56 protein-coding genes and 1 tRNA gene (1 of these 57 cut by a window edge) are annotated in these 54,931 nt (G+C 69.8%); 27 read left to right on the top strand and 30 right to left on the bottom strand.

Annotation, left to right across the window (positions count from 1 at the left end):
- Positions 1-26 precede the first annotated feature (26 nt).
- The 5 genes from LPC10_RS15330 to LPC10_RS15310 all read right to left on the bottom strand — a co-directional run bounded on the left by LPC10_RS15330 (position 27) and on the right by LPC10_RS15310 (position 5,160).
- Positions 27-1,565, bottom strand: coding sequence for a CYTH and CHAD domain-containing protein (locus LPC10_RS15330; protein WP_231343029.1), 1,539 nt, complete (start codon positions 1,563-1,565; stop codon positions 27-29).
- Between the two features lie 99 nt (positions 1,566-1,664).
- On the bottom strand, positions 1,665-2,999 hold the full coding sequence (locus LPC10_RS15325) for a leucine-rich repeat-containing protein kinase family protein (RefSeq protein WP_231343027.1): 1,335 nt from the start codon (positions 2,997-2,999) through the stop codon (positions 1,665-1,667).
- 67 nt (positions 3,000-3,066) lie between these two features.
- Positions 3,067-3,720 carry a hypothetical protein gene (locus LPC10_RS15320; protein ID WP_231343025.1) on the bottom strand — a complete coding sequence of 218 codons (654 nt, stop codon included), beginning with the start codon at positions 3,718-3,720 and terminating at the stop codon, positions 3,067-3,069.
- A 124-nt stretch (positions 3,721-3,844) separates the two neighbouring features.
- A complete protein-coding gene (locus LPC10_RS15315) occupies positions 3,845-4,345 on the bottom strand; it encodes a hypothetical protein (RefSeq protein ID WP_231343023.1) in 501 nt (166 codons plus the stop codon).
- A gap of 65 nt (positions 4,346-4,410) precedes the next feature.
- Positions 4,411-5,160, bottom strand: a complete 750-nt coding sequence (locus tag LPC10_RS15310; RefSeq protein ID WP_231343022.1) for a hypothetical protein — start codon at positions 5,158-5,160, stop codon at positions 4,411-4,413.
- Positions 5,161-5,210: 50 nt separating this feature from the next.
- Between LPC10_RS15310 and LPC10_RS15305 the strand changes: the two genes are divergently transcribed.
- A complete protein-coding gene (locus LPC10_RS15305) occupies positions 5,211-5,537 on the top strand; it encodes a hypothetical protein (protein ID WP_231343019.1) in 327 nt (108 codons plus the stop codon).
- A gap of 18 nt (positions 5,538-5,555) precedes the next feature.
- Here LPC10_RS15305 and LPC10_RS15300 read toward each other — a convergent pair whose 3' ends face one another.
- The 3 genes from LPC10_RS15300 to LPC10_RS15290 form a co-directional block, all read right to left on the bottom strand.
- Entirely contained in the window at positions 5,556-6,083 is a 528-nt protein-coding gene (locus LPC10_RS15300) for a hypothetical protein (RefSeq protein WP_108940930.1), read from the bottom strand.
- 6 nt (positions 6,084-6,089) lie between these two features.
- Entirely contained in the window at positions 6,090-8,189 is a 2,100-nt protein-coding gene (locus LPC10_RS15295; RefSeq protein WP_231347062.1) for a M48 family metalloprotease, read from the bottom strand.
- A 1,301-nt stretch (positions 8,190-9,490) separates the two neighbouring features.
- Positions 9,491-9,566 (bottom strand) — tRNA-Lys (locus LPC10_RS15290).
- Between the two features lie 131 nt (positions 9,567-9,697).
- Between LPC10_RS15290 and LPC10_RS15285 the strand changes: the two genes are divergently transcribed.
- Together LPC10_RS15285 and LPC10_RS15280 are read left to right on the top strand one after the other, a co-directional pair.
- Positions 9,698-10,804, top strand: coding sequence for a hypothetical protein (locus LPC10_RS15285; RefSeq protein WP_231343015.1), 1,107 nt, complete (start codon positions 9,698-9,700; stop codon positions 10,802-10,804).
- 207 nt (positions 10,805-11,011) lie between these two features.
- Positions 11,012-11,266 (top strand): hypothetical protein, encoded by a 255-nt coding sequence (locus LPC10_RS15280; protein ID WP_231343009.1) that lies wholly within the window; start codon positions 11,012-11,014, stop codon positions 11,264-11,266.
- Positions 11,267-11,294: 28 nt separating this feature from the next.
- Here LPC10_RS15280 and tgt read toward each other — a convergent pair whose 3' ends face one another.
- Genes tgt through queA form a run of 3 tightly spaced genes read right to left on the bottom strand, consistent with a single transcriptional unit; the run spans position 11,295 to position 14,358 of the window.
- Positions 11,295-12,434 (bottom strand): tRNA guanosine(34) transglycosylase Tgt, encoded by a 1,140-nt coding sequence (gene tgt, locus LPC10_RS15275; protein WP_231343007.1) that lies wholly within the window; start codon positions 12,432-12,434, stop codon positions 11,295-11,297.
- Positions 12,431-13,273 carry an aminoglycoside adenylyltransferase domain-containing protein gene (locus LPC10_RS15270; RefSeq protein ID WP_231343006.1) on the bottom strand — a complete coding sequence of 281 codons (843 nt, stop codon included), beginning with the start codon at positions 13,271-13,273 and terminating at the stop codon, positions 12,431-12,433. Before LPC10_RS15270 ends, tgt begins: the two co-directional genes overlap by 4 nt.
- On the bottom strand, positions 13,270-14,358 hold the full coding sequence (queA, locus tag LPC10_RS15265; RefSeq protein ID WP_231343005.1) for a tRNA preQ1(34) S-adenosylmethionine ribosyltransferase-isomerase QueA: 1,089 nt from the start codon (positions 14,356-14,358) through the stop codon (positions 13,270-13,272). Before queA ends, LPC10_RS15270 begins: the two co-directional genes overlap by 4 nt.
- Positions 14,359-14,462: 104 nt before the next feature.
- Here queA and LPC10_RS15260 point away from each other — a divergent pair, with 104 nt between their 5' ends.
- From LPC10_RS15260 to LPC10_RS15225, 9 genes are all read left to right on the top strand, one after another.
- A complete protein-coding gene (locus tag LPC10_RS15260) occupies positions 14,463-15,923 on the top strand; it encodes an FAD-dependent monooxygenase (protein WP_231343004.1) in 1,461 nt (486 codons plus the stop codon).
- Between the two features lie 65 nt (positions 15,924-15,988).
- A complete protein-coding gene (locus tag LPC10_RS15255) occupies positions 15,989-16,237 on the top strand; it encodes a hypothetical protein (protein ID WP_231343002.1) in 249 nt (82 codons plus the stop codon).
- A gap of 33 nt (positions 16,238-16,270) precedes the next feature.
- Positions 16,271-16,522, top strand: a complete 252-nt coding sequence (locus tag LPC10_RS15250) for a hypothetical protein (protein WP_231343001.1) — start codon at positions 16,271-16,273, stop codon at positions 16,520-16,522.
- Between the two features lie 72 nt (positions 16,523-16,594).
- Positions 16,595-17,482 (top strand): cation diffusion facilitator family transporter, encoded by an 888-nt coding sequence (locus LPC10_RS15245; RefSeq protein ID WP_231342999.1) that lies wholly within the window; start codon positions 16,595-16,597, stop codon positions 17,480-17,482.
- Between the two features lie 26 nt (positions 17,483-17,508).
- Positions 17,509-18,291, top strand: coding sequence for a bifunctional 2-polyprenyl-6-hydroxyphenol methylase/3-demethylubiquinol 3-O-methyltransferase UbiG (locus LPC10_RS15240; protein ID WP_231342998.1), 783 nt, complete (start codon positions 17,509-17,511; stop codon positions 18,289-18,291).
- A 74-nt stretch (positions 18,292-18,365) separates the two neighbouring features.
- Positions 18,366-19,838, top strand: a complete 1,473-nt coding sequence (gatB, locus tag LPC10_RS15235; protein ID WP_108940899.1) for an Asp-tRNA(Asn)/Glu-tRNA(Gln) amidotransferase subunit GatB — start codon at positions 18,366-18,368, stop codon at positions 19,836-19,838.
- 352 nt (positions 19,839-20,190) lie between these two features.
- Positions 20,191-22,923 (top strand): diguanylate cyclase domain-containing protein, encoded by a 2,733-nt coding sequence (locus LPC10_RS15230; RefSeq protein WP_370644498.1) that lies wholly within the window; start codon positions 20,191-20,193, stop codon positions 22,921-22,923.
- Entirely contained in the window at positions 22,920-23,195 is a 276-nt protein-coding gene (locus tag LPC10_RS25710; RefSeq protein ID WP_370644497.1) for an EAL domain-containing protein, read from the top strand. The genes LPC10_RS15230 and LPC10_RS25710 overlap by 4 nt, the downstream gene beginning before the upstream one ends.
- Positions 23,196-23,336: 141 nt before the next feature.
- Positions 23,337-24,398, top strand: coding sequence for a GGDEF domain-containing protein (locus LPC10_RS15225; RefSeq protein WP_231342997.1), 1,062 nt, complete (start codon positions 23,337-23,339; stop codon positions 24,396-24,398).
- A 13-nt stretch (positions 24,399-24,411) separates the two neighbouring features.
- On the opposite strand, the gene LPC10_RS15220 is transcribed toward LPC10_RS15225, so the two are convergent.
- Positions 24,412-25,764 (bottom strand): sigma-54 dependent transcriptional regulator, encoded by a 1,353-nt coding sequence (locus tag LPC10_RS15220; protein ID WP_231342996.1) that lies wholly within the window; start codon positions 25,762-25,764, stop codon positions 24,412-24,414.
- Positions 25,761-27,626, bottom strand: coding sequence for an ATP-binding protein (locus LPC10_RS15215; protein WP_231342994.1), 1,866 nt, complete (start codon positions 27,624-27,626; stop codon positions 25,761-25,763). The genes LPC10_RS15220 and LPC10_RS15215 overlap by 4 nt, the downstream gene beginning before the upstream one ends.
- A gap of 311 nt (positions 27,627-27,937) precedes the next feature.
- Between LPC10_RS15215 and LPC10_RS15210 the strand changes: the two genes are divergently transcribed.
- Both LPC10_RS15210 and LPC10_RS15205 read left to right on the top strand, forming a co-directional pair.
- Positions 27,938-29,281, top strand: a complete 1,344-nt coding sequence (locus LPC10_RS15210; RefSeq protein WP_231342992.1) for a dicarboxylate/amino acid:cation symporter — start codon at positions 27,938-27,940, stop codon at positions 29,279-29,281.
- Between the two features lie 159 nt (positions 29,282-29,440).
- On the top strand, positions 29,441-29,836 hold the full coding sequence (locus LPC10_RS15205) for a GFA family protein (RefSeq protein ID WP_231342990.1): 396 nt from the start codon (positions 29,441-29,443) through the stop codon (positions 29,834-29,836).
- A gap of 6 nt (positions 29,837-29,842) precedes the next feature.
- Here LPC10_RS15205 and LPC10_RS15200 read toward each other — a convergent pair whose 3' ends face one another.
- The 3 genes from LPC10_RS15200 to LPC10_RS15190 are packed head-to-tail and all read right to left on the bottom strand — an operon-like array spanning position 29,843 to position 32,448.
- Positions 29,843-30,427, bottom strand: coding sequence for an NAD(P)H-dependent oxidoreductase (locus tag LPC10_RS15200; RefSeq protein WP_231342989.1), 585 nt, complete (start codon positions 30,425-30,427; stop codon positions 29,843-29,845).
- Positions 30,428-30,431: 4 nt separating this feature from the next.
- A complete protein-coding gene (locus LPC10_RS15195; RefSeq protein ID WP_231342988.1) occupies positions 30,432-31,700 on the bottom strand; it encodes a lytic murein transglycosylase in 1,269 nt (422 codons plus the stop codon).
- 46 nt (positions 31,701-31,746) lie between these two features.
- Complete coding sequence (locus LPC10_RS15190; RefSeq protein WP_231342986.1) at positions 31,747-32,448, bottom strand: invasion associated locus B family protein; 702 nt, start codon at positions 32,446-32,448, stop codon at positions 31,747-31,749.
- 188 nt (positions 32,449-32,636) lie between these two features.
- Between LPC10_RS15190 and LPC10_RS15185 the strand changes: the two genes are divergently transcribed.
- The gene (locus LPC10_RS15185) at positions 32,637-33,131 is read left to right on the top strand and encodes a glutathione peroxidase (protein WP_231342985.1); all 495 of its coding nucleotides are present in this window, start codon (positions 32,637-32,639) and stop codon (positions 33,129-33,131) included.
- Positions 33,132-33,134: 3 nt separating this feature from the next.
- Here the strand turns inward: LPC10_RS15185 and LPC10_RS15180 are convergent, their stop codons facing one another.
- From LPC10_RS15180 to fliL, 4 genes are all read right to left on the bottom strand, one after another.
- Positions 33,135-33,932, bottom strand: a complete 798-nt coding sequence (locus LPC10_RS15180) for a MotE family protein (RefSeq protein WP_231342983.1) — start codon at positions 33,930-33,932, stop codon at positions 33,135-33,137.
- On the bottom strand, positions 33,929-34,438 hold the full coding sequence (locus LPC10_RS15175) for a DUF6468 domain-containing protein (RefSeq protein ID WP_231342980.1): 510 nt from the start codon (positions 34,436-34,438) through the stop codon (positions 33,929-33,931). Before LPC10_RS15175 ends, LPC10_RS15180 begins: the two co-directional genes overlap by 4 nt.
- Before the next feature lie 14 nt (positions 34,439-34,452).
- Complete coding sequence (gene fliM / locus LPC10_RS15170) at positions 34,453-35,670, bottom strand: flagellar motor switch protein FliM (protein WP_108940886.1); 1,218 nt, start codon at positions 35,668-35,670, stop codon at positions 34,453-34,455.
- Between the two features lie 64 nt (positions 35,671-35,734).
- Complete coding sequence (gene fliL / locus LPC10_RS15165; protein ID WP_231342978.1) at positions 35,735-36,253, bottom strand: flagellar basal body-associated protein FliL; 519 nt, start codon at positions 36,251-36,253, stop codon at positions 35,735-35,737.
- A 274-nt stretch (positions 36,254-36,527) separates the two neighbouring features.
- On the opposite strand from fliL, the gene flgF reads away from it, so the two are divergent.
- From flgF to flgH, 4 genes are all read left to right on the top strand, one after another.
- A complete protein-coding gene (flgF, locus tag LPC10_RS15160; RefSeq protein ID WP_231342976.1) occupies positions 36,528-37,268 on the top strand; it encodes a flagellar basal-body rod protein FlgF in 741 nt (246 codons plus the stop codon).
- Between the two features lie 89 nt (positions 37,269-37,357).
- The gene (gene flgG, locus LPC10_RS15155; RefSeq protein WP_231342974.1) at positions 37,358-38,149 is read left to right on the top strand and encodes a flagellar basal-body rod protein FlgG; all 792 of its coding nucleotides are present in this window, start codon (positions 37,358-37,360) and stop codon (positions 38,147-38,149) included.
- A gap of 14 nt (positions 38,150-38,163) precedes the next feature.
- Positions 38,164-39,210, top strand: coding sequence for a flagellar basal body P-ring formation chaperone FlgA (gene flgA, locus LPC10_RS15150; RefSeq protein WP_231342971.1), 1,047 nt, complete (start codon positions 38,164-38,166; stop codon positions 39,208-39,210).
- 64 nt (positions 39,211-39,274) lie between these two features.
- Positions 39,275-40,048, top strand: coding sequence for a flagellar basal body L-ring protein FlgH (flgH, locus tag LPC10_RS15145; RefSeq protein WP_231342964.1), 774 nt, complete (start codon positions 39,275-39,277; stop codon positions 40,046-40,048).
- Between the two features lie 42 nt (positions 40,049-40,090).
- Here flgH and LPC10_RS15140 read toward each other — a convergent pair whose 3' ends face one another.
- The 4 genes from LPC10_RS15140 to LPC10_RS15125 form a co-directional block, all read right to left on the bottom strand.
- Positions 40,091-40,273 carry a hypothetical protein gene (locus LPC10_RS15140; RefSeq protein WP_108940881.1) on the bottom strand — a complete coding sequence of 61 codons (183 nt, stop codon included), beginning with the start codon at positions 40,271-40,273 and terminating at the stop codon, positions 40,091-40,093.
- A 608-nt stretch (positions 40,274-40,881) separates the two neighbouring features.
- Entirely contained in the window at positions 40,882-41,361 is a 480-nt protein-coding gene (locus LPC10_RS15135) for a hypothetical protein (RefSeq protein WP_231342962.1), read from the bottom strand.
- The gene (locus LPC10_RS15130) at positions 41,351-41,710 is read right to left on the bottom strand and encodes a rod-binding protein (RefSeq protein ID WP_231342961.1); all 360 of its coding nucleotides are present in this window, start codon (positions 41,708-41,710) and stop codon (positions 41,351-41,353) included. The genes LPC10_RS15135 and LPC10_RS15130 overlap by 11 nt, the downstream gene beginning before the upstream one ends.
- Before the next feature lie 26 nt (positions 41,711-41,736).
- Positions 41,737-42,861 (bottom strand): flagellar basal body P-ring protein FlgI, encoded by a 1,125-nt coding sequence (locus tag LPC10_RS15125; RefSeq protein WP_370644729.1) that lies wholly within the window; start codon positions 42,859-42,861, stop codon positions 41,737-41,739.
- 260 nt (positions 42,862-43,121) lie between these two features.
- Between LPC10_RS15125 and LPC10_RS15120 the strand changes: the two genes are divergently transcribed.
- A complete protein-coding gene (locus LPC10_RS15120) occupies positions 43,122-43,559 on the top strand; it encodes a flagellar assembly protein FliX (RefSeq protein WP_231342960.1) in 438 nt (145 codons plus the stop codon).
- Positions 43,560-43,618: 59 nt separating this feature from the next.
- Here LPC10_RS15120 and LPC10_RS15115 read toward each other — a convergent pair whose 3' ends face one another.
- Positions 43,619-43,912: a GCG_CRPN prefix-to-repeats domain-containing protein gene (locus LPC10_RS15115; protein WP_231342957.1), complete on the bottom strand. Its 294-nt coding sequence runs from the start codon at positions 43,910-43,912 to the stop codon at positions 43,619-43,621.
- 378 nt (positions 43,913-44,290) lie between these two features.
- On the opposite strand from LPC10_RS15115, the gene LPC10_RS15110 reads away from it, so the two are divergent.
- From LPC10_RS15110 to dksA, 3 genes are all read left to right on the top strand, one after another.
- Positions 44,291-45,664, top strand: coding sequence for an MBOAT family protein (locus LPC10_RS15110; protein WP_231342955.1), 1,374 nt, complete (start codon positions 44,291-44,293; stop codon positions 45,662-45,664).
- Position 45,665: 1 nt separating this feature from the next.
- On the top strand, positions 45,666-46,685 hold the full coding sequence (locus LPC10_RS15105; protein ID WP_231342952.1) for a hypothetical protein: 1,020 nt from the start codon (positions 45,666-45,668) through the stop codon (positions 46,683-46,685).
- 264 nt (positions 46,686-46,949) lie between these two features.
- The gene (gene dksA, locus LPC10_RS15100; RefSeq protein WP_231342950.1) at positions 46,950-47,369 is read left to right on the top strand and encodes an RNA polymerase-binding protein DksA; all 420 of its coding nucleotides are present in this window, start codon (positions 46,950-46,952) and stop codon (positions 47,367-47,369) included.
- Between the two features lie 33 nt (positions 47,370-47,402).
- On the opposite strand, the gene LPC10_RS15095 is transcribed toward dksA, so the two are convergent.
- Positions 47,403-47,729 carry a porin gene (locus tag LPC10_RS15095; RefSeq protein WP_370644495.1) on the bottom strand — a complete coding sequence of 109 codons (327 nt, stop codon included), beginning with the start codon at positions 47,727-47,729 and terminating at the stop codon, positions 47,403-47,405.
- Between the two features lie 72 nt (positions 47,730-47,801).
- Complete coding sequence (locus LPC10_RS15090) at positions 47,802-48,020, bottom strand: SlyX family protein (RefSeq protein ID WP_231342947.1); 219 nt, start codon at positions 48,018-48,020, stop codon at positions 47,802-47,804.
- A 456-nt stretch (positions 48,021-48,476) separates the two neighbouring features.
- Between LPC10_RS15090 and LPC10_RS15085 the strand changes: the two genes are divergently transcribed.
- The 3 genes from LPC10_RS15085 to LPC10_RS15075 all read left to right on the top strand — a co-directional run bounded on the left by LPC10_RS15085 (position 48,477) and on the right by LPC10_RS15075 (position 51,266).
- On the top strand, positions 48,477-49,052 hold the full coding sequence (locus LPC10_RS15085) for a PilZ domain-containing protein (protein WP_231342945.1): 576 nt from the start codon (positions 48,477-48,479) through the stop codon (positions 49,050-49,052).
- Positions 49,053-49,160: 108 nt separating this feature from the next.
- Entirely contained in the window at positions 49,161-50,699 is a 1,539-nt protein-coding gene (gene ilvA / locus LPC10_RS15080) for a threonine ammonia-lyase, biosynthetic (protein WP_231342942.1), read from the top strand.
- Between the two features lie 246 nt (positions 50,700-50,945).
- A complete protein-coding gene (locus LPC10_RS15075) occupies positions 50,946-51,266 on the top strand; it encodes a hypothetical protein (protein WP_231342941.1) in 321 nt (106 codons plus the stop codon).
- Positions 51,267-51,290: 24 nt separating this feature from the next.
- On the opposite strand, the gene LPC10_RS15070 is transcribed toward LPC10_RS15075, so the two are convergent.
- Positions 51,291-51,563 carry a hypothetical protein gene (locus LPC10_RS15070; RefSeq protein WP_108940868.1) on the bottom strand — a complete coding sequence of 91 codons (273 nt, stop codon included), beginning with the start codon at positions 51,561-51,563 and terminating at the stop codon, positions 51,291-51,293.
- Between the two features lie 1,219 nt (positions 51,564-52,782).
- Here LPC10_RS15070 and LPC10_RS15065 point away from each other — a divergent pair.
- Positions 52,783-53,127, top strand: a complete 345-nt coding sequence (locus tag LPC10_RS15065; RefSeq protein ID WP_231342939.1) for a hypothetical protein — start codon at positions 52,783-52,785, stop codon at positions 53,125-53,127.
- A gap of 20 nt (positions 53,128-53,147) precedes the next feature.
- Here the strand turns inward: LPC10_RS15065 and LPC10_RS15060 are convergent, their stop codons facing one another.
- Positions 53,148-54,464, bottom strand: a complete 1,317-nt coding sequence (locus LPC10_RS15060; RefSeq protein WP_231342937.1) for a UDP-glucose/GDP-mannose dehydrogenase family protein — start codon at positions 54,462-54,464, stop codon at positions 53,148-53,150.
- 304 nt (positions 54,465-54,768) lie between these two features.
- A protein-coding gene (locus tag LPC10_RS15055; RefSeq protein ID WP_231342935.1) for an NAD-dependent epimerase/dehydratase family protein crosses the window boundary here: on the bottom strand, positions 54,769-54,931 show its final stretch. Its footprint extends 851 nt past the window's final position; 163 of the gene's 1,014 nt are visible here — the last part of the coding sequence; its start codon lies off the right edge, out of view; it ends in the stop codon at positions 54,769-54,771.

Raw genomic sequence — 54,931 nt, 5'->3', positions numbered from 1 at the left:
CGGCTCCGTTCGTGGCCGGCTTCGCCTCAGCGCCAGAACGGCTTGGTGTCGACGAGCTCTTCATGCGCCTCGGCCGCGGCCTCCAGCAGCATGCGGGAGCGCGCCTCGATATCGGCCGCGGTCATCCCGGCGGCGAACAGGGTCGAGGCGCCGGCGGGCTCGTCGGTGAGATCACGCATCAGCTCGTGGCCGGTGGCGATGTCGTTGAGCGCGCCGAGATGATCCTGCAGATCCGAGAGCGCCTTGCCGAAGGCGGAGTGGCGCTTGGCGGCCTTCTTGCCCGGAAAGAGCGCGGCGAAGAACTCGGCCCCGTAGCGCAGCTTCTTGGCGGCGATGCGCACCCGGTGACGCTCCTCGGGCTCGAGGTCGTCGAGGTGGCGCCCGCGCCGCTTCACCTGGCGCCGCCGCCGGTCGAGTTCGCGGGCGGCGAAGACGCGGGCCGGCTCCTCGCGTAGGGCGGTGCGGCCGGGTCTCTTCTCCCGCAGCCAGGGCCCGGCATTGATCCAGCCGACGAGGTCGAGCAGCAGCATCCGCCACGCGTCCGACTCGAGCAAAGCGGCGATGTCGCGATAGGCCTTGGCGCGCTCGTCCTCGAGCTGCCGCTCCAGGCCGAGCAGTCCGGTCTCGTCGGGATGCCGCTCGCGCTCGGCCGGCAGGATCGTGGCGAGGAAGACGTCGAGGTTGCGCGCCCGGCCGAGCGGTTCGGTGACCTCCTTCAACTCGGTCCGGATGCGCACGCCGAGGGGATCGTCCACGAGGTCGCCGAACAGGGAGAAGGCCGAGCGCAGGCGCCGGATTGCGACGCGCATCTGGTGCAGGGCGTCGGCGTCGCGGCCCCTGAGCAGGATGTCCTCGTTGATCCGCATCTGGCGCAGGCAAGCATGCGCTACGGAACGGAAGGCGTCGGCCGCGGTCATGTCCTCGCGCAGCGGCACGGGCTCGGCCTTGCGCACCTTGTCGAGCTTGCCCGTGGCCAGGGCGTAGCCGCGCTCGGCCTTGCTGCGCACGCCGATGCGGACCGGCACGAGATTGGCGATGGCCTGGGCGAGGGCGAACAGATCGCTCGCCGTCCCGTCCTTGAGTTCGAGTTCGACTTCGCAGATCGGCACGATGCGGTCGCCCGCGGCCGGCGCCTCGATCCGGCCGGTGTCGAGGGCGACCTCGATGCGCGACCCGCCCTGCTCGACGAGATAGGTCCGCCGGGTCACGCGCGTGATGAAGAGCGGCTCCAGCGCGGCGTCGGCCGCGACGTGGCGCGCGAACGGCGTGTCGGCCAGCGCCGCCCGGTCGGGTTCGGAGCGCTCCACCGGATGCTCCCATTCCGGCCGGTCGAACAGCCCGTCACCTTCGGCCTTCAGGGTCTGGACGAAGCGGCCACCGCTCTCGCGCACCCGCAGGCCGAGCTTGGCCGCGAGCAAAAGCCGGTCGGACGTGTCGAAGTACACGGAAGCGAGCTCCGCTTCCCCCTGCTCCGCCGCATCCCGCAGGAGCGGATGATCCTGCAGGGTGGCGAGGTCGGAGGGCTCACATTCCAGCTTCAGCTCGATCTCGCGCGGGTCGCTCATGCGGTTTCGTCCTGCTCCTCGTGAAGGTTGTGGCGGCGATACGCGTGCATCTTGCCGCATCGTTCGGGACAGACACAATGCGTCTGAGTGCGTCATGGATCACGCAGGAGCGTGACGATCCGGCGACAGAAGCGCGGAAAGTGTCTCCACGACCTCCGTCATCGTGGGCCGCGCACGCATATCAGCCTGGCAGCAGGCCCGCTCCAGCGCCCGCAGCGCGGCGATGTCCAAGGGTTCCTCCGCGCAGCGGTCGAGCAGTTCGCCGAGCAGCAGGCCCCAGGCGCGGCTCTCGACGCGCTGCCAGGGAAGGCCGGCCTCGCCGTGCGGCAGCCGGGAGGCGGCGCCGAAATCGCTCAGAACCGCCTCGCCCGCGCATCCATCCCAGAGGGTGTTGTGCGCGTAGAGATCGCCGTGCAGCACGCCCCGGCCGTGCAGATGGGCCGCCGCTCGGGCGATTCCGGCCGCGATCCGGAGCGCCGTCACCGACGGCAGGGCGAGACCGGGCGCGTAGACGTCCCGGCTGCAGCTCTCCAGGCTCGGCGGCCCGGCCAGGACCTGCCAGCTCTCCGGGATCAGCGGCATCAGCAGCCCCTGCTCGCCCTCCGGATGCCCCTCGATTCGGCCGAGGGCGCCGGTGAGATGGGGATGCCGGCCGGCGGCGAGGCAGGCGTCCATCTCGCGCTCGGGCAGCCCGTCGCTGGTCATCCGGCCCTTGAACAGCTTGACCGCGACGGCTTGCACCCCGCCGGCGGTCCGCCACGACGCCCGGTGAATTCGTCCCGAGGCACCCTCGCCGAGGCGCGGGCCGAGATCGAGCGCGCCCCACGGTACGCCCGGCACAGGCGACGGCGTGGCCGCGCCGTCGAGGGGATTGCCGGCCCAGGCGATCCAGGCGAGGCGCGGCAGGCCTGTGAGCCAGGCGGGCAAGGCCTCGAAGCGATTGGCGGAGAGGCGCAGCAATTCGAGGTTCGGTGCGCCTTCGAGCGAGGCTGGCAGGGTCCGCAGGCGATTTCCCGCCAGCATCAGCTTCTGCAGGTGCGGGCGTTTGCCGATCGCGTCGGGCAGGTGCTCGATCCGGTTGTCGGTCAAGGTGAGCCAGCGCAGGGCCGGCGGCAGCGCCTCGGCCGGCACTTCGCGCAAGCCGGTGGCGCGAAAGCCGATCTGGCTCAGGGCCGGGCAATCCCCGAGAGCGGGCGGGAGCCGCTCGAAGCGGTTGCCCGAGCCGAACAGGACGCGCAGCCGCTTGAGCCGGCCGATGTCGTCGGGGAGTTTCGTGAGGCCGCCGCCGCTGAGATCGAGCACCTCCAGGGTTTCGGCAAGGCCGAAGATCTCGGGCGGGAATTCGCTCGCTTCTCCGGCAAGCCGCAGCACCCTGGCCCCGGCGAGGTCGCCGCGGCGAAGGGCGTGCAGCGTGGGAGTCGGTGGGGCGTCCATGGGGTCTCGCGTCGTTTCCGCCGGGGATGGCGGCCGGGCGCCCGGCCGTCCACCGCTTCAGCGGGGATCATCCAACTGACGGCCGGTCGCCGCGAAGCGCGTGCAGCTCGGCGGCGAGGTTGGCGCGGGCCGACGTCTCGAGGCGATCGCGGAAGGGGTCGGTCTGGTAGAGGCGCGGTCGGGCGAGAAAGCGGTCGAGCACGGCTGCCCGGCCGATGCACCACGCCGCGTCGGGAACTGCGGCATACTCGCATCGGATCGCCGCGGCATAGGCTTCGTAGTCCGGGCGGGCGGCACCCAGCACCGCAAGGTCGAGATCCAGCATCAGTCGCGTCGCCGGATCGGCACTCGGCGCGTGCGCGGCAGTGGCCCGGATCATCGCCTCCGCTGCCCGGATCGGGCCCAATTCCGCTTGCGGCCCGGCCTGGATGCGCAGCAGGTCGGCGCTGCGCGCTTCGTTGTCGGTGCGGGCCGTGTCGTAGACCACATCGTGGAAGACGACCGCGAGGTCGATGGCATCGTGATCCAGTTCAGCGAAGTCCGGCAGGGTCCGCGCCGCGTCGTGCCGTTCAAGCAGGTCCGCGATGTGACGCCAGCCGTGATAGTGGCGCGCAGTCTCGCCATACCCGGCATCGAGCGCCCGCCACGCCGCCTCCGCGCTGGCCGCTCCGGCCGTCCGTGCCCAAAGATCGTCGAAGCGCTGTCGCAGGCGGTCGTCCATAGCGGGCCTCAGTTCACGCGGTGACAGGTCGAGATGGCCTCGGCGTTGCCGCGCAAGCCGTAGGCGCCCGAACGAAGAGCCGGCCCGGCCGCCGCGCCGCACAAGGCGGGCGCAGCCTTCAGCGTCACAGGTTCTTCTCCAGCACCTTCACCACCGCCTCTACCCGATCCTTGAAATCGGCGACGTTCGAGAACGGTCGCCAGTTCACGTCGAGGACGCCGCCGTCGAACTTCAGGCCGTTCGGGTAATTCGAGGCCGGCGCCGTCTTCTCGTCGAAGCGGATTCGAATCGACTTGAGCTTCGCCTGCAGCGCATCGCGGCCCATCTTGTCCTTGCCGACCTCCTTCAGACCGGCGGCGATCGGCTCGAAGATCGTCTTCTCGAAATAGCCTTCGTCCGAATAGTATTTCGCGTCGCCCGGCAGGGTGATCTGGTCCCACGCCACCTCGACCGGCACGGGAAAGCCGGCGGCCTCCTGGATCGCCTTCTCCTGCGCCGGGTAGCGGCTCTCGCGATAGGCGGCGATGGCCCGGCGCTCGGCGAGCCCGATCGTCGGTTCGGCCCAGGCTGCGGAGGCGCAGAGCAGGGTCGCGGCGGCGGCGAGAGCGTTGCGGCGTGAGATCATGCGGCGGTTTCTCCTCGATGGGCGGCCCGCATCGCGGGCGCGGGGGGTGAAGGGCGGGGGCGCCGTCACGGCGTCGGCAGGCATCGCACCGGACCGTCGGCCTCGACGGCGAGGCTGCCGCTCCAGACGAGCCGCACCGGGAAGGAGACGATACTCGGGGTATACTTGGGGGCCTTCCCGGCCCGGTAGGCCTGCGCGCAGGCCTTGGCCGGCACCGGCAGGGTAGTGACGGGGGCCGGGATCTTTTCCTCGCGCACGATCCGCGCCCAGCAGGCCGCACCCTCTTGCGGGATCGAGCAGGCGCCCTGCACACCGCGGCGGAAGCCGAGCCGCAGCGTCGGACCCTCGGCCGCGAAGCGGTCGATGCCGTCGTAGGTCGTCGTGTCGGTGAACAGCCTGCGGCCGGTCCCGGCATCGATCACCGCGAAGGGCATCGTGCCGTTGGTGCTCGCATCCTCGAACACGAGGAACTCGTCCGCCCGCCCGATGAAGCGCTGGGCGCCGGTTTCCAGCCTGCGCGCGTTGACGCCGGGGGCGGCGCGACAGTCCACGGGCGGACCGCCACGGATCGGAATGAGCGCCGCATCCCCGGGCTCGGGGGTGTCGGTGTCGCTCTCGCGGACGACGAGATCGGGATAGCGGGTACAGGTGATCTGTCGGCCCTCCGCATCCGTGGCCGTCTCGACCTTCACCGGCGGATCGAAGCGCGCCGCGTTCCAGCCTTCGGCGACGGCCGGGGCCGCGGCGAACGACGCGACGAGAACAGCGGCGAGAGTGGTGCGGGCGGGAAGCGGCTGGGCGCGTCTGAGTCTCACGTCGAATCCCTGCTAAGCGGAGGCGCAACCCTCGCTGGATGAATGGGACGATGCTCCGATCGTGGACCGCCGCCGTGCTCTTCGCAGGGCTGACCCTCGCGAACCTGCCAGCCTCGGTACGAGCCGAACCGGCGATCTCGCCCGAGGCCCGGAAGAGCCTGCCCGCCGACATCGTCGCCTATCTGGACCGGCGGAGGGAGTGCAACCACTGGTCCGGAGAGGACGCCTACGATGCGGCCCGCGGTCGGCAGATCGCCGCCGCCGTCAAGAGATTGCGCTGCGACGACATCGAGGCGGACGAGACGCGGCTGCGGCAGCGATACGGCCGCGATCCGGCGGTGCGGCGGGCGCTCGATGCGGCCGCGCATGCGGACTAATCCGGCCGGGATCGTCCGTCACCCGGCCGCACCGGAGGCAGCGCGCCGGTTACGCACCAGCGAGAGGAGCGCCCCGAAGATGGCTGCCGCAAGTGCGCCCATGATCACCACGAGGGTGATCGTACGGTTCCACAGCCGCTCGAGGCCGAGATCGGTGGTGATGAGATCCGGGCGCGCCGGATCGGCCATCGGCCCGGCGCTGAAATCGCCGACGTGCAGGCCGGCGAACACGTAGTTCACCCGGCGCGTGACGGTGCCGGTGGGCCGGCGCAGGGTCAGGGTCAGGTCGCAGATGTGGATCGCGATCTTGGAGCTGCATTTGCCGTCGCTGATCCGGGCTTCCGCCACCGGCACGGCCGTCTCGCGGACCTGCCAGTCCGAGATCAGGGCCGGCGCCGTGTAGATGGCGCAGGCCGCGAGCATGGCCCCGAGCGCCACGACGCCGAACAGGACCCAGAAGGTCGCCATCCAGCCGTGGCGTTGGGGCGGCAGGCGCAGGGGCTCGGCCCTCTCGACGGGGTGAGCGCGCTCGGGAGATGCGGTCATGCGGCCTCAGGCTGGCTGTGGTTCGGAAGGTGATGTCCGTGCGCTCTCGGCGAGGAGGCGCCGAGCCTGCGCCGCCATCTGGTAGCGGCCGATCAGGTCGGCGAAGTCCTGCGGCTTCATCCCGCGCGGCAGGCCGATCGCGAGTGTGATGATGCGGCGCTTCGGGTCGAGCTTGGTCCCGTGTCGGCCGGGCAGACGCTGCGGCCAGTCCGCCTCGGGCGGCAGCAGCAGGCGCGTGAGGATGCCGGTCTGGTTGAACGTCATGTCGAGGTCGGCGATGGAATCCCACGAAATCGTCCGGTCGAGCCCCGGCGCCTTCAGCCCCTCGGGGCTGAGGGTCAGCGTCACGGGTTCGCCCCGGCGCAGGATGAGCGCGCCGGCTCCGCCCAGGAGCGCACCGAGGCCGAGGGCCGTCGCGAGGACGACGCCGTTGTCCTTCGGCGAAATTCCCGGCACGCCGAACACGGCGATCGCGAGCGCGATGACGGCGAAGAGGCTGCCGCCCACCGTCAGCGCGATCCCGCGCGGACGGTAATTCGCGCGCAGCACCCGCTCCTCGGTGCCGACCTCCGCCGCCGTCGCCTCGAGATGGGCGCGGTAGGCCGCGTCCTGCGCCCGCAGCGCGCCGAGGAAGTCGTCGGTCGCGGTTCGGCTGAGCCCGGCCGGGTCGGCGAAATAGGCGGCGAGCTGCCCGAGAGCGTGGGGCGGCGGCACGGCACCGGCCGCGGACAGGAGATCCGCGTCGATGCTGCGCCCGAGGGCGGCAACGCGCTCGCGGGTGGGCGGGTGGGTGTCGGTCGGGTGGGCCTGCTCCTCCTGCCAATGCGCCGCCGGGTCGTCGACCCCGGCCTGGATCGCGCGGTCGAGGGCGGCGGCCACGAGGTCGGGCGGCGCCGCATCCGGCGCGTTCGCCGCGGCATGAAGGGTCTCGGCGATACGCGGCCCCACCGCGCCGGTGCGCAGCAGGGCCCGCGCTGAGGCATCGACCGAGGTCGCGCCCGCCCCCGCCGCGTCGGCCGCGAATTCGCGCGTCCGGCTCCAGTGGCGCACGGCGAGGTGGAAGCGCTCCATCACGAAGACGCCGAGGCGCAGCGACGGCCCGAGCAGCCCGAGCGAGCCCTGGTGGCCTTCGGCGACCGCATCGAGGGAGCGCTCGACGCCGGCATAGATCGGCAGGAAGCGCTGGCTGTAGGTGGTGTCGCCCCCGGCATAGTGAGCGAGTTCGTGGCCGATGATCGCCGCCACCTCGTCGCCGCGCATCAGGGCGAGATAGGGCAGCGGCAGGTAGAGGATGCGGCCGGTGACCCGCGCCCCGCCGGGTTCCAGAATGGCCGGCCCGGCGCTGACGAAGAACCCCTCGGTAAGCCCGACCACCACCGCCTCGGGCTTCAGCGCTCCGAGCCGCGCGGCGAGTCCCTCGACGAGGCGCCACAGGCCGGGTGCCTCCGCGGGCGTGACCGTCCGGCCGATGATCGGCAGCGGATCGGGCTCGAAGGCGCCGAGCGCCCGGCGCAAGCCGAGCACCGTGCTGCCGGCCACGACAACCACGGCGCCGACCGCGACGACGGCGATCGCCAGGAGCTTCAGCGCACCGCCGTCGAAGCCGCCCTGGAGAAGGGCCGCCGCCTCGAAGGTCACGGCGGCGGTGAAGCTCGCCGTCGCAGCCAGGATCTGGAGCGAGAGCGTCGCGGGCAGGAGCCGACGCATCAGCGAGAAGCCACGCACCAGGGCATCGCGCGACGCACGGCCGAGGCGCCCGAGGACCGCACCGGCGAGCAGCACGAGAAGCGAGAGCGCGGCGGCCGCCGCCCCGCCCGCGACGACGACCGGCGGCAGGACGCGGCGCCAATCCATCAACGTGGCGAGGAATCCGGCCTCGTCGCGGGCCTCGCGCGCTTTGTCCACGGCAAGCGGTCCGGCGTAGTTCCGGCCCTCGTAGCGGAATTGCAGGCGGGGATCGAAGCGCCCGTCTCGCGGCGCCCGCGCCTCCATCTCCGTCACGAGAGCGGCCAGCCGCTGCCGTTGGGCCTCGAACGCGGCGTGATCGTCGGCGCCGCGCTGAACCTCCCACAGGCCAAGCAGCAGGAGCGCGAGCGGCAGCAGCACGGTGGCCGCGACGAGGCGCACCAGGGCACCCGGGCGCGAACGCGCGGGCGAAGTCGTTGCGTCCGGGATGCTCAGCCTCCTGAAGCGCGAGCAGGCCGTCACAGAGCCCGCATGCGGATGAGACCGACATTTGAGACATGCCGGCCGACGACCGTGACGACGATTCCGCAGAGGTCGTCAGTTCCGGGTCGTTGAAGTCGGGCGCAGCATAGCGGATACCCGGACTGGTAGGATTTCTACCCTGCTGAGCCCGCAGGTCAACCGAATGTTGTCCTGCCAGCGAAGGGGTTGCCGTCGGGTGTGGCTTCGCGCCGGCCGTCGGGCGGATCAGCCTCAAAAGAAGCAGCGCGTCCGCCCGTCGCCGGTTGAGCACCAGTCGACCGCCGGGCTGGACTCGTGGCGTCAGAGTATTGTCGTCGCGCAGCTCTGTCGCGGTATCGCCCTTTCCGGGCACGCATCACGATTATAAGCTGAACAAAGAGTGGTAAGCGGCTCTCAAATCGGCCTTTGCTCTTGAGGAACGGGCGCAGACGCGCGTGTCGAGACAGAGCGACATCTTCATCCGCGCGCTTCCGGCGGTTCCGCAGGGGGCTGTGACCCGGCCTCTGCAGCACACCGTGCTCGGCCGCGACGCTGAAGGTCGGTAGAGAAACGGACCCCGCGGGCCGCGCGAGGAGATCATCATGGGCAAGGCAGGCGGCCACGCCCTCAGCAGCGGTGAGGTCGACGACATCATGAGGCGTCGGGACGGCCTGAACGCTGTCAGCCGACAGCGTTCATCGGGCCTGCCACTCCACGGCCGGCGTCCCGGCGCCTTCCACCTCATCGGCGTGGGCATACGACCACCCGAGATAGGCCGTGAGCAGGGCGGCAGAGGCGCAGAAGAAGACTGAGAAGCGTGGCATGACGAGACCGTAGCACGGTCGCCAGGATCAGCGAGGCTGGCTGATCGATGCGTGTGGGCTATGGCACGCGTCGATTAGGCAGGCGGGAACCGGCGAGCTTCGAGACTTGATCGCAAGCCTTCCACCTCGGGGCTCTTGCTCCCAAATGTCGTCGCATGGAGAGCGGCCTTCAGGGCGCCTTGCGACGAAGTGGATGCCGGTTCGTCGAAAAAACCGCAGCGAAACAAAGGCCTAGAGCCGTATCCGGCCTGATGCAATCAGATCGAACACGGCTCGAGGTGCTTCCGATCGAAGTTCGACATCAGCTGCCCGTGTTGCAGGCTGCTGCAAGCCCAATGCCGCGCGTTTCGCGCATAGAAAAACCCGCCAAGTCGTTGACCGGACGGGCTAAATCGGTGGTGAGCGCGCTGGGACTCGAACCCAGGACCTACAGATTAAAAGTCCGTTGCTCTACCAACTGAGCTACGCGCTCGCACCCGGCTCGCATGGGCGCCGCAGGGCGGGCCGGTTGCGCTCGGGGCGTGGGGCTCGCAATAGGGGGTCGGGGCGGGAGGGTCAACACGGCTCGGTGCGCCGCCAACCGTTGAGTCGATACGTGAGCCGATGACGAGTGCGACCCTGGCGGGCTCGCCGCCGGAATGGCGGCGCTTCGTCCTGCTGTTCCTGAGCGTGATGACCCTGGCAGGCCTGGCCTGCATCGGCCTGATCGCCGCCCTCGATCCCTATGGATTGCGGGCCGGCCCCGGCCGGGCGCAGGGGCCGCTGATGGATGGCAACCAGCGCTTCATGTATCCGCAGGTCGCGCGCAGCGGCGCCTACGATGCGGCGGTGTTCGGCACCTCGACCCTGCGCCTGCTCGACCCGGCCGATCTCGGCCGCGCCTTCGGCGGACGCTTCGCCAACCTGTCGATGAACGCGGCGACGCCCTACGAGCAGAGCGAGCTGGCCGGGCTTTACCTGCGCCACGAGCGGCCGACGACGCTCGTGTTCGGCATCGATCCGACATGGTGCGAGCCGGATGCGGACGAGCGCCGCCTGACGTTTCGCGCCTTTCCCGCTTGGCTCTATCAGCCGATCACGGTGTGGGACGCGGTGCGGCAGGTGAACTGGCAGAGCCTCGGCACCGCCGTCGAGGGCGCGCTGTACCGGCTCGGGCTCGCCCGCACACGGCTGGCGGCGAACGGCTACGCGGTCTTCACCCCGCCGGAGGGTCTCTACGACGCGGCGCGGGCGCAGGCGCATCTCCGCGCGGCCCAGGCGATCCACGCCGCCGCCGAGGCCGAGCCGGGCTATCGGCCGACGCCCGCCGCGGCGGCGATGCCGGCGCTCGGCTGGCTCGACGCGCTCCTGGCGCAGGCGCCGGCCGAGACCCGCAAACTCGTGGTGTTCCCGCCGGTCCACGTCTCGCAGCAGGGCGTGCCCGGCTCGCCCGAAGCGGCGCGGGAGACAGCCTGCAAGACGCAGGTGACGCGGATCGGTGCGGGCCGCGGCGCGACCGTGGTCGATTTCCGCATCCCCTCCCCGATCACGATACAGGACACGAACTACTGGGATCCGCTGCATTACCGCTTGCCGATCGCGGCGCGGATCGTGGCGGGTCTGAAGGCGGCGCAGGCGAGCGGGCGCGACGATCCCGAAGGCGCTTACCGGGTTCTGGCGCATGCGCCGGACGCGCACAACGAGACGCGGCGTTTGCCCGAAAGGCGGTGAACCGCGGCCGGGAATGGATGGTTCTTCGTGGCGAACGAGGGGCTTGGCCTGCCAAGAGGCCTGCCAAGAGGTCTGCCACATGCCGGCCGCACTCTCGCCCGATCGGCAGGCTCTACACCCGGCCGCTCGGCCATGCCGGGTCAGGCTCGTGCCCTGCCTTGTCCAAGGCGGCCGGGAGCCGTGATGTCGAAGTCGGTAGAGAGTTCCATGATCGTACGCACAACCATCGCCCTGATGATCACCACCAGCGCCGCGCTTGCCGGCCCGGCGGCGGCGCCGGCCGACCGCGAGGCCCTGCGGCAGTACTGCACTGGGGATTACCTGAGCTATTGCGGCGAGTTCGCGCCCGACAGCGCCGAGGTGCGCGCCTGCTTCAAGCAGAACAAGGCCAAGCTCTCGCCGAACTGCCAGGCGGCGATCACCAGCTACAACAAGGCCCAGAAGCGCGCCGACCTCCGCTGAGGCCGGCGACGGGCTCGTCTCACGGCCGTCAGCCCTTCGCGGCGGCCTCGGCCCGCGCCCAGCCGTCCTTGGTCTCGGCCACGAAGTCGGCGAGCCGCCCGGCCGCAATTGCCGCTCGCATGCCGGCCATCAGCGCCTGATAATAGGCGAGGTTGTTCCAGGTCAGCAGCATCATCCCCAGAATCTCGTCCGAACGGACGAGGTGGTGGAGATAGGCGCGGGAATAATCCCGTGCCGCCGGGCAGTCCGAGGCCTCGTCCAGCGGCCGGGTGTCCTCGGCGTGGCGGGCGTTGCGCAGGTTGATCCGCCCGTGTCTCGTATAGGCGAGGCCGTGGCGGCCGGCGCGGGTCGGCATCACGCAATCGAACATGTCGATGCCGCGCATCACCGACTGCATCAGGTCGTCGGGGGTGCCGACGCCCATGAGGTAGCGCGGCTTGGCAAACGGCAGGTGCGGCTCCACGGTCTCGATCATGGCGAGCATCACCGCCTGCGGCTCGCCGACGGCGAGGCCGCCGATGGCGTAGCCCTTGAGATCGAGGTCGGTCAGCGCCCGCGCGCTCTCGACCCGCAGCTCCGGCACGTCGCCACCCTGGACGATGCCGAACATCGCCTTGCCCGGCTGCTCGCCGAAGGCGACGCGGCAGCGCTCGGCCCAGCGCAGCGACAGGTGCATCGCCTTCTCGATCTCCGTCCGCTCGGCCGGTAGGCGCACGCACTCGTCGAGCTGCATCTGGATGTCGGAGCCGAGCAGGCCCTGGATCTCGATCGAGCGCTCCGGGCTCATCCGGTGGGCGGTGCCGTCGATGTGCGAGCGGAAGGTCACGCCCTCCTCATCGATCTTCCTGAGAGCGGAGAGCGACATCACCTGAAATCCGCCGGAATCCGTGAGGATCGGGCCGTTCCAGCGCATGAAGCGGTGGAGGCCCCCCAACCGCGCCATCCGCTCGGCGCCGGGGCGCAGCATCAGGTGGTAGGTGTTGCCGAGCACCACGTCGGCGCCGAGATCGCGCACCTGATCCGCGTACATCGCCTTGACGGTCGCGGCCGTGCCCACCGGCATGAAGGCCGGCGTGCGGATGGTTCCACGCGGTGTCGTGACATAGCCGGTGCGGGCCTGTCCGTCGGTGGCGGCGACGGTGAAGGAGAAGTCGAGCGGGTCTGTCATCTGTCCGGGACTGTGGGGCCTTGTGCGCCGGCCTGATAGCCCAGGGCGCCGTCGATCAGGAAACGCATCGTGTCGAGGCCGGCGCGCATCTGCGCCGGGGAGACAAAATCCAGCCTGTCGTCGCGGGCGTCGAGCGCGTCCCACACCGCCTCTCGATGCGCCTCCGGCAGCCGGTCGAGCACGAAGCGGCCGCCCTCGCGCTTCGAGACGACCCGCCCGGTGGCAAGGGTGCAGACGAGGCGGCTCACGCCGAGAACGCCGTATTCGAGGGCGTCCACGTCGCAATCCGCGTCCGGAGCGGCTTGCGCGAGGGCGGCCTCGGATCGTGCGATCCAGGGGCGCCACGACCCGTCGAGCACGGCGCGGCAATGCGCGTGCAGCGGCGCGTCCTCGTCGGCGATGCCGAGGGCAGCGGGGGTGGCGCCGAGGATCGGCCGGTTGGCACGGGCGAGACAGCGCCAGACCAGCGGATTGACCTCGCCGCAGGGCGCGCCGGTTCGCAGTGTGCCGTCCCTGCTGAACGGCACTGCGGCACCCGGTTCCGGCGCCCGCCGCAGGGCCTCGATCGGCAGATAGAACCCATCGAGGGGCGGTCCGTCGGTTTGCGCCAGGGCAGCGTGGACCCGTGCCAGCGCGTCCGTCTGCGCGGCACCCGGCGCGCCTTCGAGGAGCGCGACGAAATCGATGTTGCTGCGGCCGGAGCGAAAGTCCCCGAGCGCCACCGAGCCGACGAGGTAGAGCCCGCGCAGCCGCGGCCCGCCCTCGCGCGCCATCAGGCCGAGGAAGCGGTCGACGGTGCGGGCGACGTCGACCCGCAGCGGCGGGCGCCGGCTGCTCATGGCGCGCGCTCCGGGAACAGCAGGCTGGCATCGCCGTAGGAGTAGAAGCGGTAGCCGGACTGAATCGCGTGGGCGTAGGCCGCGCGCATGGTGTCGAGGCCGGAGAAGGCCGAAACCAGCATGAACAGGGTCGAGCGCGGCAGGTGAAAGTTCGTCACCAGAGCATCGACCGCGCGGAAGCGGTAGCCCGGCGTGATGAAGATGTCGGTGGCTCCCGAGAACGGGCGGATCGTGCCGTCCGGCCCGGCGGCGCTCTCCAAGAGCCGCAGGGCGGTGGTGCCCACCGCGACGATCCGGTTGCCCCGTGCCCGCACCGCGTTGAGCCGCGCGGCGGTGGCCGCGTCGAGAAGGCCGATCTCGGCATGCATCCGATGAGCCTCGGTGTCGTCCGCCTTCACGGGCAGGAACGTGCCGGCCCCGACATGCAGGGTCACGTGGACCCGCTCGATCCCTGCCGCGTCGACGCTGGCGAGCAGCGCGTCGGAGAAGTGCAGGCCGGCGGTGGGGGCGGCGACCGCGCCGGGCTCGCGGGCGTAGACGGTCTGGTAGTCGGTCGTGTCCTGCGCGTCGGTAGGGCGCTTTCCGGCGATGTAGGGGGGAAGCGGCAGGGCGCCGAGCCCGACGATGGCCTCGTCGAGCGCCGGCCCGGCGAGGTCGAAGCGCAGCAGGATCTCGCCGCCCTCGCCCCGCTCCTCCACCGTGGCATCGAGGCCGGAGAGGGCACAGACTTCACTGGCTCCCTCGCCTCCGAAGCGGATGCGGTCGCCGGGGGCGAGGCGCTTGGCGGGCCGGGCGAAGGCGCGCCAGCGGTCGGGCGCCTCGCGCAGGTGCAGCATCGCCTCGCAGCGCTGCCCCGAACCACCCGCCCGGTGGCGGATGCCGGAGAGGCGGGCCGGGATCACCCGCGTGTCGTTGAAGACGAGGGCGTCGCCGGGATCGAGCAGAGCCGGTAGGTCGCGCACGCCGCGATCCGCCAGGGGCGCGCCGGGGCGCACCACGAGCAGGCGGCTCGCGTCGCGCGGGCTCGCCGGCCGCAGGGCGATCGCAGCCTCCGGCAACTCGAAATCGAACAGGTCCACGCGCATCGCAGCGCATCAGCACGGATGGACGCGCGACGCAAATGCCGGATTGATCCCGGTGGCGGCCGGGAGCAGCATGAACCTCGGAAACAGGGCGGATGGCGGGGCGGATGGCAGAGGTCCTGATCGTCGGCGCCGGGCCGGTCGGCCTGACGCTCGCCTGCGAGCTGGCGCGCTATCGTATCGGCGTCCGGCTGATCGACCGCGCCGTCCACGCGACGCAGACCTCCAAGGCCCTCGTCGTCTGGTCGCGCACCCTCGAACTCATGGACCGGATGGGCTGCACCGAGGCCTTCCTCGCGGCGGGCCTGCGCGCCCGCGGCGCGACCCTGCGCAGCGGCGGCCAAGTGCTTGGTGGTCCCGACTTCTCCGACATCGCCAGTCCCTACGCTTTCGGTCTGATGATCCCGCAGCGCGACACCGAGCGCTTGCTCGCCGAGCATCTGCGGACCTTCGGGATCGCGGTCGAGCGGGAGGTCGAGCTTCTCGCCTTCTCTCCGGCGCTGAAAGGGGTCGAGGCGCGGCTCTCGCACCCGGGCGGACGGCAGGAGACGGTGGAGACGCCCTACCTGATCGGCTGCGACGGCGCCCACAGTGCCGTGCGCCACGGGCTCGGCCTGCCCTTCCGCGGCTCCGCGCAGGGCGACGACTGGCTGTTGGCCGACATCCGCCTCGACGGCGCCGAGGCACCGCCCGGCGACAGGATCGCGGTCTATCTTCACCGGGACGGGCCGTTCGTGATCTTCCCGATCCCGGATGGGCTGGCGCGCGTCGTCGCCACGGTCGGGCGGGCGGACGGGCGGCCGAAGCCCGACCCGACGCTCGCCGAGGTGCAGGCCCTGGTCGAGAGCCGCGCCGGGCCCGGCATCCGTGTCTCCGATCCGGTCTGGCTCAGCCGTTTCCGCATCAACGAGCGCAAGGTCACGGAATACGGCCGCGGCCGCGTGTTCCTGGCGGGGGACGCCGCGCATATCCACAGCCCGGCCGGCGGACAGGGCATGAACACCGGCATGCAGGACGCGGTGAACCTCGCCTGGAAGCTCGCTCTGGTGACGCGCGGGGCGGCTACCCCCACCCTCCTCGACAGCTACAGCCCGGAGCGTAACGCCGTCGGCGAGATGGTTCTGCGCAATGCCGGGCGGCTGACCGCCATGGCGACGCTCGCCAACCCCGTTGCCCAGGCCGTCCGCAACGCCGCGCTGCGACTTCTCCTCGGTCTTCCGGCGGTGCGGCGGCGGATGGCGGTGACGATGAGCGAGATCGAGACCGGCTATCCCGCCTCCGCGCTCTCGGTCGGGCCGGGTGCCGGCCGGCGCTGGCGGCCGGAGGATGCGGCCGGGCCCCCGCCCGGTGCGGGCGCGGACCCGCGCTTCGTTCTCTATGCCGCGGATGCCGAACGCGGGACCGCGCTCGCCGCCCGTTTCCCCGGTCTGATCCAGCCCGCCCCGCGAAGAAATCCGGAGCCGGGGCGCCTGCATCTCGTTCGCCCCGACGGCTATGTCGGCCTCGCCGCCGGCGCCGCCGATTGGACGGCGGCCGCGCACTACCTCAAGGACATCGCGACCGCTTGAGCGGCATGCAGCCGAGGGGCCTCGCTGCGCGTTGAAGCCCTGTTCAACGCAGGACAACGCCGACGATGAGATGGTACGCCGTACGCCCGCGCGATCCCGCCGACCCGCGCTGGCCCTTGCCCGAGACGCCGCAGATCAGCCTGAAGGCCGAGAACCCAGATGATGCCCGCCGCCGCTTCGAGGAGGCCTATCCGAGCGAGCCCTTCGGCACGCCGGGCCACCCCACGGGCGATATTGGGGCCGGCAGCTTCCGGGGCGACGCGGAGGCTCTGGTGGTGGTGGAGACCGATGCCCCGCCCCCACCGAACGCCTGACGTGCGAAGCCGGTCCCCGAGGAGGCCTTCGCCATGACCGAGACCGGCAGGAAGCCGCCGCACGAGACGCTCGACGCGCAGCTCATGCGCTACTGGGAGCGGGAGGCGGCCCGGTTCGACGAATTGTCGGCGCGGGCGAGCTTCGGCTGGACTGCCCGCCTCTATGCCCGCAAGGCGCAACGGGCCCTCGAGAAGGCCGAGCGCGCCCGCGCGAAGGAGATCGCCCGCGGTCGCCTTCCCGCGACCGCGCGGGCGGCGGCCTCGGGCGACGATAGCCCGAGCTAAAACCTTTGCCGTGGCCTTCCGGGGGCGCGGATCGTAAGGGCGGGGCCGTCCCCTCCCCGCCCCTGAAGTCGCATGACCGGAACCGAGAAGGCCGCCCTGGCGAGCGCCGCCGTCGGCGTGCTCGTCACCGCGCTGAAGTTCGCCGCCTACTGGCTCACCGGCAGTCTGGCGCTCTATTCCGATGCGCTGGAGAGCATCATCAACGTCGTGGCCGCGGCCTGCGCGTTCCTCGCCGTGCGCGTCGCCGCGCAGCCGGCCGACGAGGATCACCCCTACGGCCACCACAAGGCCGAGTACTTTTCCGCGGTGATCGAGGGGGCGCTCGTCATCGTCGCCGCCCTGCTAATCCTGCGCGAGGCCTATCTCGGCATCCTCGACCCGAAGCCGCTCGACGCGCCCGCGCAGGGTCTCGCCGTCAATGCCGTCGCCACCGTGATCAACGCGGTCTGGGCGATGCTGCTGTTCCGGCACGGCCGGCGGCTGCGCTCGCCTGCCCTCATCGCCGATGCCCGCCACATCCTCGCCGATGTCGTGACCTCGGGCGGCGTGCTCATCGGCCTCGGGCTCGTCCTCGCCACCGGAACGCTGGTGCTGGATCCGATCGTGGCGGGCTTGGTCGCCCTCAACATCCTCTGGTCGGGCTGGACCATGGTGCGCGATTCGGTCAACGGCCTGATGGATCAGGCGGCCTCGCCCGAGATGGTCACCCGCATCCGCGGCCTGATCTCCGCTCATAGCGAGGGCGCGCTGGAGGCGCACGACGTGCGCACCCGCCACGCCGGCAGCGCCACCTTCATCGATTTCCACCTCGTCGTTCCCGGCGAGATGACGGTGTTCGAATCCCATGCCATCTGCGACCGGCTTGAGGGCGTGATCGAGACGGAGATCGAGGGCGCGGTGGTGGTGATCCACGTCGAGCCGGCCGATCAGGCCAAGGGCCGCGGTGTGCCGGTGATTTGAGATCGCCGCCCGGCTATAGGGCTGGCATGAAGCGGGTCTTCCTCACCTCCACGCCGAGCCACCGCAACGCCTACGACCTGTTCGAGGGGCGCTGGGCGAGCGACCTCAGCGAACTCGTTCCCGACCTGCCGGTCGGCGGCGGCCTGCCCGGCTTCCACGCCGATCCGCGCCCGCGGCAGGCGGCGGAGGTGCTCGGCCGCGACGGGCGCTTCGACGGCTACGACATTCTCGAACTCGGGCCGCTCGAAGGCGCCCATACCTGCCAGCTCGAAGCGCTTGGCGCGAGCAGCGTCACGGCGGTGGAATCGAACTCGGAAGCCTTCCTCAAGTCGCTCGTCGTCAAGAACATCGCCGGGCTTTCCCGCTCGACCTTCCTGCTCGGCGATGTCAGCCGGCATCTGGCCGCGCCGGGGCCGCGCTACGACCTGATCTTCGCCTGCGGCATCCTCTACCACATGTTCGATCCGCTCGAACTGATCCGGCTCGCCGCCGCCCGCTCCGACCGGCTGTTCCTCTGGACGCATTACTACGCGTCGCAGCCCCGCCTGAAGCGGCACGTGCCGCGCGCTGTCGAGCACGAGGGCATGCGCCTCACCCTGCACGAGCTGACCTACCGCGACCGGGGGCTCGCCACCTTCTGGGGCGGCAACCAGGGCAAGACCCGCTGGATCGAACTGCCCGACCTGATCCGGGTGCTCGCCCATCACGGGCTGACCGAGACGAAGGTGATCACCGACGCCCCGGACTTCGTGAACGGCCCGGCCGTGACGCTCGCGGCATGGCGGCCCTCCGCCGCTGCGCCCGCTTGACCCGTCCGGTACGGGCTCCCTACACACCTGACACAGGCGCCGATCCGGCGGCGCCGGCACCGAAGTCGAAGAGAATGACCGAGCGCGTCGATCCGAAGAAGCTCATCAAGGGCGGCCTGCACGACTGGGAGGTCGTGATCGGCATGGAGATCCACGCCCAGGTCACGAGCCGCTCCAAGCTGTTCTCCGGCGCCTCGACCGCCTTCGGCGGCGAGCCCAACGACCACGTCTCGCTGGTCGATGCGGCCATGCCCGGCATGCTGCCCGTCATCAACGAGGAATGCGTCGCCCAGGCCGTGCGCACCGGCCTCGGTTTGAGGGCGAAGATCCATCACCGCTCGGTGTTCGACCGGAAGAACTACTTCTACCCGGACCTGCCGCAGGGCTACCAGATCTCGCAGTACAAGGACCCGATCGTCGGCGAGGGCGAGGTGCTGGTCGATCTGCCCGAGGGCGAGTCGATCACCGTCGGCATCGAGCGGCTGCACCTGGAGCAGGATGCCGGCAAATCCCTGCACGATCAGGACCCGACCAAAAGCTTCGTCGATCTGAACCGCTCCGGCGTGGCGCTGATGGAGATCGTCTCGCGCCCTGATCTCCGCTCGTCGGAGGAGGCCAAGGCCTATGTGACCAAGCTGCGCACGATCCTGCGCTACCTTGGCACCTGCGACGGCGACATGGAGAAGGGCAACCTTCGCGCCGACGTGAACGTCTCGGTGCGCCGCCCCGGCGAGCCGCTCGGCACGCGCTGCGAGATCAAGAACGTCAACTCGATCCGCTTCATCGGCCAGGCGATCGAGACCGAGGCGCGCCGGCAGATCGCGATCCTGGAGGATGGCGGCAAGATCGATCAGGAAACGCGTCTCTACGATCCGGGCAAGGGCGAGACCCGCTCGATGCGCTCGAAAGAGGAGGCGCACGACTACCGCTACTTCCCCGATCCCGACCTGCTCCCGCTCGAATTCGACCAGGCCTATGTCGATGCGTTGGCCGCCGGCCTGCCGGAGCTGCCGGACGCCAAGAAGGCGCGCTTCATCAAGGATTACGGCCTCAGCGCCTACGATGCCGGCGTGCTCGTGGCCGAGCGTCCTGCCGCCGACTACTTCGAGGCGGTGGCGCGCGGGCGCGACGGCAAGGCTGCCGCGAACTGGGTCATCAACGAGCTGTTCGGCCGCCTCAACAAGGAAGGCCGCACCATCGAGGACACGCCGGTCTCGGCCGAGCAGCTCGGGGGCATCGTCGATCTGATCGGCGAGGGCGTGATCTCGGGCAAGATCGCCAAGGACCTGTTCGAGATCGTCTGGGCGGAGGGCGGCGATCCGCGTGAGATCGTCGAGGCCCGCGGCATGAAGCAGGTGACCGATACCGGCGCCATCGAGGCGGCGGTGGACGCGATCATCGCCGCCAACCCCGACAAGGTGGAGCAGGCCAAGGCCAAGCCGACCCTGCTCGGCTGGTTCGTCGGCCAGACCATGAAGGCGACGGGCGGCAAGGCCAATCCGGCCGCGGTCAACGCCCTCCTCAAGGATAAGCTCGGCATCGAGTGAGTCGAGGCTTCGACCGGACCGATGCGCCGACGTGAGCGAAGATCGTTCGCATCGGTCCGAGCGTTTTCCCTCGACTTGCGAATGGGCGTCGAGGCAATTCGCGGAAGAATGTGCTGATCTCGTCCGTCCAGATCGGATCGCGGAAAAATCCCTTCCCAAATCCGTGTCGAAACCACAGACCGCTTTGATGTTGTTCGCGAAAGGGTTCGCTTCGCGTCGTATTCGGTGTGCGTAACCGTAGATGTCGTGTGGTTCGTGAAGCGCCTTTAACCTCAGGCTGAGATCCTTCATCGCATTTCACTGACCGCAACGGCGTCGCAGTTCGGTCAGGCGCTTGCGGGGAAGTCGAGCGATGACAGCAGGCCGTCCGGTGCCGCCCACCGACTGCGGAGCCGTGGCATCCGAACGGCAGGCGCTGTCCGAAGCCGGCCTGGAGGGTGCGCTCGCTATCCTGTGCCGCTCCGCCGCCGAAATCTTCGCAGTCCCGATGGCGATGGTCGCCCTGGTGGACGAGGACCGTTTCCGGTTCCGGGCTCGCTACGGCATTGAGGATGACGGCGTCGACCGCGAAGCCGCCGTCTGCAACCACACGATCCGGCGGCCGCGAGGGCAGTCTCTCGTCGTTCCGGACCTGACCCGTGACGAGCGGTTCGTTCGAAGCCCGATCGTCGTCGGCGATCCTCATGCCCGCTTCTACGCGGGGGTCGCGATCGGCTCGACCTCGGGCCGCGTCATCGGCACGCTCTGCCTGATGGACCGGGAGCCGCGGGGCGATCTCAGCCCCGAACGGTTGCAGGCGCTGCGCGAATTGGCGCTCGTGGCCGAGGCCCATCTCCGGCTCGACGAGGCCCGGCGTGCCGCCGAGGCCGAGGCCGAGGCCGCCGAGCGCCGGGATGCGGAGCTGCGTCTCGTCGAGTGGGAGGCGCGGCTGCGCGCGATCGAGGCTTCTCACGCCATGGCCGAGCACATCGCCGCCTTCGGCCATTGGCGGATCGATGCCGCGAGCCGCACCATCGCGTGGTCGGACGGGATCGCCCGCATCTTCGGGCGCAACGCCGCTCTCGCGATGCTGCCGCTCGAAACGCATGTCGGCTTCTATCACCCTGACGATCTTGAGCGGGTGCGAACTGCGATCGAAGAGGCGCTTGCGGGGCGCAGCCAAACGCTGGGCGGGGGCTACGAGCATCGCTCCCGCCTCGTGCGTCCCGATGGCACGGTGCGGGTGGTGGCCGTGCACGGCGTCGGAGAGCACGACGATGCGGGCCGGCTCGTCTCGATCTTCGGCGTCTGCCTCGACGTGACCGAGTTGGCTCTCTCCGAGCAGCGCCTGCGCGAGACCGGCGAGGCGATGCGTGCCACCCTTGAGGCGATGGATCAGGGCCTCGTGATGATCGGCCCCGACAAGCGGGTCCAGGTCCTCAACCAGCGCGCCCGCGACCTGCTCGAACTGTCGCAGGACATCCTGCACGAGGGAGCTTCCTTCGCGGCAGTGCGCCACCACTTGGCGCAGGGCGGCGCGTTCCCCGAGGCTCGAAGGGCGATGGAGCAGGGCGATTTCCCGCTCGAAGTCCAGAGCTACGAGGGGACCCACCCCAACGGCACGATCCTGGAGACGCGGCTCGCGCCCATGGCCTCCGGCGGCCTGGTCTGCACCTACACCGACCTCACGGCGCGCCGACGGAGCGAGGCAGCGCTGCGCTCGGCCGAGGCCGATTACCAGTCGCTGTTCCAGAACGCGGTGATCGGCGTCTACCGCGCCCGACTCGACGGCAGCATCGTTCAGGCCAACCGGGCGCTCGCCCGCCTGCACGGCTACGGCGACGCGACGGGGCCGCTCGGGGATTTCGCCCACGATTGGTACGTCGATCCGGGCCGGCACGCGGCCTTCATGAAATGTCTTACGGAAAAGGGCCACGTCGAGGACTTCGTCTCCGAGGCCCGGCGTCATGCGGGCGGCGAGCGCATCTGGGTCGCGGAGACGGCCTGGGTGGTGCGCGACGCCGGGGGGCATCCGATCTGGATCGAGGGCACCGTCGCGGACGCCACCGAGCGCAAGCGCGCCCAGGCGCTGGTCGAGCACATGGCCCGTCACGACGCGCTCACCGGCCTGCCCAACCGCCGGCTGTTCCAGGAGACGCTGAGCCGCGAGATCGCGTTGGCGCGGCGCAACGAGGGCCAGGTGGCGGTGCTGTGCTGCGACCTCGACCGATTCAAGGCGGTCAACGACACCTTCGGCCATCCGGCCGGCGACGCCCTGCTCTGCATCGTCGCCCGGCGCCTGCGCGAGGCCTTGCGCGAGGGCGACGTGGTGGCCCGGCTCGGCGGTGACGAATTTGCCATCATCATGCCGGGGCGGGGCGAGCCTCGCCGCATCGCCGCGGTCGCCCGGCGGCTGATCGAGGCCGTCGGCCGGTCGATCGATCTCGACGGCCACGCCACCACCGTCGGCGTCAGCATCGGTGTGGCGATCTGGCCGAGGCACGGCGACGGCGTCGACACCTTGTTCAAGAACGCCGACATCGCCCTCTATCGCGCCAAGGATTCCGGGCGCAACACGGTTCGGTTCTACGAGAGCGGCATGGATCTCGCCGTCGCGACCCGCAACATGCTGGAGATCGACATGCGCGATTCGATCCGCTCCGGCGGGTTCGCGCTGCATTACCAGCCGATCTTCGGCCTCGCGGACGCGGCCCCGAAGGGCTTCGAGGCGCTGCTGCGCTGGGAGCATCCGGTGCACGGTCCGGTCTCGCCGGGTGAATTCATTCCGCTCGCCGAAGAGACCGGCCTCATCACGCAACTCGGCGCCTGGGCCCTGCACGAGGCCTGCCGTGAGGCGGCCGCTTGGCCCGGCGACTGGCGGGTCGCCGTCAACGTGTCCGCGGTGCAGTTCCGCAAGTCCGGACTGGAGCAGAGCGTGGTGCGGGCGCTGGCCGCCTCCGGCCTGCCGGCGGGACGGCTCGAACTGGAGATCACCGAGAGCGTGCTGATGCAGAACTCGGACGCCGTGATCGGCTGCCTGCACCGCCTGCGTGCCATGGGGGTGCGGATCGCGCTCACGATTTCGGCACCGGCTACTCGTCCTTGAGCTACCTGTGCCGGTTTCCTTTCGACAAGATCAAGATCGATCGTTCCTTCATCCGCGATATCGACGAGCCGGAGGCGGCTGCGGTGGTCCGGGCCGTCGTCGGCCTGGGGGAGCGCCTCGGCATGACCGTCACCGCCGAGGGTGTGGAGACGGAGGAGCAGCTTGCGCGGGTCCGGCGCAAGGGCTGCACCGAGGCGCAGGGCTTTCTGCTCGGCAGGCCGGTGCCGGCTCCGCAGGCCAGGGCTCTCGTCACGAGGCGGGCGGTCGCCTGATCCGTTCGCGGTACTCAATCGAGTGTGGCGTCCGGGCAAGTCCTTGGCAAAAAGAAGTTGGTCGACGCGCCGCAAGACTGAAATTTAACAGTAAACGGGTATCAGTCTGGTCGATACGTCGTTGGCCGGGCTTGAGTGGTGATGCCGGGACAGGTGCAGAAGCGGGCGGATGACAGCCGCGACCCGGCGTGGGCCTCCGCTCGCAGCGCCTGGGAGGCCCTCGCCCGGCACGGGCTGACGCCCTCCCCCCGGAACTACGAACTGCTGCACGCCTTCTTCAGCGGCGCCAACCCGCCGCTCGCGGAACGTCTCGCCCCCTGTCTCGCACCCGGCGGCGCGCTGACGGAGGAGCAGGCGAACTCGCTCTACGACGCCTGCATTGCCGGAACCTCGACGGAGGCGCGCATGCTCGACGGGGTCGGCCAACTGGCCGAGGTGGCGGGTGCGCTGGCGGAGCGGGTCGCGGGCAGCTCGAAGGCGATGGCCGGATATGGCGACGTGCTGGCCCATTGGTCCGGCCGTCTCACGGCCCGTCCGACGGCCGACGAACTCATGACGGCGCTCGTCGCCCTGATCGGCGAGACCGAGGTGGCCCAGAGCCGCAACCGGCTGCTCGAAGAGCAGCTCTCGACCTCCGCCGGACACATTGCCAAGCTGCATCGGGATCTTGTCGAGACGCGGCGCGAGGCGGCCACCGATGCCCTGACGGGGCTGGCCAATCGCAAGGCCTTCGACCGCTTCCTGCGCGATTCGATCGCCCGGACCCGGTCGGATGCCGGCAGTACGTTCTCCCTGCTCCTGCTCGATATCGACCACTTCAAAGGTCTCAACGACCGGCATGGCCACCGCTTCGGCGATCAGGTGCTGCGGCTGGTCGGTCGTCTCCTCAGCGAGAAGACGACCGACCGCGACCTCGCCGCACGCTACGGCGGCGAGGAGTTCGCGATCGTGCTGGGCGAGGCCGGCATCGGGGCCGCCGTCGCGCTCGCGCAGGAGATCTGCGGCCGACTGCGTGCCCAGCGACTGGTCAAGCGCGGATCCGGCGACGTCGTGGCCCAGGTGACGATCTCGGCCGGCGTCGCGCAGGTCCGGCCGGGCGAGGCCGCCCGCGACGTGATCGAACGGGCGGACCGCGCGCTCTACGAGGCCAAGCGGACCGGCCGCGACCGCGTCTGCCCGACACCGCAGGCCGCGGTCGCCTGACGGCGCGCGCCGATCAGCGGAAATCGGTCGGCGTGAGGCCGTAGCGGGCGATCTTGTCGTAGAGGGTCTTGCGCGGCACGCCGAGGGATTCGGCCGCCAGCCGCACGTCGCCGCCGGCCATGATCAGCTCCTCGCGGATCAGGCCGCGCTCGAACCGCTCGACCTGCTCCGACAGGCTCAGCGCCGTGGTCGCAGACGCCTCGGGGACGGCCTGTCCGGGCAGGCCCAGCGCGCAGCGCTCGGCGAAATGGTCGAGTTCGCGCACGTTGCCCGGCCAAGTATGGCGCAGGAGGTGGTCGCGCATCGTCGCCGTCACGGGAGGCGCCTCGCGCCCGAACCGGGCGGCGGCGCGGGCCAGGAAGTGCTGGAACAGCAGCAGGATGTCCTCGCGCCGCTCGCGCAGGGGCGGGATCACGACGGTGACGACGTTGAGCCGGTGGTAGAGGTCGTCGCGGAAGGTGCCGGCGGCGGCCTCCTGGCCGAGATCGACCTTGGTGGCCGAAACCACTCGCATGTCGACCGGGCGCCGCTCGTTGGTGCCCAGCGGCTCGACCACGCGCTCCTGCAGCACCCGCAGGAGCTTCACCTGCAGGGCCAGCGGCATGCTCTCGATCTCGTCGAGGAACAGCGTGCCGCCCTGCGCGTGCTCGATGCGGCCGACCCGGCGCTTGAGCGCCCCGGTGAAGGCGCCGGCCTCGTGGCCGAACAGTTCGCTCTCCACCACGCTGTCGGGCAGCGCGCCGCAATTCATCGCGACGAAGTTCTTCGATGCGCGGCGGCTCCAGCGGTGCAGGGCGTTGGCCACCACCTCCTTGCCGGAGCCGGTCTCGCCGAGCACGAGCACGTCGACGTCGGCCCCCGCCACGTCGCGCACGAGGCGGCGCAGCGCGACGATCTCCGGCGAGATGCCGAGGAAGGCGGGATCGTCCTCGATCGCCGCGTCGAGCCGGGCGTTGAGCCTGCGGTTCTCCAGAACGAGGCGGCGACGGTCGAGGGCGCGGCGCACCGAGCCCATCAGCGCCTCCGCCGGATAGGGCTTGGCCAGAAAATCGTAGGCGCCCGCGCGCATCGCCGCCACCGCCATCGAGATGTCGCCGTGGCCGGTGATGAGGATCACCGGCAGATCCGCGTCCATGGCACGGATCCGCTCGAACAGGGCGCGCCCATCGATGCCCGGCAGGCGCACGTCGGTGACGACCGCGCCCGGCGGCTCGGCCCGGATCGCCGCCAGCGCAGGCTCGGCCGCCTCGAAGGTCTCGACCCGGAAGCCGTCGAGTTCGAGGCTCTGCCGGTTGGCCCGCCGCACGTCCTCCTCGTCGTCGATGAAAACGATCCGCTCGGACGTGTCGTTCGGCTCGCTGCTCATGTGGCCTCCAGGCTCGCGGCCGGGCGTTCGTCCTGCGCCGCATCCGGTGGGGCGGCGCGTTTCAGTTCCATCCGGAACGTCGTGCCGTCGGCACCCGAGCGCAGGCCGAGCGTCCCGCCGCATTCCTCGACGATGCCGCGGCAGATCGCCAGGCCGAGCCCGAGCCCTTCGGCTTTCGTGGTGAAGAACGGATCGAACACCTGCGCCCGGTTCGCCTCCGGGATGCCCGGCCCGTTGTCGGCGACCTCGACGGCGATCCGCTCGCCCGTCTCTTCGATGCGCACGGCGACCCAGGGCTCGGCCTGTCCGGTCACCGCATCGAGCGCGTTCTGAAGGAGATTGACGACGACCTGCTCCAGGCGCGGACCGTCGCCGAGCACGGCGAGATCGGGCGCAGGCGACGGGACATCGAGGGCGATGCCGGACTGTACCGCGCGCAGGGAGACCACTTCGAGGCTTCCGCGCAGGATGTCGCAGAGGCGCACCGGCTCGCGCCGGCCCGAGGCGCGCCGGGCGAATCCCTTGAGCTGGCGCGTCAGGGTTCCGATGCGCTCGGTCAGCCGGCCGATGGCCGAGACGTTCTCCGCCGCGTCCTCGATCCGTCCGCGGCGCACGAGGATCGCGGTGTTGTCGGCATAGGAGCGGATGGCGGCGAGCGGCTGGTTGATCTCGTGGGCCATGCTGGCGGCAAACTGCCCCAGGGCCGCGAGCCGCCCGGCCTGTGCCAGTTCGCGGCCCAGACGCTCGCGCTCGGCCTCGGCCCGGCGGCGCTCCTCGATCTCCGCGAGGAGCTGCCGGTTGGCTTGGCTGAGCGCGTGGGTGCGCTCGGCCACTCGCGCTTCGAGCTCCTCGCCCCGGGTCGCGGCCTCGGCCAGCCGTGTCCGCATCCGGCGTCGCCGGCCCTGAAGCGTGGCGAGCCCGGCCCAGGCAAGGCCGGCCGCCAACAGGGCGATGACCCGGCCCTGGGCCCGCTCGCGCTGCACCGCTGCGGCGATGGGCGTCAGGGTGTGGAGACGCCAGTCCGTACCGGGGATCGACGCATCGAGCATCAGCGCCGGCCAAGCCGGTCTGGCACCGCCGCCGACCCGCACAACGTCCGGGGCATCCGATGTGGCGTAGACCGGCAGGGGCAGGAGCGGCGCCTCGCCGAATTCGAGCGCCTCGCGAATGCGCTGGCGCTCCGCCTCATCGACGGTGCGGAAGGCTCGGAAATGCCAGGTCGGGTCGCTCGCCACCAGCACGATGCCGCGCGGGTCGGAGACGAACACGCTCTCGCGGCTCGTGCGCCATGCGGCCTCAACCGCATCGAACTCGATCTTGACGACGACGACCCCGTCGCCCTTGGGCAACCGGCGGGCGAGATAGTAGCCCGGCCGCCCGCTGACCGTGCCGAGGGCGAATTGCGAGCCGGCGCCCGTCTGCATCGACTTCCTGAAATAGGGCCGGAACCCGTAATTGCGGCCGAGGAAGCTTTTTTCCGCGCCCGCATTGCTCGCGGCGACCGTCACGCCGTCGGCACGCATCACGTAGATCACCGCCGCGCCGGTCGCCTCAGCGATCTGCGCGAGGCGCGCGTTCACGCTCTCGACGAGGCCGGGCTCCGGCATCGGCGCCAGGACACCGGCGATCTCGGGGTCCGCGGCGAGTGCGAGCGGAAGCGAACTCTGCTTCTGCATCTCGGCTCGGAACGCGGCAACCTGCAGCCCGAGCGAAGAAGAGGCCGAGCGACGCAGATCGGTCAGCGCCCACCGCTCCGCCACCCGTCCGCCGAGCCAGCCGGTCAAGATGAGGACGGCCAGCCCGGCCACCACGACGAGCGCGCGGCGATAATCCTTCGAAGAGGGCGAGGCGGGGACGATCACACCGGGAAAGCCTGTGCGAGATTTCGGAACGCTCGGGCGCCCTGTGTGCGGATCACCGCAACGGGCTGGAAGGCGCAATTGTCCGCCGATCTGTAAATATCATTCATTTCAAGAGTTTAACAAAAATTTGTCGGCATTTTCGAACTGGCATGCCGGTTGCCATTCCCCATTCGAAACGCAGCCATGACCTACCCGCAGAGCTGTGTGCCGAGAGGCCAAAAGCAAGAGCGGACGGCGCCGGAAAGCTCCTGAGGGAGCCCCGGCGATCTGATCCGACGAACCGTCCACCGCTCCGACAGGGAGAAACGCCCATGGCCTCCGTGCCGTCCCCTCTGACCGCGCCACACGCGCCGTCCGCCCCCAAGCCCATCTATCGCACGCTCTATTTCCAGGTGCTGGTCGCCGTCGCCATCGGCATCACCCTCGGGCATTTCTACCCGAAGCTCGGCGCGGACATGAAGCCGCTCGGCGACGCCTTCATCAAGCTCGTCAAGATGATCATCGCCCCGGTGATCTTCCTCACCGTGGTCTCCGGCATCGCCGGCATGACGAACCTGGAGAAGGTCGGTCGCGTCGGCGGCAAGGCGCTCGCCTACTTCCTGACGTTCTCGACGCTGGCGCTGATCGTCGGCCTCATCGTCGCCAACGTGCTCCAGCCCGGCCATGGCCTGCACATCGACCCGAACTCGCTCGATCCGAAGGCGGTCGCGACCTACGCCGGCAAGGCGAAGGAGCAGAACATCGGCGACTTCCTGATGAACATCATCCCGACGACCGCCGTCGGCGCCTTCGCGGGCGGTGAGATCCTTCAGGTGCTGTTCTTCTCGGTGCTGTTCGGCTTCGGCCTCGCCTTCCTCGGGGACCGCGGCAAGCCGGTCCTCGACATCATCAAGATCATGTCCGAAGCCGTCTTCGGCGTCGTCAACATCATCATGAAGGTCGCCCCCATCGGTGCCTTCGGCGCGATGGCCTTCACCATCGGCAAGTACGGCATCTCCTCGCTGGCCAACCTCGCCTACCTCGTTGGCGCCTTCTACCTGACCTCGGCGATCTTCGTGCTCGGCGTGCTCGGCGCGGTCGCCCGCTACAACGGCTTCTCGATCATCAAGCTCATCCGCTACATCAAGGAAGAGCTGATGCTGGTGCTCGGCACCTCCTCCTCGGAATCGGCCCTGCCCTCGCTGATCGAGAAGATGGAGAAGGCCGGTTGCTCGCGCCCCGTGGTCGGCCTCGTCGTCCCCACCGGCTACTCGTTCAACCTCGACGGCACCAACATCTACATGACGATGGCGGCGCTGTTCATCGCCCAGGCCACCGACACCCCGATCACCTTCGGCGAGCAGATCCTGCTGCTGCTCGTGGCGATGCTCTCCTCGAAGGGCGCGGCGGGTGTGACCGGCTCGGGCTTCATCACGCTGGCCGCGACGCTGGCCGTCGTCCCCTCCGTGCCGGTCGTCGGCATGGCGCTGATCCTCGGCATCGACCGCTTCATGTCGGAGTGCCGCGCGCTCACCAACTTCATCGGAAACGCGGTGGCCTGCATCGTCGTCGCCCGCTGGGAGGGTGAGGTCGACGAGGCCAAGCTCCACGCCGCGCTGGCCGGCCAGCCGATCGTCGAGGTGGCTCCCGCCCCGGCCCTCCAGCCGGCCGAGTGATCCGGGCAGGAGGGCGCACCGTCCTGCGTCCTCCGTCCGGTATGGGAACCGCGGCAGCCGTCACGTGGCTGCCGCGGTTTCTCGCTTTCAGGGACCGTCCCCCGGCCCTATCCTGCGCGCCGCCGCAGTGACGCTTCGGGATTTCAGGGGGAAGGCACCATGCTCAAGGGACGCTGCCATTGCGGGGCCATCCGCTACGAGATGACCCCGGAGGTCGTCCATAACGCGCTGTGCCACTGTTCCGATTGCCGGCGGCATTCCGGCGCGCCGATGGTGGGCTGGGCGATGGTGCCGGCCGAGGGCGTGACGATCTCCGGCGAGCCCGCCGTCTACGCCTCCTCCGAGCACGGGCGGCGCCATTTCTGCGGCCGCTGCGGCACAAGCCTGTTCTACGTCAACGAGCAGATGCTGCCGGGCATGATCGACGTGCAGACCGGCACCCTCGACACGCCCGACGCCCTACCGCCTCAGGCGCATATCCAGGTGGCCGAGCGCATCGCCTGGATGGAGGACGCGCACCGCCTGCCGAGCTTCGAGCGGTTTCCGGCCAGCTGAGGCCGTTCAGAACGCCGTCAGCCGCCGCCGGACCCGCTCGACGAAGCGCATCCGCGCCTCGTCAGTGGCTTTGTCCATGCCGGTGAGCGCGATCCAGTCGAGCCGGCAGCGCCGGGCGCAGAGCGGGCGGATGCCGAAGCGGAACAGGCGCCAGTCCGGCCAGCCGACGAGCCAGAGCAGCCAGCGCGGCGAGCCGTAGGTCGTCACCACGGCGATCCGGCGGATGTGGGTGAGGCGCGGTTGCAGAACCTTCGCCCCGCCCAGCGCGAAGGCGACGCCGGGCAGCCAGACCCTGTCGAACCAGCCCTTCAGCATGGCCGGCGGCCCGAACCACCATGTCGGATAGACGAAGACCAGCGCCTCGGCCCGGCGCAGGGCGGCGATATGGCCGGCGATGTCCGGGCGCTCTGCCTCTTCGTGATAGTAGGCGCCGCGCTCCCGCGCGCTGAGGCGCGGGTCGAAGTTCTCCGCGTAGAGATCGAGCCTCTCGACCGTGTGGCCCGCCGCTTCGAGGGCGGCGGCGGCCACGTCGCGCAGCCGCGCGTTGAAGCTGTCGGCGCGGGGATGGCAGTGGACCAGCAGGACGCGCATCGGTTCAGGGGGCCGGCGCGCCCGCCGCCCGCACCCGGTCGAGCAGGGCGGCATCGGCGTAGCCGTCGGGCACGAGGCCCTTGTCCGCCTGGAAGGCGCGGATCGCGGCGCGGGTCTTCGGGCCGATCTTTCCGTCGGCGCCGCCGACCGGATGGCCGAGGGCGGAAAGCCGCGTCTGCAGGTCGGTGCGCTCCTCGGTCGTGAGCATGCGGTCGCCCCGCGGCCAATCGCGGGTGAAGCCGGGCTTGCCGCGCAGCCGGTCGGAAAGATGCGCCACGGTGAGCGCGTAGGCGAGCGCCGTGTTGTAGCGCAGGATCATCCGGAAGTTCGGCTCCAGCAGGAAGGCCGGCCCCTTGGCGCCGGTCGGCAGAAGCAGGGCGGCGCGGCGCTCCGCGCCCTCCGGGAAGGCGCCGGCGGCGGGCTTCAGTCCGAGTGTTCGCCACTCGGAGAAGGGGCGCTCGGTGGTCTCGTCGGCGAGCCGGTAATCGAAATTGTCCGGCAGCAGCACCTCGACGCCCCAGCCCTCGCCCGCACGCCAGCCGGATTGCTTGAGGAAGTTGGCGGTCGAGGCCAGCGCGTCCGGCACCGCGTGCCAGATGTCGCGCCGGCCGTCGCCATCGAAATCGACGGCGTGGCGCAGGAAGGCGGTCGGCATGAACTGGGTGTGCCCCATGGCGCCGGCCCAGGAGCCGCGCATCCGCTCCGCGTCGGCATCGCCGTCGGCAAGGATCTTCAGGGCCGCGACGAGCTCGTCGCGCCACAGGCCCGGCCGGGCCGGGTCGCCGCAGGCGAGCGTCGCCAGCGCCGGGATCACCGGACGGATCCCGTTCCCTTCGAGGGCGGCCCCGTAATTCGACTCGACACCCCAGAAGGCGACCAGGATGTGCCGATCGACGCCGTAGGCCGCCTCGATCCGTCCGAGAACCTCGGACCACTCGGCAAGCTTGGCTTGGCCTGTCGCGATCCGCTCCGGCGTCACGCTCGCCTCGACATACTGCCAGATCGGCTTGACGAACTCGGCCTGGGACTGGGTCGCCGGTACCACCGCGGGATCGGGGGCGATCCCCGTGAGCGCCGTCTCGGCCACCGCCCGCGGCACGCCGCGCTCCTCGGCGAGCGTCTTCAAGTCGCCGAGGCATTGCGCGAAATCCGGCCCTGTCGCCGGGTTTGCCGCCGCGTTGGTCGCCGGATCGGTCGGTGCCTCGGCCCGCACCGGGCTCGCGCCGGTCAGGGTCAGGGTGGCGAGGAGGAGGGCTTTGGCTGAAGGCCGCATGGGTGCAGCCTTATCATCTCTTCGCCCGTTCGCGAGGGCCGGTGCGTCAGCCTCCGAAGGCACTCGCCCGGGCGAAGGCGGCGGCGAAGCCTGAGAGCGGCACGGTGATGATCGTAGGTTCTTTCGCGTCCGGCTTGGTCGCCGAGATCGTGAGGTTGGTCGCCGTCTTCATCGCGTCGGTGGCGAGCGTCGGCAGGCTGATCGGCACGAGGCAGCCGTCGGTGACGCAGTAAGAGAACGGCGCCCCCTTGCCGAGCTGCCGGTCGTCGAGCTTGAACGAGACGCCGGGCTCGATCTGAAGGCCGAACGGCATCAGGATCAGGCCCTCGCTCTTCCCGTCCCGGGGCGGACGCAGCTCGACGCTGAACAGCCGCTTGCCCGTGCGCCGGTCGCCCTGCGACTGGATGATGACGCAGTCGGTGCGCGCTTCGGCGCGATTGCAATTCATCGTCCAGTCGCCGTAGCTCTCGCTGACGGAGCTGGCGCCGGCGGGCCACTGGGAGGAACTGGCGGCCGCGGCAGGTTCCAGCACCGTGCCGGACGGCGCAGGGGTAGCGGATTCCTTGGCCTCTTCCTTCTTCGGAACCGGCTTGCGCGGGCGCGGCTTCGGCTTGGCGGCCGGCTCGGCAGGCGCAGCCTCCGTTGCGGCATCCTCCTGCGCCGGTGCGAGGCCCGGCCAAGCCAGAACCATCATTCCGGCGAGCAGAAACGCGGTGGCAGGCGCGGTTCCGCGGGACAGAGGCGGCATGGTCGGGCTCCTAAGGGTGTCGTAAGGGGGCGCCTAGCCCCGCTTGCGGACGGATGCAATCGCACCGACGCCGCACAGCAGCGAGACGAAGAAATTTGCGGTCAAGCCTGGAATCGTTCCACGAAATTCAGAACAATATCCCGGTTCCCGCCGGGACTATTGTGCAAAAGAAGATGCCCGGAGCGCTCATGAGCAGCATTCTCGATCACGCCCCGCGCGATGCCCGCGGCGAACCCCATCCCCTGTCGCAGTATCGCGGCAAGGTGCTTCTGGTGGTCAACACCGCCTCGAAATGCGGTTTCACGCCGCAATATCAGGGCCTCGAAGAGCTCTGGCGCCGCCATCGCGACCGCGGCCTCGTGGTGCTCGGCCTGCCCTGCAACCAGTTCGGCGCGCAGGAGCCGGGCGATGCCGCCGCCATCGAGCGATTCTGCTCGCTCAACTACGACGTGACCTTTCCGGTGCTCGCCAAGGTGGAGGTGAACGGCCCCGGCGCCGACCCGCTCTACATCGATCTGAAGCGGGAGAAGCCGGGACTGCTCGGCACGCAGGCCATCAAGTGGAACTTCACGAAGTTCCTGATCGGCCGCGACGGACGGGTGATCGGCCGCTTCTCGCCCTCGACGAAGCCGGCGGCCCTGGAGGGCGCGATCGAGCGGGCCCTGGCGGAGCCGGCCGGTTAGGGATTACCGCCCAGGCCGGGCCGCTGGCCCCGGATCGATCGCCGGCAGCTCGCCCGGCGGCAGGCCGGGGGCAGCGGCAGCCGCCTGTGGGGTGTCGACGCCGCGGGCGCGGTTGGCGAGCGCCACGGTCAGCTTCTCGGCGGGCTCCGAGCCCATCAGGGCCAGCACCTCGGCCATCTTGCGCGGGTTCATCGCCATCACGATCGGCACCAGCGTCTCGAGGTTCAGGCGGTCGAAGACCCGGGCCGCATCCTTCGGCTTCATCGTCTCGTACATCAGGACGATGCCCTTCATCCCCGCCTTCTCCGCCTCCGCCCGCCGGCTGCCCTCGGACCCGACCTTGTCCTCGGCGCCCTTGAGATCGGCCACGCCGGATTCGAGTTTGCGCTCGGCGTCCTTCAGCATCTGCTCGCGCAGGTCGAGTTCGTCCCCGCGATGCTTCAGGGTCTCGCGGCGGGCGGCGAGTTTTTCGAGGATCGCCCGCTCGCTGTCCGAGACCGGTTCCGGCACCTGCGGCTGGTAGACCGGCGGCGGAGCGGGCTCGGCCTTCTTCGGCGGCGTCGACACGGAGCCGGTGGTGGTCGGGTCGGTCGGCTCGTAATTGGTCCGTGCTTTGGCCAGCACGCGGGCGAAGTCCGGCAGCGGCGTGCCGGGGGGCGCCGGGTCGTCGGCCAGCAAGGCCGTCAGCTTGAGCACGAGAAGCCCGATCGCCGCCAGGGTCACGGCGTCGATCAGGCGCAGCCGGAAGGGACGCGCCGGAAGGCTCGCGAGGCGTGCGAGTCGGCGCGCGGGCAGGCTCATGCGGCTCTGGCCCGCAGACGGTCGAGGGCGCGCTCGGACAGGGCCTGAGCGGCGGCGAGCGCCGCGCCGACGCGCTCGCCGTTGCCGCCGGCCGGGGCGGCTTCCACCAGCACGGCACGCGGGCCGGCCTGGGGAGCAGTGGTCGAAGGCGTGGCGGCTGGCGCGGTGGCCGCGTTGCGCGCCTGGCCGACGATGGCCGCGATACGGGCGATGACGCTCTCACCCGCCTGCACATGCGCGGCCAGATCGGTGCTGGTGCGCTCGGCGCCGGCGAGGCGCTCGGTGAGCGTGCGGTCGCACTCGTCCAGCGTGGCGCGCAGGCCCGCGATCGCCCGCTCGGCGGTGGCGCTCGCGACCACGAGGTCGCCGATGGTGGAGCGCAGGGCCACCTCGTCCGCCTTGAGCCGGCTGATGCGCCGCGACAGCCTCACCGAGGAGACGATGGTCGCCACCAGCAGAACGGCGACGAGGACGTCGGCGGCCATCGAGACGAAGAAGGTCATCATCGGCACCCTGCGGCTCAGCCGTCGTTTCGGTTCTGCATCGAGATTTCGTAGGCCTGCAGCGTCGTGCGCGACTGCCGCAGGGGGCGGGCGACCTGCACTGCGATGGCATCGTCGATCCGGCCGATCCGCCCCTGCGTCAGCGCCCAGTCGCCGCAGCGCACGGTGATGAGGTCGGTCGGCTTGCGGTCGAACATCAGCGTGTCGCCGACCTTGAGGTTGAGCACGCGCTTCAGGGGCAGCGTCACCTCGTGCAGCACCGCCTCCATCTCTACGTCCGCCTGCCAGATCTCGGTGGCGAGGTGACTCTCCCAGACCTGATCGCGCCCGAGCCGCTCGCCCATGAAGCTCTGCATGAGCAGGTCGCGGATCGGCTCGATCGTCGCGTAGGGGAACAGGATCTGCATCCCGCCGCCGCGCCCGTCCATGTCGAGCTTCAGCGTGATCAGGATCGCGGCGTTGCCGGGCCGGGTGATGGTGGCGAAGCGCGGGTTGGTCTCGATGCGGTCGATGCCGAACCGCACCGGCGAGAGCGGCTGGAACGAGAGTTCGAGGTCGGTGAGGATGATCTCGACGAGGCGGCGCACGAGGCTCATCTCGATCGTGGTGAAGGGCCGCCCGTCGAGCCGGCTCGACGAGCCGCCGCGCTTGCCCCCGAGCAGGAGATCCATGGTCGAGTAGGCCAGCGTCTGCTCGACGGTGACGAGGCCCGAGCCCTCCCACGCATCCGCCTTGAACACACCGAGCAGGGTCGGCAGCGGGATCGCGTTGAGATAGTCGCCGAAGCGGACCGAGGTGATGTTGTCGAGGGTCACCTCGACGTTGTCCTGGAAGAAGTTGCGAAGGCTGGTCGACAGCAACCGGATCATCCGGTCGAAGACGATTTCCAGCATCGGCAGGCGTTCGTACTGGACGACGCCCGAATCGACGATGGCACGCACACCCCCCGCGCCGGAGGCGGAGAGTTCGCGCAGCGAGAAGCCGAGGACGCCGTCGATCTCGTCCTGGTTCAGGATGCGGTCGTTGCCGGCGAGTTCGGGGAGATTCTCGGTCTCCCCGTCCTCGATCATCGTCGCCCACTCGGCGGCGACGTCGCCCGCGCTCTTGGTCGTGCCCTGCTCGGCGAGCGCCGCGCCCCATTCCTCGGCCAGCGACGCGTCGCCGCCGCCGCCTTCGCCCTGCTCGGCAAAGGCGGCCGCCCAATCGTCGTCCAGCTCGTCCTCGGGGCCGGTCATGCCTGTCGCGCGCTCGCGGTTGTCTTTACGGCGTTCGGGGTTCGGGAAGAGGCGGCCGCGCCGTTCACTGGACGATCACGTCCTTGAACAGCACCGCCTCGGCCTTGGCCGGATGCAGGGCGATGTTGACCCGCCGCAGCAGCTCCTCGCGCAGGCGATAGAGGCCGGTGGAGCCGGCCAGATCGCTGGCCCGGATCTCGCGCAGGTAGGTCTGGAAGGCGTCCTCCACCCGCGGCATCAGCGGCTTCACCGTCGCCTCGACCTTGGCGTCCTTGAGTTCCAGGGCGACGCGCAGCTTGAGCACGTTGGCCTTGGTCGCGCCGGGATCGGGGCTGAGGTTGACCATCATGTCGCGCATGTCGAGGAACACGGCCTGCGCCTTGGGATCGACCTTCTCGGCCGCGTGTTCGCCGTGGGCGTTGGCATGGGCCGCCCGGCTCTTCATGAAAAAGAACCCACCTCCGCCGCCGCCGAGGAGCAGCACCGCGGCGGCGATGATGATGAGCTTCTTCTTGGACTTCGGCGCTTCCTCAACGCCCTCCTCGCCCTCGGCCGCGGGCGCCTTCTTCGGCTTCTTTGCCATGTGCTGCTCGTCGGCAAACCGGTTCGGGACGATGGGGCGAGGCGCGCGCGCGAGGCGCAATCCCCTCGCCTTCCTTCTCGGCCGACGTGGTTAACCCTCGGTTAAGGCGGCAGAACTTGCCGGGTCGGACTTGCCGCCGGTGCGCGGCGGACTGGTAGCCTTGCGGAGCGCTGGTCGGGGCAAGTCACTGGCTGTTAAGGTAAAAACCAACTGGCCGCGATTGGCACGGCCCCTGCGGTGAAGGGAGCGAACCCGTCGCCATCCGAGGTCCACCATGCAGAACGCGCTCTTCGTCGGAGTCTCCGCCCAGGCCGCGCTCGCTCGCGAACTCGACGTCATCGCCAACAACATGGCCAACGTCTCGACCACCGGCTTCAAAGCGCGCTCCGCTCGTTTCCAGGAATACCTGATGCCGGTGGCCTCCGCCGACAGCTTCCAGCGCGCCGACCGGCGCCTCTCCTACGTGATCGACCAGGGCACGCCGCTCGACCTCACGCAGGGACCGGTGGAGCCCGACGGCAACCCGATGCACGTGGCCCTGCGCGGCGATGCCTTCCTCGCGGTCCAGACGCCGCAAGGGGTGCGCTACACCCGCAACGGCGCGTTCGAACTCGACGCCACCGGCAACCTCGTGACCTCGGATGGCTACGCGGTGCAGGGCGATGGCGGCCCAATCACCATTGGCCAGCAGGAGACGGGGCTCGCGATCGCTCCCGACGGCACGGTCTCGACCAATCTCGGCATCCGCGGCCGGTTGCGCCTCGTCACCTTCGCCAACGCCCAGGCGCTGAAGTCGGAAGGCGCCAACCTGTTCTCGTCCGAGGCGCCGGCCCGGCCCGCCGGCCCCGGCGCGCATCTGGAGCCCGGCGCGCTGGAGCGCTCCAACGTGAAGCCGGTGGTCGAGATGACCCGGCTGATGGACGTGAACCGCACCTACACGATGGTGTCGAGCATCATCTCGCGCCTCGATGACCTGCGCGGCACGGCGATCCGCCGTCTCGCCGACGTCGCCTGATCTCCCGGCTCCAGCCTATTGTTTTGTCACGCTTTCTTTCGACGAACCGGCATCCACTTCGTCGGAAAGCGCTCTAAGGACCGACGCCGATGCGCGCCCTCTACGCCGCCGCCACGGGCATGGCGGCCCAGGAACTCAACGTCCAGGTCATCTCGAACAACATCGCGAACCTGCGCACCACCGGCTACAAGCGCCAGCAGGTGCATTTCCAGGATCTGCTCTACCAGAACCTGCGCCGCTCCGGTTCTTCGACCTCGGACCAGAACACGCTCCTGCCGGCCGGGCTGGCGCTGGGCTCGGGTGTGAAGACCACCTCGACCGCCCGCGCAATGAACCAGGGGCCGCTGGCCCAGACCGAGAAGGACTACGACGTCGCCATCCGCGGCGAGGGCCTCTTCCGCGTCCGCCTACCCGACGGGCGCACCGCCTACAGCCGCGACGGCTCGTTCGATCTCGACGCGCAAGGGCAGATGGTCACCCGCGACGGCTACCTGCTCGATCCCGGCGTAACGGTGCCCAACACCGCGACCTCGGTCACGATCTCGGCCACCGGCGCGGTGCAGGCGACCCTGCCGGGCCAGACCGCGCCGCAGGCGCTCGGCCAGTTCCAGCTCGCCCGCTTCGTCAACAAGGTCGGCCTCGAATCGATCGGCGACAACCTGTTCGTCGAGACCGCGGCCTCGGGTCCCGCCATCACCGGACTGCCGGGCTCGGAAGGCTTCGGCAACCTGCAGCAGCGCTACCTCGAAGAGGCCAATGTCAACGCGGTCACCGAGATCTCGTCGCTGATCGCGGCGCAGCGCGCCTACGAGATGAACTCGAAGGTCGTCACCGCCGCCGACCAGATGCTCTCCACCACCTCGCAAATGTTCCGCGGCTGAGGATCGGATTCGTGATGCACGCGCTCAAGCCGCTCCGCCGCTCCGCCCCTCCGGCTGTCACCCCCCTGTCCCGCGGCGTGATCGGCCGGACCGTCGTCGCGCTGGCCGCCTTCATGGCGATGACTCTGTTCGCCCTGCCGCTGATGGCCGCCGGCAACCCGCTGCGCCTGCGCGGGGACGTGACCGCGCGAGGCGACACGCTGAGCCTCGGCGACCTCGTCGAGGGCGCGCCGGCCGAGCTGGCTGCGCGCCCGCTGTTCCGCGCCCCCGCCCTCGGAGCCATCGGCACGATCCAGGCCCGCCGCATCATCGAATCGGTCGCGGCCCTCGGCCTTACCGGGATCGAGACGGGCGGCCGGGTGCAGGTCACCGTGCAGCGCGCCGCCCGCCGGGTCGGACCGCCGGAGATCGAGGCGGCGCTGAAGCGCGCGCTTGAGACCGGCTACGGCCTCGACGCCAAGGCGCTGTCCGTGCGGCTCGACGGCGACGCGCCGGTTCTGCTCGCGCCGCTCGACCTCGACGGGCAGGCGGCGGCGGTCGATGTCACCTTCGATCCCCGCTCCCGCCGGGTCGCCGGCCTCATCGTGCTCGGCGAGCGGCAGGCTTCGCTCCGGGTCGCGGGCGTTGCGGTCGAGACCCGCGAGGTGGCGGTGCTGACCCGCAGCCTCCATCGCGGCGAGGCGATCGCCAGCGCCGACCTCAGCCTCGAACGCCGCCCGCGCGATGCCGTGCCCACCGACGTGCAGGGCGCGCCGAACCTGGTCGCCGGCCAGGTGGCGCAGCGTTCCTTGAGCGCCGGCGCGGTCCTGCGCTCGGGCGACGTGGCGCCGCCCGATCTCGTCGCCCGCGGCGAGAGCGTGGCCATCGTGTTCGAGACGCCCGGCGTGTCGCTGTCGATGCGCGGCGTCGCCAACGAGAGCGGCCGGCTCGGCGCCAGCGTCTCGGTGACGAACGGCGCCTCGAAGAAGGTGCTCCAGGCCGTGGTGATCGGCCCCGGCCGCGTCTCGGTCGGTCCCGTCCCCCAGCCTCAGCCCGTGCTCCAGGCCAGCGCCGCCCCGTAGACGGCGCGCTCCTCACATCGCCTGCCCCTCGCCCTTCCCGTTTCGCCTGCGCCGGACCCTTCCGATGACCGCTCGCCGCCCCTCTCTCCGCTCCCTCGGCCGCCCCCTGCCCCGCCTTGCCGTAATTCTAGCGCTTGCACCGCTCGGCGCCTGCAACACCGTGGACCGGCTCTCTCAGGTCGGTGCCACCCCGACGCTCTCGGCGATCGAGGACCCGACGGCTCAGCCCGGCTACCGGCCGGTCCGCATGGCGATGCCGGACGTCGCCCCCGTCTCCTATGCACCGAACTCGCTGTGGCGAACGGGTTCGCGGGCGTTCTTCAAGGATCAGCGCGCCGCGCGGATCGGCGACCTGCTCACCGTCAAGGTCAACGTCACCGACCGGGCCAACCTCAACAACGAGACCAAGCGCTCGCGCACCAATGCGGAAGGGTTCGGCCTGCCCAACGCCTTCGGTCTGGAGAAGAGCGCGGGCGTGGCGGCCGCCGGCATCTCGCCCGATAAGCTCATCAACGGCACCTCGACCTCGTCGAGCGACGGTGCCGGCTCGGTCCAGCGCGCCGAGACGGTGACCACCAACGTCGCCGCCGTCGTCACGCAGGTGCTGCCCAACGGCAACCTCGTGGTGGAGGGCAAGCAGGAAATCCGCATCAATTTCGAGGTGCGCGAGTTGATCGTCGCGGGCGTGGTGCGGCCCGAGGACATCGAGTCCGACAACACGATCGACTCGAGCAAGATCGCCCAGGCCCGCATCGCTTATGGCGGCCGCGGCCAGATCACCGATGTGCAGCAGCCCCGCTACGGACAGCAGCTCGTCGATATCCTGCTGCCGTTCTGACCGAAGGGGCCTGTGGGCCCCTTCCCGCGCCGCTGGCGTGCGTCAGTGCTCGGTGCCGGGCCGGTTCGGCCGCGGTGCCTCGCCATGGGTTTGGGTGAAGGCCGAGCGGCGCGGGTCTCCCTTGGACTGCGCAACCCGCCCCCGCTGCCAGATGGCGAAGGCCGCGACGAGGACGATGGTCACGATCGCGAGCAACGGAATGAGGACGTCGTTCGACACGGCCATTTCCTCCGATGATTGTGTTCGGGGGCAAGTGGCGCGCGTGAGGAAAGTTCCGAACAGTCAAGCCGCCGCCGGGCATCGAAACGATGCGGCATGATGACTTCGCCTGATTTCATCGGAGCGACGTAAGACTGAAATCCTTGTTGTGCGACTCCGCTCGGACCTCGGGCCGGTCGAGGCGGAACGTCATGCCTCTTACGACAGACGCGTTCACGCACCGGCGCGCAGGATCGAGCTGTAACGCTTCAGCACTTCACCGCCCGGGTTGCCCGTCGTCGCGAGCGTGGCACCGGACATCACGCCCATGTAATCCTCACGCCCATGTAATCCTAACGACCATGTAATCCTCCGCAGCCGACGTGAGGACGCCGTCCTTCAGCGTCATCACGCCGGACAGGGTCGGATGTCGATCATGCGTGCGGTGTAGCGTCCGTAGGCCGCCACCTCGTCGTCCCGGCTTCAGGCGCTCTTCTTCTCCTCGTTGTAGAGTTCGAGCGATTTCTGAGCGGCTTGCATGGTTCTCGGGGAGGCGACGCTCTTGGACTCCATGGTCAGTTCGGAAGCGTCCCTGAACAGCGTTTCGATCTTCTTTTGACCGGAAAGCGCCGCCGTCAGAGCGTACGCGACAGCACCAGCGGTCCGCCCTGCGTGCCCCGCCCGTAGGGGGACGGCGAGAGCGAGGGGCGACCGTAGACGGTTGGCGTGCGTGTCTTGGCGACTTCCTCGGCCAGCGCCTTGACGAGCCCCTCGGAGACGGCGCGGGCGGTGGCGAGCACTTGCTGGTTGGTCTCGACGACCGCCGCGAAGCGGTGCTGGGCCGCCTTCAGCGCCGCCAGACCTTCGGGCGCGAAGCGGGCGAGCGCGATGGCGTTGGCTTTGGCCGCCTCCAGGCCGTTCATGTAGGCCGAGGCGAGTTCGGATTTCGGCGCGGAATCCGTCAACGCCTGGGCGATTCGCCCGGCGCGCACGCCCTCGCTCTCGCGGGCGAGCACGCGCTCCAGCGCGTCCATGGTGGCGAGCAGGCCCTGCACGAAGCCGAGCGCCGCGGCGCGGTCGGTCAGGCGCACGGCAGGAGTCGGTTCAGCGGCCACCGCCCGCCTCCTGCATCCGCATCATCTCGGAATAGACCTGATTGCTGATGCCGACGCCGCCGGTCTTCACGATGGCGTTGGCGTATTCCTTGGTCAGCATCGAGCGCCAGACACCGCCGCCGGTGCCGTTCTCGCCGAGCGGCCCATCCGTGCCGGCGCTCTGCGTCAGCTTTTCCAGGCTGTCCTCCAGGAACATCTTCTCGAAGTCGTCGGCGGTCTTGCGGGCCTTGGCCGAGGCAGCCGCCTTGGCGGTGTCCATCGTGTCTGAATCGGTCTTGGCGAGCGAGCCGATCAGGCTCTTGCCGACACCGACCGCGGCGGAAGCCGCAAAAGTTGCGAGGGGCAGCATGGTGCGGTCTCCCGGTCCGAGAAAAATTACATCAGCTCGATGTCGGCCTGGAGCGCGCCGGCCGTCTTGATCGCCTGGAGGATCGAGATCAGGTCGCGCGGGCCGACACCGAGGGCGTTGAGGCCGTCCACCAGCTCGCGCAGGCTCACGCCTTCCTTCACCAGGGCGAGCTTGTTGCCGTCGCCGGTATCGACCTTCACCCCGGTGCGCGGCACGATCGCGGTCTGGCCGTTCGACAGCGGCGCCGGCTGGCTCACCATCGGCTGCTCGGTGATCGTCACCGTGAGGTTGCCCTGTGCGATGGCGACCGTGGAAACGCGCACGTCGCGGCCCATGACGATGATGCCGGAGCGCTCGTCCACCACCACCCGCGCGGTCTGGTCGGGCTCGACCTTGAGCTGCTCCACCTCGGTGATGAGGCGGATCATGTTGCCGCGGTACTTGGCCGGGATCTGCAGGGTGATGGTGGCCGGGTCGGTCGGCTCCGCGGTGTCGGCGCCCATGAAGTCGTTGATCGCCGAGGCGATGCGCTTGGCCGTGGTGAAGTCGGGGTTGCGCAGCGACAGGCGCAAGCTGCGCGCCTCGTTGAGCTTGAACGCCATCTCGCGCTCGATCAGCGCGCCGTTGGAGATGCGCCCGTTGGTCGGCACGCCGCGGGTGATCTTGGCCGCCTCGCCCTCGGCTGCGAAGCCGGCGATCGCCACCGACCCTTGAGCCAGGGCGTAGATCTCGCCGTCGGCGCCGAGCAGCGAGGTCGCCACCAGGGTGCCGCCCTGGAGCGACTTGGCGTCGCCGAGCGAGGAGACCGTGACGTCGATATGCGTGCCCTGCGTCGCGAAGGGGGGGAGGTTGGCCGTCACCATCACCGCCGCGAGGTTCTGCGTGCGCATGGTCGCGCCGCGGGTGTTGATGCCGAGCCGCTCCAGCATCGCCTGCAGCGACTGCTTGGTGAAGGGGATGTTGTTGAGGGTGTCGCCGGTGCCGTTGAGGCCGACCACGATGCCGTAGCCGACGAGTTGGTTGGTGCGCACGCCCTCGACGGCGGCGAGGTCCTTGACCCGAGACAGGGCGCTGGCCGGGGCCGGCGGCAACAGGGCCGACAGGCAGGCCAGCATCGCGATCAGCGGGCGGGCGAGGGAAAAGCGAGGCAGGGGCATCGGGACTCGGCGACCGGTTTTGGCGTCTACGCGCCGAGCCGATCTCTGCCAGGGCCGTGCCAAATGCCAAGTCTCTGAGCAAACGATGTTTTCTTCAGAGGGGTGATGCCGGGGCGGCCCGTGTGGGGGCAGCGTTTCCTGCCGCCCCGGCAGCTTCTGCCGGGCTGTTTACCCATGCTTAACCCTACCGGACGATGTCTTTCCGGGTCAGCGCTCTTCGTGAATTGAGGGGCGCGAGAAGGTTTCAAGCCCCCATGCGCGTCGACACACGCTTTGCCGCCGCCGCAGCGGGTGCGCTCAATGCGACCCGCCGCGCCGCCGCGCCGGGCGCCTTCGCGCCCGCCGGCACCGAGGAAACGCCTCGCGCCGCGACTGCGGGCACGAGCCAGACCGGCATGCTCACCGGGCTCGACGCGCTCCTCACGCTGCAGGGGCAGGACGGGGCCGAGGCGCAGAAGGAACGGCGCCGCCGCTCGGTGCAGCGCGGGCACGATCTGCTCGACGGGCTCGACCGGCTGAAGGCAGCGCTGATCGGCGGCCGGGTGGCGACGCGCGACCTCCAGGCCATTGCCGGCCGCCTCGCCGAGCGGATGGCCGAAAGCGGCGATCCCCGCCTCGACGGGCTGGTGGCCGAGATCGAGCTGCGCGCGGCGGTGGAACTCGCCAAGCTCGAGGCGGCCCGCGGCGTCTGAATGCGAAAAGGGCCGGACCCCTGTCGAGATCCGGCCCGAACGATCATCCGATCAAGCGATCACCAATAATAGGGCCGCGGACGGTAATAGCCGTAGGGCCGATAGAACGGCCGCGGACGGTAATAGCCGGGGGGCGGGCCGTAGAAGCGGCGCGGCCCCCAATTCGGGCGGCAGATGCCCCACGGATTCGGGTGGAAACCCGGCCCGCAACCGCCGGCGGTGCGCTCGACCAGCGCGTTGTCCGTTGCGGTCGCGAGGGGGGCGGGGCTGAAGGGAGCCGCCTGGGCCGAACCCGCCACACCGAGGCTGCCGGCGATCACCGCAGCCAATGCGAACGCCTTCGCGTGCATCATCGTACGATTTCTCCGTTCGGGCCGAAGCTTACGGCCGATGTCCGAAGCTAGGTCTTGCTCGATGAACCGAAGCTGACTGGATGTTCGACCGCGCGGCATTGCCTGGGCCCTGCCGCCGGAGCCGATGCACATTGCCGTGATCGAAGCATGCCGCTGCAATCTCTTGCCAGCCTCTTGCCAGCCCCTTGCCGGCCCCTTGCCGATGCTTTCCGCTCGAAGCCGTGTCGGCCCCGGTCGGGCAGGCGAGCGGCCCTCCGCGTCCCCGATGCGCAGTCTCGTCGCGATTGACGGTTCCGCTTCGATCCTCGACAAGGCTGGCCGCGTGAGCGGGCGCGCGCCGGTCTCGCCGGATCGCAAGAGGAAAACGTCCGCGCCGCGATGCTGTTCAACTCCTTCGTCTTCCTGCTCGCCTTCCTGCCGGCCGCGCTCGTGCTGCACGCAGCCGCCGAGCGTTATTGGCCGCAGGCGCGGCTGCCACTCCTCGTCGGACTCTCCTTCGTCTTCTATGCGTGGTGGGACTGGCGTTTCCTGCCGCTGCTGCTCGTCTCCATCGGCGTGAACTGGGGGATTGCCCGCATCCTGCCCCGGGACCGCACCGGCTGGCTGTTTCCGGCGGCGCTGGCCGGCAACCTCGCGGTGCTCGGCCTCTTCAAGTATCTCGGCTTCCTCACCGATCTCGCCGATCTGATCCCCGGCCTCGATCTCCCGCGGGTCGATCTCGTCCTGCCGCTCGGGATCTCGTTCTTCACCTTCCACCACATCATGTACCTGACGGACCTGAGGGCCGGGCGCGCGCCGGCCTTCGGGTTGACCCACTACGCCCTCTACATCGCCTTCTTCCCGCAGGTTCTCGCCGGCCCGCTCGTGCGCTGGAGCGAGATCATGCACCAGTTCGAGGAGCGCCCCTACGCGCGCCCGGACGCCGCCGAGCGGATCGGCCGGGGCGTGATGCTGCTCACCGTGGGGCTCGCCAAGAAGGTGTTCCTCGGCGATCCGCTCTCGGTCTACGTCAATCCGGTGTTCCAGGCGGCCGCCGCGGGCAAGGCGGTGAGCATGGCCGAGGCGTGGCAGGCGACGCTCGGCTTCACCTTTCAGATCTATTTCGACTTCTCCGGCTACACCGATATGGCGCTCGGCCTCGCGCTGCTGTTCGGGATCGTGCTGCCGCAGAACTTCGACGTGCCCTACCGCGCCACCTCGCTGCGCGATTTCTGGCGGCGCTGGCACATGACGCTGTCGCGCTTCCTGCGCGACTACCTCTACATCGCGTTTGGAGGAAACCGCCGCGGCCTCGCGGTCCAGGTCGGCGCCCTGTTTGCCACCATGACGCTCGGCGGCCTGTGGCACGGGGCCGGGCTGACCTTCGTCGCCTGGGGCGCCGCCCACGGCATCGGCCTCGCAGCCGGCGTGCTCTGGCGCCGGGCGGGGGGGCGGATGCCGCACCTCCTCGGCTGGGCGCTGACGGCGGCGTTCGTGATCCTGACCTGGGTGCTGTTCCGCGCGACCTCGTTCGAGGCGGCTCTGGCGATCTACAAGGGGCTGTTCGGGCTGGCTTCGACCGACTCCGGCTTCAAGTGGCGGGCCATCGCCATCGCCGCCGCGGTCGCGATGATCGGCCCGACCGCCTGGGCGGCCGTGCACCGGCTGCCGCCGAACCGCTGGCTGGCGGTCGGCTTCGCCCTGTTGTTCGTCGTCGTCCTCCTGAAGATCGGGGACGATGCGAACTACGAGTTCATCTACTTCCAGTTCTGAGATGGTGTCCGTCTCCGACAGCACCGGACCACGGAACTGGGCGGGCTTCGCGCGCCTGTTCCTCGGGACGGCGATCGGCCTGCTCGCGGGCTATCTCGCAATGGCCTTCCTGATCGACCCCTATGACAGCGGTCGCTCGACGCTGGTCTCGGCCGGCGCGGTGCGCCCGCAGGGCCCGCGCACCGCCGCGGCGTCGCGCGGGCGCGACCCGGCCTTCGCGGGGGCGGTGTTCGGAAATTCCCACATCCAGCTCGTCGAGCCGGCTCGGCTCACGGCGGCGACCGGCATTCCCTTCGTGCAGCTCTCCGTGCCCGCGACCGGCCCCGGCGAGCAGCTCGCCCTGCTCGCTTGGTTCCTGCACCACCATCCGGCGCCGAAGGCGATCGTTTTGGCGATCGACGATTACTGGTGCATCGCCGATCCGGCATTGCCCAACGACAAGCCGTTTCCGTTCTGGCTCTACAGCCACGAGCCGCTCGCCTATCTCCGCGGTCTCCTCCGCTTTTCCGTGGCTCAGGAGGTGGTCGAACGCGCCGGCTGGCTTCTCGGCCCGCGCCGCAAGCGGGCAGCCGCCGACGGCTGGTGGGACTACGAGCCGGATTACCTGCGGCTCGGCGCCCTCGACGGCGAGCGTTTCCGCGCCGCCCGCGAGACGCCGGTCTCCGACGCGCCGGATCCGGGCAAGGCGGGACCGGCTTTCCCGGCCGCCGCGCGACTCGGCGCCGCCCTCGCGGCTCTGCCGCCCGAGACCGCGGTGGTCATGGTGTTCCCGCCGGTCTACGCCGCCGGCCTCCCCCGCCCCGGCACGCCGCGCGCCCAGGCCGAGACCGCATGCCGGGCGGCGATGACGGAGGCCTTGCGGCATCACGCACGCAGCGCCCTCCTCGACGCGCGGCACGAGCGGCCGGCCTCGCACGACCCCGCCCTGTTCTTCGACCAGACCCACTACCGGCACGCTCTGGCCCAGCCGCTGGCCGACGAGATCGCCGCCGCGATCGACCGTCTTCGCAAGAGGCCCTGAACCGGAGCGGAGTCGGCCGGAGCGGACCCGGCTCCGTGGCAGGCCTCGCCCATGGCGCCGTCCATCTCACGCGTGCCGCGTGAGACCGTAGGACAACCTGATGTCGCGGAGACGGCCACCTGAGCGTGTCGTCTTTGCCGCATCGCGGGAGCTTTTCACGCGAGACGCTGCATGGCGGCATCCGCGCGTTGTAGAGCTTGCCCGGCTCGATTATAGCCTCGCCCAAGATCGCCGCTGACCGGCAGGGAGCGCGAGGAAAAGACGATGGCGAAGGTCACGATCGAGGACGGCTACAGGCCCTCCGACGACGAGCCCTTCATGAATGAGCGGCAGCGCGAGTATTTTCGTCGCAAGCTGCTCAACTGGAAGAGCGAAATCTTGCGCGAAGCGCAGGATACTCTCAGCGCGCTTCAGAGCGAGAACGAGAACCATCCCGATCTCGCCGACCGCGCCTCCTCCGAGACCGATCGTGCGATCGAGCTGCGCGCCCGCGACCGTCAGCGCAAGCTGACGAGCAAGATCGACGCGGCTTTGGCCCGGCTGGAGGACGGTTCCTACGGTTTCTGCGAGGAGACCGGCGAGCCGATCTCCCTCAAGCGCCTCGATGCGCGGCCGATCGCGACCCTGTCCCTGGAAGCGCAGGAGCGTCACGAGCGCCGCGAGCGCGTCTACCGCGACGACTGATCCGACCCGGTGCCGGCGTTCAGGCGGCGCCGATCAGTGACCTCCCGCATCGATCCGCACGAAGCTGCGCACTGGCCCCAGTGCGGACTCGCTGCGGGTATCGACCGCGATGCGGCCCTGTAATGAGGGAGCGGTCCGGCGGGTGCCGATATCGGCGCCGGTTCTGACCCGTCCGGACAGGCGGATGCAGGTCGTCGTGCCGGGAATGCGGATGAAGCCCGCTCCCTGGCTCGGGCAGGCCTCCATCGGCGTGTCGGAGGGATGCGGTGCGCGCTCGAACGCATGGGCCGGGCAAGCGCCCGCGATAAGCGTCACAAGCGTGAGACAAAGGCCGAGACACGGCACCGCCCTGCGCATCATCCTGCTCTCCTTAGCTCCTGCACCGCGATCCGGCCGCCCAACGATCGATACGACAACCGAATCGATCCGGTATCAATAGTGCGGTGGTGGCGGCTCCGGAGCACCGCTGGCGGCCCGGAAGGCGCTTTCCTCGACCTGCTCCTGCACCCGTGCGAGCTGCCGGGTGAGCCGATCGATGACGCCCCATTGCGCCGTGATGGCCGCGTTCAGATCCTCGATCACGGCCTCTTGCTCGGTCAGCCGGATCTCGAGGCGCGCGATTCTGTCGGTATCGGAGGGAATGTCACTCATCGCTCGAGCATGCGCGCGGCGGCCCGCCCCTGACAACCAGCGTCACCGACAGCAAGGGCTGGAAAGACCGCGATTTTCTGTCATGCCGGTTTTGGATGAGCGGCATGTGTTTTCGGTATGGATGCGCGCCTGTCCAGATCGCGACTTGTATTGAACGCTCATCAGTCGTTTTGAGTGTGCACTCGAAACGATGATTCAGCTTTCGTTCGAGCACAGGCGCAATGCCTGGATTCTGTCTCATCACGCATGGCTAGATCGCAATCAGCCGGTTTCAGATGAGCCCGACAGTCGCGGGCGCCGAGGTCATCGGCAGGCGGAGGCCTGATGTTCGCCTCGGCTCGCGAACATAGACCGCGCCGCGTCATCCATAAAAAAGTCCGCAAAAGTCGAGGAATTCTGTCCGTTTTCCCTTCAGGGCTGTGCCTTCAAGGTGGCGTGACGACGACATGTTGCAGCATGACCGAGCATCTCACCCCCGATCTCCATACCGTGATCCTCCCAGCCCTCTGCTGGAGTCGGCGGCAGCCCGACTTCTACGCGGTGACGCAGGATGTCTCCCGGGAGGGCATCAGCTTCCGCTCGGCGGCCGAGCCGGCGGTCGACGAGCAGATCACCTGCAGCATCCGCTACATCGGCCAAGTCGATGCCCGCGTCATCAGAACCGACGACAGGCTGTTTCTCGTCCGGCTCAAAGCATCCCGACAGAGGGCGGCCGAGGTCGCCCGCACCCTGCTGGCGCTGAGCCGCGAACAGGAGCGCACCCTGCAGCCGACACGCGCGCATCCGCGGATCAGCCCTGATCGCAAGGACGTGCTCGTGACCCTTGAGGACGGGCGCGTCCTGCCGGGGCGGCTGATCAACGTCTCGGCCTCCGGCGCAGCGCTGGCTCTCGACCACACGTTGTCTGCCGGAGCGAGCATCACGATCGGCAGCACGGCGGCGCAGGTCGTGCGCATCTTCCGCGACGGCATCGGCGCCGCCTTCGCCTTCCCCTTCGATCAGGGGCAGGTCCATGCCGGGATCCGGCTCTGATCCGATTTCGGTCGGATGGATCCGTCCCGGCCCTCCCCTCGCATCCCGGCCGCGGAAGGTCTAAGTCCCGGGCGAGCCCTGCCCGATGACGCGGCCGAAAGCCTGTCCGTGACTGACTATATCAAGAAGATCCTCTCCGCTCGCGTCTACGACGTGGCGATCGAGAGCCCCCTCGACCCGATGCCCCGCCTGACCAAGCGGCTCGGCCGCCCCGTGCTGCTCAAGCGCGAGGATCTGCAGCCGGTCTTCTCGTTCAAGCTGCGCGGCGCCTACAACAAGATGGCTTCGCTGCCGCGGGAGCAGCTCGACCACGGCGTGATCTGCGCCTCGGCCGGCAATCACGCGCAGGGGGTCGCCCTCGGGGCGGCCAAGCTCGGCGTGCGCGCGGTGATCGTGATGCCGCGCACCACGCCCGCCATCAAGGTCGATGCCTGCCGGGCGCGGGGCGCCGAGGTTGTGCTGCACGGCGACGCCTTCGACGAGGCTTTGGCCGAGGCGCGGCGCCTGGAGGCGCAGTGGGGCCTGACCTTCCTGCACCCGTTCGACGATCCCGAGGTGATTGCCGGTCAGGGCACGATCGGCATGGAGATCCTGCATCAGCACACGGGGCCGATCGAGGCGATCTTCGTGCCGATCGGCGGCGGCGGGCTGGCCGCCGGAATCGCCACTTTCGTGAAGTACCTCCGTCCGGAGACCAAGGTGATCGGCGTGGAGCCGGAAGACGCCGCCACCATGGCCGAGGCGATCCGGGCGAACGACCGAGTCATGTTGCCCAGTGTCGGCCTGTTCGCCGACGGCGTCGCGGTGCGGCAGGCCGGCGAGGAGACCTTCCGGCTCTGTCGCGAGCATCTCGACGCGGTGATCACCGTCGATACCGACGCGATGTGCGCGGCGGTGAAGGACATTTTCGACGACACCCGCGCGATCTCCGAGCCGTCGGGCGCGCTGAGCCTCGCCGGTGCCAAGGCCTGGGCGGCGGATAACCCCGGCGCCGGGCCGCTGGTGGCGATCTCGTCGGGCGCCAACCTCAACTTCGACCGCCTGCGCCACATCGCCGAGCGGGCGGAGATCGGCGAGGAGCGCGAGGTGCTGCTCGGCGTCACCATTCCCGAGCGTCCGGGGGCCTACCGCGCCTTCATCGGTGCCCTGGGCCCCCGCGCGATCACCGAGTTCAACTATCGCTACGCCAAGGGAAGCGAGGCGCGCATCTTCGTCGGCATCAACCTGCCCGGCGGCAAGCCGGAGAAGCGGGACCTGATCGCGGCCCTGGAGAGCGCCGGCTACCGCGTCGCCGACATGAGCGACAACGAGATGGCCAAGGTGCATGTCCGCTACATGGTGGGCGGGCGCGCCTCGGGGCTCGCCGACGAGCGGCTCTACCGGTTCCAGTTCCCGGAGCGGCCGGGTGCGCTGATGAAGTTCCTGGAGGCTTTGGGTGACGGGTTCAACATCAGCCTGTTCCACTACCGCAACCACGGCGCCGATTACGGCCGGGTGCTGGCCGGGATCGAGGTGCCGCCGGCCGAGCGCGCCCGCTTCGACGCCGTCCTCGATGCGCTGGCCTACCCCTATGTGGACGAGACCGACAATCCGGCCTACCGGCTGTTCCTCGACAACGGCATCGGCGGCGACGCGGCCCATCGCTAGAGCATCATCCTGAAAGGTGGCCGCCGGCTTTCGGAAAAGATGATGCGAAAACAAAGGCCTCGAGTTTTGCCCTGGATCCGAGATCCAGGACGATGCTCCGCGTGAGAGTGGGTCCGATCGCTACGGCGCTCGCGCCGCCCTGAGGGACGGAATGCCGTCTTGCGGCCGTTTTTCCGCTGTCAGCTTCGGTGCCACCGATGGTACCGGCAGGCGGCGATGGCCGGCCGCAAAGCGAGGCGACCCCCGATGCGCGCAGCCCTTCCCGCCCTGCTCGCTCTCGCCACGCCGGCTCTGGCCGGTCCGGCGGAGCGGGATGTACCCGCTGCGGCGCCATCCGCGCAGACCTCGATCCTCACGCACCGCAGCGCCGAGGACTCCATGGCGCGTCAGGCCGAGTTCGACCGGCGGATCGCCGAGCGCAGTAACCGCGCCGCCCGCTCGATTTGCTCGGGTTGCGCAGCCGGCGCCGAGGCCAGCCGGCGCGGCGCGACCGTCACACCGGGGCTGCGCAATCCCGGACAGAGCGAGGTGAGACCCGCCGATCCGTCCCAGGCACCACTCGATTGATCGGTCGGGCCGGTCCCGAGGCGATCACACGGCGGCGTGCGCGGGCTGGCTGCGGAACAGAGCCGTGCAGCCGGCATCCCGGTGCATGCTCAGGATCGAGGCCCGGTCGATCTCGGGGTGCTCGGCGAGAACGCGGCGCACGTCCTCCACGACCTTCTCGTAGCGGTGGGCGTCGAAGTCCTTCTCCAGCGGGCTGACCGCGATGTAGGCCTCGACGACGAGGACGCGTTCGGCGCGGTCCTTGGTGATATCGACGGCGATCCAGGCCGATTTGACCAAGCGGTTGGCGGCGAGCATGGGGCGAACCTCCGATGCCGCCGCGTTATCCGGCGGCTGTCGAAGGGAAGCATGGACCGCGCCGAAGAGCTTGCCAAGAGATTCCGGCGTCGTGTCAGGCCTCAATCCTCACGGATCCGGCCTGAAGGCCGATGACTCCGGCCGGCGCATCTTCCGGTCTGCATGCTTCATCACAACCGTGATCCCGCGCCGGTGTCGTTGGAGACACCGGCGCGGTGGTTCTGCAATCAGGGTTCGCGTCCGTCTTCGGCGACGGCCTCGCGCCCTGCGATCCGAGTCTCCGGATCAGGTGTCGGAGACGATCCGCAAACCCGTGAAGCCGTTCAGGCGGGACGGCGCGACATAACCCGCGGCACTGTCGCCCGCTTCAGCGTTCGCCGATTCCTTCGCGCGCCCTTTCATCAGGGTGGGGCGTGCGATCCACCGCACAACCTTGTCACCCTCGTAGCGTCCGGCCCGCCGCTCGTCCCTGCGCAAAACCCAGCGCGGATGAACCGCCCCATTCCTGACCATCACCCATCCCCCTCAGGGCTCCTCCGCCGACACCGGCACGCCCCCTCGGCGTACCCCGGTGTCACAGCGGACCGTGCCCCAACGATGAAAGCAGGCAACGATTTCAGGACGATTGCATCCTCCAAATTAGGGATATCCGGCATCATTTGCGCTTAAGTAGTCACTTGCATCCCCAAGCAGATCTCGCCACCGGGTGCCGCCGGACCTCGTTGCGCCACCGCAACCGTCAGTCGGCGGCAACGACGCAACATTTCACGCAACATGGCCGCAAACAGCCAGGGCTAACCCGCTTCTTGCGAAACGAAGACGTCGCGAGGGGAAAGATGCCGAAGATCGCTATCGCAGCCCGAGCCGCTTCGGTCCTTCTGATCGTGTCCGGTGCGGCTCCCTGCCTTGCGGCAACGGGCGGCGGATCGGAGCGCCGTTCCGAGGATGCCCGATCAGCGCCCGGGCAGGAGACGGGCGGCAGCCCGCAGAGGTCTCAGGGAGCGGCGCGAGCGTCATGCCCGCCGCGCTGGCCCTACATCGTCCTGACCTGCGTGGCGTGAGGCGTAATGACCCTGTTCCTGATCCTGCTCGCCTGCAACCTCGCGCTCGGGATTCTATTCACGCTGATCGCGTCATCGGTGGAATAGACCCGGCGGACGGCACCTGAGGCGCGCAGGTCGCGCTTGACCGCGGCAATGGCTTGCGCGCACCTGATCCCATGCTGACGCTTGTTCGCCTGATGGCGTGGATCGTGGCCATCGGCCTCGTCGCCGTGACGCTCTCGCCGCTCGAGGCGCGTCCGGTCATCGCCTCGGCGAACCTGGAGCGGGCCGGCGCCTACGCGCTGTTCGGCTTCCTGCTCGCGCTGTCCTATCCGCGGCGCTGGGGGCTGGCCCTCGTCGCAGCGGTCGCCCTCGCCGGCGCCCTCGAAGCGGCCCAGGGCCTGACCGTGAGCCGGCACGGCCGGATGATCGATTTTCTGGTCAAGGGCGGCGCGGCGATGATCGGCGGCCTCGCCGCGCAGGGTCTGCACCTCCTGCTTGCCCGCCGCGCGGCGCGCTGAGGTGGGGGGCAGTCCTCCAGTCAGTCGTCGCGCGCCAGCGCGCCGACGCCGATATGGCGCAGGCCGTGGCGGCGGGCCTCGTCCGGCGCGTAGACATTGCGCAGATCGACGAGGACGGGGGCGGCCATCAGCCCCTTCAGCCGGGCCAGATCGAGCGCCCGGAAGGCGTTCCACTCGGTGACGATCACCAGCGCGTCCGCCCCTTCCGCGCAGGCATAGGCATCCTCGGCATACGCCACGCCCTGCAGAAGCGGCCGCGCCTGCTCCATGCCTTCCGGATCGTAGGCCACGATCCGCGCTCCCGCATCCTGCAATCCAGCGATGATCGACAGCGAGGGCGCGTCGCGCATGTCGTCGGTGTTCGGCTTGAACGTCAGGCCGAGCAAAGCCACCCGCTTGCCCCGCACCGAGCCGCCGCAGGCCGCGATCACCTTGCGCGCCATCGCCCGCTTGCGCTGGTCGTTGACCGCCACCACCGTCTCGACGATCCGCACCGGCGTGCCGTAATCCTGCGCCGTCTTCACCAGCGCCAGCGTGTCCTTCGGAAAGCAGGAGCCGCCATAGCCCGGCCCGGCATGCAGGAACTTCGAGCCGATGCGATTGTCGAGGCCGATGCCGCGGGCGACCTCCTGCACGTTGGCGCCGACCTGCTCGCAGAGATCCGCGATTTCGTTGATGAAGGTGATCTTGGTGGCCAGGAACGCATTGGCGGCGTACTTGGTGAGCTCGGCCGTGCGGCGTCCGGTGAGCAGGATCGGCGCGGCGTTGAGGTAGAGCGGGCGGTAGACCTCCTGCATGACGGCGGCGGCGCGGGCATCCTCGGCGCCGATGACGATGCGGTCGGGCCGCTTGAAGTCGTCGATGGCCGCGCCCTCGCGCAGGAATTCGGGGTTGGAGGCGACGCCGACATCGAGGTCGGGGCGGGTCTCGCGCAGGATGCGCTCGACCTCGTCGCCGGTGCCGACGGGGACGGTCGATTTGGTGACGACCACGGCGTAGCCGGTGAGCGCCTCGGCGATCTCGCGCGCTGCGGCGTAGACGTAGGAGAGGTCGGCAAAGCCGTCGCCGCGGCGCGACGGGGTGCCGACCGCGATGAACACGGCTTGCGCCTGTGACACGGCGGGCCTGAGGTCTGTAGAGAATCCGAGGCGTCTGGCCCGCACGTTCTCGGCGACGAGGGCGTCGAGGCCGGGTTCGTAGATCGGCATGCGGCCCTGGTTGAGGGCTTCGATCTTATCGGGATCCTTGTCGATGCAGACGACCTCGTGGCCGAAATCGGCGAGGCAGGCGCCCGAGACGAGGCCGACATAGCCCGAGCCAATGATCGCGATGCGCATCGGTGATCCGTCTCCCTGCCGCGGCAGCCCTCGATCCTCAGGAACCGCGGAGGAGGCCGCCTGTCACAAGGGTCGGCATATTTTCCCGTGCCGACAATGCGCGCAGCGTGGCCGGTCTCGGCGCATTCGGGTGACGACCGGGTGATGGTCCGGTGACGCGATTGCCCCGAAAGGCTGTGATCCGACTTAGTGTCTCTCACAAACGCCCGCCGCGCTGTCCTCGCCAGGGCGAGAACGGTCGGTAACCGGGAGTTTTGTGAGGCACTCTCAGAAGACGAAGGGCGATGAGAGCTCCGTCCTGCGCCTACTGGTCTCCGTAATAGTCGAGGTACCACTTCACGAAGGCGGGGATGCCGGTCGCCAGCGGCGTTTCCGGCAGGCGGCCGACGAGGGCGTGCAGCAGGTCGGTGCTCGCATGGGTGCGGATCACGTCCCCCGGCGGCAGCGGCTTCAGCACGCGTTCGGCC

The sequence above is a fragment of the Methylorubrum sp. B1-46 genome, assembly GCF_021117295.1.
Lineage (GTDB): Bacteria > Pseudomonadota > Alphaproteobacteria > Rhizobiales > Beijerinckiaceae > Methylobacterium.
Note: the sequence above shows the minus strand (reverse complement) of the source record. Positions and strands in the feature narration are given on the sequence as shown.

Bases quoted from the DNA above. Each gene is read 5' to 3' on its own strand.
- dksA (WP_231342950.1), top strand. From the start codon at position 46,950: ATGGCGAAGGTCACGATCGAGGACGGCTACAGGCCCTCCGACGACGAG.
- LPC10_RS15090 (WP_231342947.1), bottom strand. From the start codon at position 48,020: ATGAGTGACATTCCCTCCGATACCGACAGAATCGCGCGCCTCGAGATC.
- LPC10_RS15330 (WP_231343029.1), bottom strand. From the start codon at position 1,565: ATGAGCGACCCGCGCGAGATCGAGCTGAAGCTGGAATGTGAGCCCTCC.
- LPC10_RS15105 (WP_231342952.1), top strand. From the start codon at position 45,666: ATGGTGTCCGTCTCCGACAGCACCGGACCACGGAACTGGGCGGGCTTC.
- LPC10_RS15065 (WP_231342939.1), top strand. From the start codon at position 52,783: ATGCTGACGCTTGTTCGCCTGATGGCGTGGATCGTGGCCATCGGCCTC.
- LPC10_RS15260 (WP_231343004.1), top strand. From the start codon at position 14,463: ATGGCAGAGGTCCTGATCGTCGGCGCCGGGCCGGTCGGCCTGACGCTC.
- fliL (WP_231342978.1), bottom strand. From the start codon at position 36,253: ATGGCAAAGAAGCCGAAGAAGGCGCCCGCGGCCGAGGGCGAGGAGGGC.
- LPC10_RS15060 (WP_231342937.1), bottom strand. From the start codon at position 54,464: ATGCGCATCGCGATCATTGGCTCGGGCTATGTCGGCCTCGTCTCGGGC.
- LPC10_RS15285 (WP_231343015.1), top strand. From the start codon at position 9,698: ATGACGAGTGCGACCCTGGCGGGCTCGCCGCCGGAATGGCGGCGCTTC.
- LPC10_RS15180 (WP_231342983.1), bottom strand. From the start codon at position 33,932: ATGAGCCTGCCCGCGCGCCGACTCGCACGCCTCGCGAGCCTTCCGGCG.
- LPC10_RS15210 (WP_231342992.1), top strand. From the start codon at position 27,938: ATGGCCTCCGTGCCGTCCCCTCTGACCGCGCCACACGCGCCGTCCGCC.
- LPC10_RS15185 (WP_231342985.1), top strand. From the start codon at position 32,637: ATGAGCAGCATTCTCGATCACGCCCCGCGCGATGCCCGCGGCGAACCC.
- LPC10_RS15230 (WP_370644498.1), top strand. From the start codon at position 20,191: ATGACAGCAGGCCGTCCGGTGCCGCCCACCGACTGCGGAGCCGTGGCA.
- LPC10_RS15075 (WP_231342941.1), top strand. From the start codon at position 50,946: ATGCGCGCAGCCCTTCCCGCCCTGCTCGCTCTCGCCACGCCGGCTCTG.
- LPC10_RS15325 (WP_231343027.1), bottom strand. From the start codon at position 2,999: ATGGACGCCCCACCGACTCCCACGCTGCACGCCCTTCGCCGCGGCGAC.
- LPC10_RS15220 (WP_231342996.1), bottom strand. From the start codon at position 25,764: ATGAGCAGCGAGCCGAACGACACGTCCGAGCGGATCGTTTTCATCGAC.
- queA (WP_231343005.1), bottom strand. From the start codon at position 14,358: ATGCGCGTGGACCTGTTCGATTTCGAGTTGCCGGAGGCTGCGATCGCC.
- flgA (WP_231342971.1), top strand. From the start codon at position 38,164: ATGCACGCGCTCAAGCCGCTCCGCCGCTCCGCCCCTCCGGCTGTCACC.
- fliM (WP_108940886.1), bottom strand. From the start codon at position 35,670: ATGACCGGCCCCGAGGACGAGCTGGACGACGATTGGGCGGCCGCCTTT.
- LPC10_RS15315 (WP_231343023.1), bottom strand. From the start codon at position 4,345: ATGATCTCACGCCGCAACGCTCTCGCCGCCGCCGCGACCCTGCTCTGC.
- LPC10_RS15110 (WP_231342955.1), top strand. From the start codon at position 44,291: ATGCTGTTCAACTCCTTCGTCTTCCTGCTCGCCTTCCTGCCGGCCGCG.
- LPC10_RS15320 (WP_231343025.1), bottom strand. From the start codon at position 3,720: ATGGACGACCGCCTGCGACAGCGCTTCGACGATCTTTGGGCACGGACG.
- flgF (WP_231342976.1), top strand. From the start codon at position 36,528: ATGCAGAACGCGCTCTTCGTCGGAGTCTCCGCCCAGGCCGCGCTCGCT.
- LPC10_RS15305 (WP_231343019.1), top strand. From the start codon at position 5,211: ATGCTCCGATCGTGGACCGCCGCCGTGCTCTTCGCAGGGCTGACCCTC.
- LPC10_RS15255 (WP_231343002.1), top strand. From the start codon at position 15,989: ATGAGATGGTACGCCGTACGCCCGCGCGATCCCGCCGACCCGCGCTGG.
- LPC10_RS15245 (WP_231342999.1), top strand. From the start codon at position 16,595: ATGACCGGAACCGAGAAGGCCGCCCTGGCGAGCGCCGCCGTCGGCGTG.
- LPC10_RS15115 (WP_231342957.1), bottom strand. From the start codon at position 43,912: ATGATGCACGCGAAGGCGTTCGCATTGGCTGCGGTGATCGCCGGCAGC.
- flgH (WP_231342964.1), top strand. From the start codon at position 39,275: ATGACCGCTCGCCGCCCCTCTCTCCGCTCCCTCGGCCGCCCCCTGCCC.
- LPC10_RS15240 (WP_231342998.1), top strand. From the start codon at position 17,509: ATGAAGCGGGTCTTCCTCACCTCCACGCCGAGCCACCGCAACGCCTAC.
- tgt (WP_231343007.1), bottom strand. From the start codon at position 12,434: ATGACAGACCCGCTCGACTTCTCCTTCACCGTCGCCGCCACCGACGGA.
- LPC10_RS15120 (WP_231342960.1), top strand. From the start codon at position 43,122: ATGCGCGTCGACACACGCTTTGCCGCCGCCGCAGCGGGTGCGCTCAAT.
- LPC10_RS15195 (WP_231342988.1), bottom strand. From the start codon at position 31,700: ATGCGGCCTTCAGCCAAAGCCCTCCTCCTCGCCACCCTGACCCTGACC.
- LPC10_RS15205 (WP_231342990.1), top strand. From the start codon at position 29,441: ATGCTCAAGGGACGCTGCCATTGCGGGGCCATCCGCTACGAGATGACC.
- gatB (WP_108940899.1), top strand. From the start codon at position 18,366: ATGACCGAGCGCGTCGATCCGAAGAAGCTCATCAAGGGCGGCCTGCAC.
- LPC10_RS15270 (WP_231343006.1), bottom strand. From the start codon at position 13,273: ATGAGCAGCCGGCGCCCGCCGCTGCGGGTCGACGTCGCCCGCACCGTC.
- LPC10_RS15200 (WP_231342989.1), bottom strand. From the start codon at position 30,427: ATGCGCGTCCTGCTGGTCCACTGCCATCCCCGCGCCGACAGCTTCAAC.
- flgG (WP_231342974.1), top strand. From the start codon at position 37,358: ATGCGCGCCCTCTACGCCGCCGCCACGGGCATGGCGGCCCAGGAACTC.
- LPC10_RS15140 (WP_108940881.1), bottom strand. From the start codon at position 40,273: ATGGCCGTGTCGAACGACGTCCTCATTCCGTTGCTCGCGATCGTGACC.
- LPC10_RS15175 (WP_231342980.1), bottom strand. From the start codon at position 34,438: ATGATGACCTTCTTCGTCTCGATGGCCGCCGACGTCCTCGTCGCCGTT.
- LPC10_RS15300 (WP_108940930.1), bottom strand. From the start codon at position 6,083: ATGACCGCATCTCCCGAGCGCGCTCACCCCGTCGAGAGGGCCGAGCCC.
- LPC10_RS15085 (WP_231342945.1), top strand. From the start codon at position 48,477: ATGACCGAGCATCTCACCCCCGATCTCCATACCGTGATCCTCCCAGCC.
- LPC10_RS15070 (WP_108940868.1), bottom strand. From the start codon at position 51,563: ATGCTCGCCGCCAACCGCTTGGTCAAATCGGCCTGGATCGCCGTCGAT.
- LPC10_RS15130 (WP_231342961.1), bottom strand. From the start codon at position 41,710: ATGCTGCCCCTCGCAACTTTTGCGGCTTCCGCCGCGGTCGGTGTCGGC.
- LPC10_RS15280 (WP_231343009.1), top strand. From the start codon at position 11,012: ATGATCGTACGCACAACCATCGCCCTGATGATCACCACCAGCGCCGCG.
- LPC10_RS15190 (WP_231342986.1), bottom strand. From the start codon at position 32,448: ATGCCGCCTCTGTCCCGCGGAACCGCGCCTGCCACCGCGTTTCTGCTC.
- LPC10_RS15225 (WP_231342997.1), top strand. From the start codon at position 23,337: ATGCCGGGACAGGTGCAGAAGCGGGCGGATGACAGCCGCGACCCGGCG.
- LPC10_RS15095 (WP_370644495.1), bottom strand. From the start codon at position 47,729: ATGATGCGCAGGGCGGTGCCGTGTCTCGGCCTTTGTCTCACGCTTGTG.
- LPC10_RS15250 (WP_231343001.1), top strand. From the start codon at position 16,271: ATGACCGAGACCGGCAGGAAGCCGCCGCACGAGACGCTCGACGCGCAG.